The organism is Kitasatospora sp. NPDC004669 (assembly GCF_040609455.1).
Taxonomy (GTDB): Bacteria; Actinomycetota; Actinomycetes; order Streptomycetales; family Streptomycetaceae; genus Kitasatospora.
In genome coordinates this window covers 1-40,733 of the sequence record NZ_JBEXKB010000072.1, presented here as the reverse complement: position 1 = coordinate 40,733, position 40,733 = coordinate 1, and the positions used below count along the sequence as shown (strand labels likewise).

Sequence of the window (40,733 nt, the reverse complement as noted above, 5' to 3'; positions counted from 1 at the left end):
CAACTCGCCAACAGCGGACTGGCGCCCCTCGCCGGTATCGCCACTGCCCTGCTCGAAGACCAACATGCGGTCACCCAGGGAATCACCACCCTTTACAGCTCCGGAGTCAACGAGGGCCGGATCACCGACGTGAAGCTCCAAAAACGCATTATGGGAGGCCGTGCCGGAGTGCCACTTCTCCGCCACCGAGTCGTACTGATCGCCCACCTACGCCGCCGATACGCGGAGCGACCCACCGCCATCCCGGGATGATCTCCGGCTACGAAAATCTTGCCAGAGCCGTCAGCATGCACCACCTCGTACGGGTGACTGTGCGCCAAAGTTGATGCGATGACCGGTAGTTTCCCGTGAGCCCACTGCCGTCGGTTCGGGCGGCAGAAGGGTGGTCGACGGTGGTCTTGGACCCGCATCGCTGGCTGGAGTTGAGGCGGTATCGCGCGCTGTACGACTCCGGCGCGACAGCTACCGCCTCAAGAATCGCCTCGCCGCCATCGAACGAGAACGAGACGAAGCAGCCTGCCCCCCCCGGTTGACGAGAGGCCACAGCTACCTGGGGAGTCGTTTTCTACGGGCAGCGGCCCAGCGGGCATTGCGAGCCGCCGACGTGCCCCTGAGAGCCGCGAACTCGTTCGGCCCCTGCACGAGTCGGCATGCGCCGGTGTCCTGGTCAACAAGGATGGGCCAGTTTCCGCCAACTCGGATCGGACGCCCATCTTTGTTCGTCGCATTGGGATACCAGGTGAAGCCGAACATGCCCGTGACAGCCGGGGGCGCCCACAGGCCGAGCTCAAAGGCCCATTCATCCCACCGCTCGGTCAAGCCACGCCCGAACTCCTCCGCGAGCAGCCTTGCCTCGCTCTCCTCCAACAGGACCCCTTCCTAAGGCGATCAAATCACCAGGCAGACCCGACGGGAACAGGCTCGAACGTGGCGCACCTATCTCCGTACTTGATGGAGCAGCCAGAGGAGTACGTCGACACCGGGACAAGGGGGCGCGGGGCGATTCTCACCGGCCTCCGGACGGCCGTCCGGGCTGTGGGCGGCGCTGCTGCGGCAGTACCCGGCGCGGGCCTTCGGCACGCCGTCTTCACGCGGTCAGCTGGCCGGTCCCGGTGGTCGTCGGTGCCGGGGCGGTGCGCAGCCGGGCGGGCGGCGGTGTCGGTGCCGGCGGCCGGACGGGGAGGTACTGCGGAATGACGGCGGCCAGGCCCTCGACGGCCTCCGGGAGGAGCGGTCGGCGTGGGGTGGCTCCATGAGGGCCTGGGCGTGGTGAAGCGCGCTCTCCAGGACGGCGGCCGGGATGCGGACGTGTCGCAGCGCGGCGATGGCGTCAGCGGCCTGTTCGGCGGGCCGCTGTGCGGGCTGCGGGGCGTCTGGCGGACCAGTGGGGTCCGGGATGGGAGCCGAACGCCTGGCGTCGAAGCGGCCCTCGGCCAGCGCCGATTCCGAGACAAGTGCACTGGGCTGGTCGCCTCTGCCCGATGAGCGGGGCGACCAGCCTGAGCGTCTATCGAGTCACAGAGGGTGACGAGGAAGAACCGCCAGAGGAGCGATCGTAAAGCTCCACGTGGCACGTCCCCTGCGAGCCTACCGAGAATACGTAATTGTAGCTCTGCCAGGACCCGCCTGCCCGGAATGCGCCATTGTCACCGAACCGCTGACCATTGTCGCAGACGAGATTGAAATCCATCCAGTCACCCAGGCTGTTGGGACCGGTCTGGTACGACGCCTGGTAACCGGAAGGGTCATAGTCTGCACATATAGACCCACCACCGTTGTTGAGGCCTGTCCCGCTGCAGTACGAAGCCGCCGAGGCAGTCCCCGCAGATGCGAGGCCGATAGCAGAAACGGCAAGGGCGAGGCCGCCCGATATCGAAATCATCTTGAACTTTTTCTTCACAGATCTCTCCGTTCAAACCACAGACGCGGGCCGGACGCTCCGGCTCCGCAATCTTGTGGTGCAGGGAACGACCTGCTCAACCGATATCAGCCCTGCGCACGTCTCAACTTCGTCTCACGCTCCTGAACAGAGCTTTGGGACGTCTTGAAGCACACTCTGGGACTACTGACACTTCATCAACAGGCTGGTGTTCCTTGCACTGCGCGGTCTCACCGAGGTTCGAGCCCGGGCGGCCGCGGAGCTTCGGCGAGGAGCTCAAGGCCCCGTGGCGAGGAACCGGCGGGCGCCGCGAAGTCTGGTCTGGAGCCGACCTTGGGTGGTACGGCTGTCGAGGCGGACGTCGAGCGCCCCGGGAAGTGTGCTGTCGGCCCGCAGGCCTGCGGGGAGCCGGGAGGCGTCGAGTCCGTCACGGCGGGCGATGAGGGTGCCGAGTTCGTGACGGCTCACGGCATCACTTCCTGCCAGGTGGTGAACGCCGGACAGATCACAGGACGCGAGTTCCAGAAGGGCGGCGGCCAAGTCGGCGACATGTACAGGGCAGCGGATGTCGTCCGTGAACAGGACACCGTTGCGGATGCCGGCCGCGAGGTCGTGCACCGCGCGGACGTGCTCCGATCGGCGGTCGCCGATGATCAGCGAGGTGCGGGCGACGACGGCGTCCGGGCGCACGAGGAGGACACCTGTCTCCGCTGCGGCCTTCGCTGCGCCATAGGGGGTGAGCGGGTCGGGGAGGCAGGATTCGTCGTAGTGGACGCGGGCGCCGGAGAACACCGCATCACTGGAGACATGGACCAGGCGGCTGCCGTACTTCGCCGCAGCCATCGCCAGACGGACAGGGCCCTCGGCCGTGACCGCCCAGTCGGACTTGCCGCTCGTTGCGTTGACGACCACGCGCGGTTCCACCTCGGCCATGACTGCTTCGATGCGTCCGGAGTCCCGCAGGTCGAGGCCGTGCCATGAGACCCCCGGAGTGCTGTCGGGCCTGGTGGCGAAGGTTGCCGCGGTCGCGTGGCCCGCCGCTGCTGCCTGACGGACCAACTCCGTGCCCAGGAACCCGCTGCCGCCGACGATCAGGACTGCCATGACACGACACAGTAGAGGAGGAGCCGCTCAGGCTTTGGTGAGACTGCTCGAACTCCGCTGAGAAAGGACACCGGTGGCCGTCTCAGTGAAGTTTGACCGTTCTCAGCGAGGTTTGACCGCGTCGTCGCTCCTAGCTAGTGCTGCCCCGCAGAAGTTCGTGGAGGGGTGTTCGGTCGGGCCGCGTATTCGTCGGTGAGGATGGTGCAGGTGCAATAGTCGCCTGTGCATGGGGCGCCGGTCTCGGCGCCGTAAGGCCCGAGACCGGCCATGAGGTGGAGTACCTCCGCACGCTCCGGCGCGCCGAGAACGGGGAGCGTCGCAGAGGGCGGCAACTGCTGCCAGACGGCCGGATCATCGTCCACGTCACCGATGACCTGTGCGTCAATGAACAAGGTGTAGAGGGGATGCTCGGGAAAGTCGTTGAGTCGCAGGACCCACCAGCGTCCTTCGGCCCGGGCCGCGTAGCAGAAGACACCTGTGCCGGTGTCGCGCCACGTGGCCTCCGGGGGCAGCGCGGGGAGAGGAATCATGCCCGCGTCGTCCGGGCTGCTGTGTCGGACAGGGACCGGCCGGTGGGGTCGCCCAGGTACAAAGCGCAGGCGCAGTCGAGGGCCTCTTCGGGGGAACCAACGGGCAGTCCGCTGGGCAGGATGTTGTCCTTGTAGCTGTCGCTGCTGGCGAGGTGGAGGGCGAAGCCCCAGGTGTGCAGTACGCCGGTGAAGCGCAGGCGGCACAGGAGCTGAGGCTCCTGGGCGGGCAATTCGGCTGCTACGTAGGCGAATCCGGCTCGGAAGCGGACCGTGATGGCGTTCACGTGCGGCCAGCGTTCACGGGCGTGGCGGTTCAGGCGCTGGTGCAGGTGGTGCTGCATCGATTCCGGTGGGTTCTTCGGCACAGGCCCATCCTGCCGGGTGTGGCGTCGGACCGCCGTGATCGTCGGCTGTGTGTGATGGCCAACGGGCGGGCTCGCCAACGGCGCGATCGCCCGGGACCTGGAAGTCAGTGTGAACACGGTGCGCAAGTGGCGAGGGCGGTTCGCTGTCCTGGGGCTGGACGGTTTGCGGGACGCCGGGCAATCGGGACGGCCGAAGACCTACGGGGCCGAAGTGCGCATGGCGATCGTGGCCACCGCGACGAGCGCGCCGCCGCATCCGGAGGCGACCTGGTCGCACCGGGCCACCGCCCGGAAGGTGGCCGGCACGTGTTTCGCGCCGGTCTCCGCGTCCCAGGTCGGCCGGATCCTGGCCGACCTGGACCTCAAGCCGCACAAGGTCCGCGGCTGGCTCGCCCGGCGGGACACCCCCGACCTCTGGCAGCGGGCCTGCCACGCGGTGTGGGCTGACGAATACTGGGCCAAGCTGTCCGGCGAGGACCGGGTCACCGCCCGCAGCCGGCTCATGCACATCGACGACCCGATCGTCGGGGCTGCATGACGGCGGTGAGGCCTTGATCGTCGGGATGTGATCGAGGCACGTCGGGTGGGGGCGACGTCCCGTTACCGGAATCGGAGGCGGAGGTTGCCGTCCGCGTCGACGGTGACGGGGAAGTCGTTGTTCGGCATCAGCCGCAGGATCTTCTTCAGCTCCTGCCAGTCGACCGGCTGTCGGGGAGCGGGTGGCGGCAGATCGGGGCCGCCCCGGACTGAGTCGGACAGAACGGCGGCGGCAATCGTCTTCGCCGTGTGAGGACCTTCCCGGTGATCGCCAGGTCACCTCAGAGCTCGCAACACGATCTTGTGGGTGTGGCCTGGTCGGCCACCGCACCAGACACTGCTGAGGGTCGATGTGGTCAGGCCTCCACCGTGACGTGGACAGGCGTCATGTCGGCGCGGAACTGGACGGCCGGCCAGTAGCCGTCCATGAAGTAGCGGCTCTCGGGCTCACCGAAGTGGACTTCGAAGTCTCCCGAGCGGTAGACGACCAGCGTGTTCGGCGTCATGACCTCGGGGAAGCGGGCCTTCTCCTCCTCGGTCTCGTCACCCTCCGCGAACGTGGTCCAGATGAACTCCGTGCCGTCCCGGCGGATGCGTTCGAACTCGGCCACCAATCGGCGGGCATGGGGCAGCAGTTCGGTGATCTTCTCCGGGCCGGCGCAGTCGAACCACATCTCCAGCTGCTTCCCGGCGGCCGTCACCGAGCTCTCGGCGATCCGGCCCTCCGCCCGGAGCTCGCCCAGCACCGGGTCGGTGTCCACATGGAGGATGCGAGACGGCAGCAGACCGTCCGGGAGCAGGTTCGTCGCCAGAAAGGCTTCCTCGACGTGCTCCTCGTACCAAGGGTTGTACTCCTCGGCGATCACCTTGTAGCAGGCGATGAACTGCCGTGGTGTGCCGGTCACGGACCGGCCGTCGACGCTGGTCAGGGTGAAGCGTTCGCTGTCGTGATCGATGCGGCGTACCTGGAACGACCTGGGCAACTGGACGAACATGGTGCTGCCGGGAAGGGCGACTGTTCCTGTCTGCGCTCCGTCGGCGGCGGTCCGGACCACGAACACGCTCGACAAGCCGGGAGCGACGCACACGAGACCGCCCGGTCCGACGATGCGTCTCAGCTCCTCCGCGTCGCCGTTCAGTGCCGATGCGACGATCCGGCTGTTGGGCATGACCCACCTTCCGCGTTGATTCAGAATCCTTGATGGCCCGTCCTGTTTCCGGGGCGGGCCAGCTGTCAAGGTCTCCGCGGCCTCCAGGGCGGCGAGGACGCGCAGCACTTCATCCGTTGTCAGCACGGTCAGTCCTCCTCCTCGATGCCGAGGGCCGGGGCGGCTCGGTGCAGTCCGCAGGCTTTGGCGGCCGCCGTCACGCACTCGCGGACGGTCGGTACGGCGCCGGGCGGGGCTGCGGCCAAGTGCTGGCGCAGGATGCCTTCGGCGAGGTCCCGCGCCGTGCGGAAGGCCTCGCGGTCGGCGGCCAGCAGGTCCTCGCGCTGCTCGGCACCGAGACCGGGCAGGGCCGGGCAGGGCCGGGCAGGGCCGGGCAGACACGCACCGACAACCGTGCCGCGACCTCCAGCATGTCCAGTGCCCCGCCGGTGCCGTCCATCGGCAGGTCGGCGATCTGGGCGCCGACCTGGCCACCGCCTTCCGCGCACGCCGCGAGCACCGCCGCCAGCAGCACGACCACCCTCTTGTGCTGTTCGGCGTCCGGCGGCGTCTGTCCTCGCGTCAGCTCGTCGGCAGCGGACAGACAGTGCTCCCACGTCGTCCGCGGCGTTACCGCGCCTGGGCTCTCACTCATCCCGGCACGCTATCGCCTCCCTCGCTGTTCGCTGAAGGAGCCACATCGCCGGCATCGTCGGGCAGCTCGGGCAACGGCCAGACCGGGCGCCCAGGACGGCCACGGCCCGGCGAACGGGCCCGCCCGGTCCTGGAGGAGACCGAGGACGCGTTCGCGGGCCCGCTCGACCAGGAACTGGTGGTCGGTGCAGACGGCGCCTGGTCACGCGTCCACCCGGCACCGTCCTGGGCGATCTCTCCGACCACCTGCCGGTGCTGTGCAGTGCTCGCCCCCGCCCGACTGCCGCGCCGGACGAGGCCGACCCCGCCGACCGACCCGCGCGAACGCCCGAAGGAGTCCCGGCCCCCTGAGCCGTTCCAGTACCGGCCCGGCGACAGCTACCCCGAGCGTCCGAAGCGGTCCCAGCTGGCTTTGTTCACTTCTGGGGGCGGCGTTCGTCCGTGACTCTGCACAGCAGTTGTCGATCTCCCGGCTCCGAGATGTTCACGGGTTTTACGGCGCTGACGCCGCCGACCCGCTTGCACAGGCCCGGAGCGCCGGATCCCGAGGCCCTGGTCGTGGGGTTATCCCCAGGGAAAGTGTCGGGCTGGCCCCAGGGCGCCCAGGCTGCCGCAGGCGTGACGATCTTCTCAGCAGCGCTTGGCATCAGATGGGTTGAGGAGTGATCACACATGATTGGCAACGGGAAGCGGCTGGCGGCTGCGGCTCTCGCCCTGGCCGCGACGCTGGCCCCCGCGACGGCCGCGTCCGCGTTACCGGAGGCGTCCGCATCCGCCACCGTGCCGGACCCCGTTGGCGTGCTGGACCGGATCGCCCATCCGCTGCTGTCGGCGGAGCCGGGTACCGGCACGGCTGACCTGCGCGCCCTCGGGGTGATGGTCGGCGACGCGAAGGTGGTGGGTCTGGGCGAGGCCACGCACGGCTCGCATGAGTTCTTCGCGCTGAAGGACCGGGTCTTCCGCTACCTCGTCGAGCAGAAGGGATTCACCACCTTCGCCCTGGAGATGAGCTGGTCGGCGGGGCTGCGGATCGACGACTACCTCCAGCACGGCAACGGTGACGCACGGCGGGTCGTCCACGAGGCGATGGCAGGCTCTCCCTGGGACCGCGAGGAGTTCGCGGCCCTCGTCCGGTGGATGCGCGACCACAATCGCCAACACCCCGACCGCCCCGTCCACTTCCTGGGTGACGACATCGGCGCGCCCAGCCTCGACGAGCCCGTCTTCGACGCGGTCACCGACTACGTCCGGCGGACCCATCCGGAGTGCCTGCCGCGCGTGAACGACCTCCTCGCCGGCCTGCGCCCGCTCGACGACGCCATCGGCTACCTGAAGCAACCGCTCGCGGAACGGGATCAGAACGCAGCCAGGGCGCAGCAGCTGCTCAAGCTGATGGAAAGCCAGGGAAAACCGGGCGCCGACGACTTCGAGTTCGCCCTGCAGAACGCCCGCGACATCGCCCAGACCTACGCCTTCCTCACCGTCAACCCCGACGACCAGGCCTCGTTGACCGCCATGGAGCGCTACCGCGACCAGGTGATGGCCGAGACCACGATGTGGTGGCAGCGGCGCACCGGCGGCAGGATCCTGCTGTCGGCCGCCGACGACCATGTCGGCTACACCGCCACCGACCCCACGACGTATCCGAAGACCCAGGGCTCGTTCCTCCGCGACACCCTGGGCACGGACTACCTCGCCATCGGCACCACCTTCGACCGGGGGTCCTTCCTCTCCAAGGGTCAGGCGCTCGGCGGCGACTGGAAGACGTTCACCGTCCCCCCTGCCGGTCCCGGCACGAACGAATACACGCTCGACCAGGTCCGGTACCGCAACTACTACGCCGACCTGCGCAAGGCCCCGGCCGCGGCCCGCAACTGGCTGGACGTCCTGCGCCCCACGTACGACGTCGGCACGCAGTTCCCCGACGACACGACGCCCGAGCTCGCCATCGGCCGGGCCTACGACGTCCTGGTCCACCTCCACACCGTCCGCGAGGCGAGCAAGCTGTAGTACCCGGAGGCCGGGCGTACGGCTCGACCGTCGACAAGCTCAGGCCGCCCAGGTCAGGTCAGCCGGCGAACCCTGGCACCACCAGCCCGGACTCGTAGGCGATCACCACGGCGTGGGTCCGGTTCTGCGCGCCGAGCTTGGTCAGCACGTTCCCGACGTGTGTCTTCACCGTCTCCAGGCTCACCGTGAGCGACTCCGCGATCTGCCGGACCGGAAGCCGCTTGAGCACGAATCCGCTGGCCCCCGCGCTGAGCGCGGCGGTGACGTAGCCGTCGTTCTCGAAGGTGGTGATCACCACGACCTTCGGTGGTTCGGCGGACTCGGCCAGCAGCTGCCGGGTGGCCTCGATCCCGTTGCTCCGCGGCATCCGCACGTCCATCAGGACCACGTCCGGCCGCAGCCGCCGCGCCTGCGCGACCGCCTCGACACCGTCGGCGGCCTCCCCGACCACCGTGATCCCCGGCTGGGCCGCGAGCAGCGTGCGCAGACCGCTGCGGGTCACCTCGTCGTCGTCCGCGATCAGGAGTGCGACGGAGGCCCTGCTGGGGCTGGTGATCCCGATTTCGCTCACGTCGGAGCGGGTCACGCCGACACCCGTACCGGCAGCCGGACCGCCAGTCGCCAGTGCTGGGGCCCGTCCGGGCCGGCCTCGAACTCGCCGTGCGGCAGCCGCACGCGCTCGGCCAGCCCGGGCAGGCCGAGCCCGGACGTCGGGAAGGCACCCGAGCCCGGCCCGGTACCGGTGCGGTTGACCACCCGGACCTCCAGTACGTCCGATCCCGCCACCACCCGGACTTCGATCGGACCGCCCGCCCCGTGCCGCAACGCGTTCGTCAACCCCTCCTGCAGGATCCGGTACGCCGCCCGCGAGAGCGTCCCCTGCACCTGCGCCAACTCGCCCGACGGCTCCGGCTCCACCACCGCGCCCGCGTGCCGCAGCCGGTCCAACAGTTCAGGCAGGTCGGCCAGGGTCCGGGGCGGTGCCGTCCCCGCCTCCTCCTCGCGCAGCACGCCCAGCACGTAGTCCAGGTCCTCCAGCGCGGCCCGGGTCGACTCCTCGATGCTGCGCATGGCGGCCCGCGCCGCTACCGGATCGGCGGCGAGCACCTCGCCCGCCACCGCGGCCGGATCGTGGCAGCCGTCAGCGTGTGCCCGATCGAGTCGTGCGACTCGTGGGCCAGCCGGTTGCGTTCGGCCAGCCGCAGCTCGCGCTCGGCCGCCAGCGCGAGCCGCTCGGCCGACGACGGCCCCAGCAGCCTGGGCGCCGACCATCGCAGAACGGCCGACGCCCGCCGAGGCCCGGCAAGTACCGGTCAGGCCCCTTGGCCTGCCGGTATGTCCGTGACCGGGGTCACCCCCGGGTGGGCATTGCGGGTTCCGTCCAGGGCGACACTGAGGACGTGACGGAAGAAGAGCTGATTCCGGCAGAGGAACAGTCAAGACCTGTGGATCGGCGTGTCATGCGACGTGTTGGTTCGGTCCTAGACTCGGGCCATGAGCAGGACCGACCGCGCCAGCCGGGTTATCGCGGCACCACCGGCGACTGTCTACGGCGCTCTCCTCGACCGGGAGTCCCTCGAAGCCTGGCTGCCGCCGGACGGCATGCGCGGGCGGGTCGAGCGGTGGGATCCCCGGCCTGGTGGCGGGTTCCGGATGGTCCTCACCTACCTCGACCCCGTCGACAGCCCCGGCAAGACTTCAGATGCGACGGATGTCGTCGACGTCAGGTTTGCAGAGCTGGTGCCACCGGAGCGCGTGGTGCAGAGGGCGGTGTTCGAGGCCGACGACCCCTCGTACGCGGGCACCATGACGATGACCTGGCACCTCGCCTCCGCCGGTGACCGAACCATGGTGACCGTCACCGCGACGGATGTGCCACCTGGCATCGACCAAGCGATTCACGAGGCTGGGATCGCCTCCTCGCTGGCCAATCTGGCGTCGTACGTCGAAGCGGCCGACCGACCGAGCGACAACGGCCATCGCGGCCGGAGGACGACGAGCGCCTGAACGCCTACGCCGAACTCCGGGCCGCCGCCGACGGCCTGCGGTCATAGCCAGGTCCCGCCGGTCACAAGTTCTGCAGACAGGCGAGCTGGACTGTGCGGGCGGCCTGCTCCGGGATGTCGTGCAAGGCCGCCTCCCGGGTGGTCGGGTCGCCGATGAAGTACCCCTCGTACACCGGCACCCACTTCCCGTCTCCAAGGCCGGGCAGGCCGTGCTCGACCCGGCCGACCTGGTGGCCCTCGCGGATCCGGTGGTCGTCGACCACGGACGCGGATCCGCCGCATCGTCGCTCCCCCTGCTCAGACCAGGCCCGGCCCTGGGTGACGGCCCGATTCCACCGTCATGACCTGGGCACTCGTCCGCCGCCCACCCCTGGTTGCCGGGCTGACCGAATGGGCCGACCCCCGCCGGTAGCGAAATCAACGTACGGGGCGGGGGCGGCTCGCTGGGGGTTCGGTGAAGTTCGTCAGGAGGTGTGCACGCGGCGTGACGTGGCGCTCCCGGCGGCGCCGCGACCCGGTGCCCGGCGGGAGAGCAGCAGTGCGGGCAGCAGGGCGAGCGCGAGCAGGGCGACGGCCCAGCCGTAGGTGTCCCGGAAGGCGTCCGCGAGGCCGGGGGCGAGCGCGGCCCGCGCGGCGCCGTCCAGGGCCTGCACGGCGGCCAGTGCGCCGCCGGCCTCCCCGCCGGCGACCGTGGTCGGCAGCCGGTCGGCCATCGCCCCGGTGAGCAGGACGGACATCAGGGCGGTGCCGACCGAGCCGGAGACCTGCTGGACGATGGTGACCAGGGTGGTGGCGGCCGGGACCTCGGCCGGGGCGACGCTGCGGGTGGCGGCCGCCATGGCCGGCATCAGCGTCATGCCGATGCCCGTCCCCATCACCACCAGGGCGGCGATCAGGTGAGGGTACGGGGTGTCGGCGGCGACCTGGACGGTGAAGCCGAGGAAGCCGGTGGCGGCCACGGCGGTGCCGGTGACCACGATCCGGCCGGGTGCGAAACGGTCTGCCAGCCGGCCGGAGAACTGCATGGTGATGCCGGTGGCAAGCGCCTGCGGGATGCCGAGCAGGCCGACGTCGGTGGCGCTTTGGCCGCGCACCAGCTGGTAGTAGAGCGGGAGCAGCAGCATCGAGCCGAAGTAGCCGCAGCCGAACAGGGCGAGGGTGGCGGCGGGCCCGGCGAAGGCGCGTCGGGCCAGCAGCCGCAGGTCGATCAGCGGCTCCGCCGCGGTCAGCGCCCGGACGACGAACCCGGCGACCAGGACCGCGCCGGCCAGGGTGGGCAGCAGGCTGCCGGCCGCAGCGGGGTGTCCGTGCTCGGCGCCCAGCCCGTAGATCAGTGCGGCCAGGCCCGGGGAGAGCATCAGCAGGCCGGGCAGGTCCAGCCTGCGGCGGGCGCCGCCGCCGTCGCGGGGCAGCAGCCGGGCGGCGAGAGCGAGGGCGAGCACGCCGAGCGGCAGGTTGACCAGGAAGACCCAGCGCCATGAGGCCTCGTCGACCAGCCAGCCGCCGAGCACCGGCCCGGCCAGCGGGCCGATCAGGACGGGGATGCCGAGCACGCTCATGGTGCGGCCGGTACGGGCCGGGTCGGAGGCGCGGACCAGGACGGTCATCCCGACCGGCATCACCATGCCGCCGCCCAGGCCTTGAAGGACGCGGAAGGCGATCAGCGAGGGGGCGTCCCAGGCGGCGCCGGCCAGCGCCGAGCCGAGCACGAACAGGGTGAGCGCGGTCAGGTAGAGGCGACGGGTGCCGAGCCGTCCGATCGCCCAGGCGGTGACCGGCGTGACGGTGGCGAGCGCCAGGGTGTAGCCGGTGGTGACCCACTGGACGGTGGCCAGCGGGGCACCGAAATCCCCGGCGAGGCGGTTCAGGGCGACGTTGACGATCGTGGTGTCGAGGACGGTCATCAGCGAGCCGAGGACCACGACGGCGGCTACGGCCGCGGTGCGCGGGCCGGGTGCGGCCGCGGTGGCTGTGTGGGTGGCTGTCCCGGCCGTGACCGGCCCGGTGGCGGTGCTCATCTTCTTCGTTCCCCCCCCGGCCGCGGTTCAGACGCCGTACGGGCGGACGGTACGGGCGTCCCGAAGCGCGTGCGCCCACCAGGTGAGCTGGTCGAGCATGCCCTTGGCGGCGCCGTTCTGGACGGTCGGGTCGACCGGCTCGCCGTCCTCGCCGAAGAGGCCCCAGACGTTGTGGAAGCTGACGGTGTCGCGGACGGTGACGGCGTGCAGCTCGGCGAAGACCAGCCGGAGCTGCTCGACCGCGCGCAGCCCGCCGCCGAGACCGCCGTAGGAGACGAAGCCGACCGGCTTGGCCCGCCACTCGGCGCCGTGCAGGTCGATGGCGTTCTTGAGGGCGGCCGGGAAGCTGTGGTTGTACTCCGGGGTGATCACCACGAAGGCGTCTGCGGCGGCCAGCCGGGGCGAGAGGGCCGCGTGCCGCTCGGCCTGCTCGGCGGTGGGCTCCTCGCCCACGTGGGCCAGCGGGTGCTCGGCCAGGTCGACGACGTCGATGTCGAGGTCCGCGCGCCGCCCGGCGGTGCGGACGAACCAGTCGGCGACGGTGGGCGCGAAGCGGCCCTGCCGGGTGCTGGCGATGATGACGGCGAGGCGGAACGGGGTCACGGACATGGCTGTCTCCAGGGGTGTGTTGCTGCTCTGTCACCGCCCGTTCGGACGGCACGTCAGGTAAAGTACAACGTGTATGGCAATAGGTACAACGGTGACTGCAACTTTTTTCGAGGCAGCGGCGATGAAGGAGACTCCATGACCAGCCGGCAGGAAACGCCGGACCGGCCCCGCCGGGGGCTGGCCGAGAAGCGCCAGGCCATCACCCGGGCCGCCCGCACGGTCTTCGGCCGGGACGGCTACACCCGCGCCAGCATCGACGCCATCGCGGCGGAGGCCGGGGTGTCCACCCGCACCATCTACAACCACTTCGCGGGCAAGGAACTGCTCTTCCAGACCGTCGTCCGGGAGAGCGCGGCGCAGGTCGCCGAGGCCCAGCTGGACATCATCGAGCGCCGGCTCGGGAAGGTCACCGACCTGGAGGCGGACCTCACCGCGTTCGCCATGGCCTGGGTGACCCCGCTGACCGAGTTCGCCGACCACTTCGGGCTGGTGCGCCAGATCAATGCCGAGGCCCGGCACCTGCCGAAGGCCGCCCTCGACGCCTGGCAAGAGGCCGGGCCGCGCCGGGTGTCCGCCGCCCTCGGGCACCGGTTCGGGGAACTGGCCGAAGACGGGTGGCTGGAGGCACCGGACCCAGGGCGGGCGGCCGCGCACTTCGTGCTGCTGACCGCGACGGAGGTCACCCAGCGTTCGTACTGGGGCGCGTACCCGCTGGACCGGGCGGAGACCGAGGAGATCGTCGTCGCCGGCGTCCGGGCCTTCCTGCGCGCCTACGCGGCACCCCGCCGGTGACACTGCCGCACGCCTCGAACGCGGTCGGCCCCGGCCAGGCCGGGGCCGACCGGCGGTCCCGGACCTCAGCCACCACTCCCCTACCCAGCCGCGTGGTTGACCAGGAGCTTCATCTCCGCACCCATACGGCCCGCGGGTTGAACGCCCACAGCTTCACCGTCTGCAGGATCCGCGCCGCGTGGTGCCGGGCGTTGATCCGCAGCCACTCGACCGGCGACTCCGCCGCAGCCGGCTGCTGCTCGCCCTCCCCGAATTCGGCCCCGCCCTCGGAGGCCTTGGCCATGGTGGTGTGTGCGGTGCCCTGGGCGCGCCTGCTAGGCCAACCAGCGCGCAACTCCCGTCTTTCAACGGTACTTTGACGGCATGGGACCGTTACTGTTCTTCGTCGTGGGTCTGGCGGTCACGGCCGGCCTCGCCGCACTGTCGGTGCGGGTGATCCTCTTCGCCAAGGGACTTGCCGCCCTGCGGCAGCGTGGGGTGCGGACCACCGGCCGGGTCGACTCGCTCCGTCAGCTCGAGAACAGCGAAGGCAACCCCTATGAGCGCACCATCATCACGTTCGAGCTGCCCGGCGAGCGGACCGGGTGGACGGAGACCTGGCCTCGTCGGCCGGACGGCGCTCCGTACGGTCCCGGCGACGAGGTGAAAGTGCTCTACGACCCGGAGCAGCCCTTCCGGGCCCGTGTCGTGCACTCGGACCGCGAACAACTGCCGATGTGGATCGAGGTCGTGTGGCCGGCCCTCCTCGCTGCCCTGCTGGCGGGTGCCGCCGTCGCGGCGGGATGGTTTCTGTTCTTCTTCGCCAGGACCGAGCTCGGCCACTGAACCGGCCCGACACGTCGTCAGTGCTCGTTGTGCTGCTGGGCGTCGCCCAAATCACCGCGCCGGAGGTGGCGCTTCTTGCCGTTCTTCCTCAGCACCGGCGGATCGGCCGGACCTCGAAGAACCCGGTGAGGCTGCGGCGGGCGATCGTGGTGCTGATGTCCGCCCAGGGGCAGCCGGTGCGGAACATCACGTCGCTGCTGCGGGTCGGTGAGGACTACGTGCGTCATGTCATCCACGCCTTCAACGAGCGGGGGTTCGACGCACTGGACCCAAAATGGAGCGGGGGACGCCCGAAGCCGATCAGTGACCAGGTGCGCGAGCGCATCTGCCTGATCGCTCGGACGTCCCCCGCCGACCGGGGCACAGCCGCGTTCTCCACCCGGAGCCTGGCCAAGCTCGCCGAGCACCTGGTCAGGCACAAGGTCGTCGCCGCGGTCAGCCGGGAGACCCTGCGCCGGATTCTGCGCGAGGGCAGGGTCTCCTGGCAGACAACGACCACGTGGAAGGCCTCGACGGACCCGGCCTTCCTCGCCAAGATGCACCGGATCCTCGACCTCTACGACGCGCCGCCCGCCGACGGCCGGGTGGTCTGCGTGGACGAGTTCGGCCCGCTCGACCTCCAGCCCCGCAAGGGCAAGGCCTGGCGTCCGGTGCGCTCGCCGCGCCGGCTGCGGGCCACGTACAACCGCTACGGCGGCATGATGCACATGCTCGCGGCCCTCGACCCGGCCACCGGCAGGATCCACTACCGCATCCGCAAGCGGAAGCGATGGCGCGAGTTCCTCGGCCTGCTCAAAGCCCTGCACGCCCGCTGGCCCGGGGAGAAGCCGTACGTCGTGCTGGACAACTTCTCCCCGCACAAGCACCCCGATGTGCGGGCCTGGACGGCGGCGAACGAGGTCGAGCTGGTCTTCCTGCCCACCTACGGCTCGTGGCTGAACTGGATCGAGCCCGAGTTCGCCTCGCCCGCGTCGTGGTCCGCCCCGTACACCCGGCCCCGCAGCAGCGCCTCGTCGTCCGTGCCCGCCGGCATCCCAGCCGGCACCGACACCGCGCGGGCGGATCCCCGGTTGGCTCTGTACACGGGAAGGGGCAACAGACGTTCACCACTTCGGGAGGCAGTTCCGAGGGCCGCCGTGTTCGAATTGTTCACGAGCACCGGCAGCACCGGTTGCCGACGCTCAGTGACGGTAGGCGGCTGTCGCGATCTCGATGAAGGATCGGATCAACGGGTTGGTGTCACCTTCGTTCCACACCGCCACCACTCGGCTCGGCACCATGTCGGTCAGCGGTACCACGGCCAACTCCGCGGGCAGGTCGTGCCCGAGCGGGGCCAGGCCGACCGTGCCGTTCCACAGCACGGCGTGCAGGCATTCCTGGACGGAGCGCACCACCGGGCCCTCGCGCGGCGTGCCGCCGTTCCAGTACGACTGCCAGGTGGGGTCGGTGCCCTGCGGGAACTGGAACCAGCGGCGGTCGCTCAGCTCGGCCAGCCGCAGCCGGTCGTGGCGGGCCAGCGGATCGTCGGCGCGCAGGACCACGCCGACCGGATCGGTTCGCAGCGCACGCACCGTCAGGGCGGCCTCGTCGAACGGCGCCCGGGTCAGGGCGACGTCGACCAGTCCGGCGCGCAGCCCGCACGTCGGGTCGGTCAGATCGGTGTCGCGGATGCGGATGTCGATGCCGGGGTGGGTTCGGCGGTAGGCGGCGGCCAGCCTGGCCACTCCCGGGTCGGTGCCGTCGCCCAGGATGCCGACGGTGATGGTCGCGGCGCCGGCTGCCGCGCTCACGCGTGCACGGACGCGGTCGGCGTGGTCGAGCAGGGCCCGCGCCTCGTCGAGCAGCACCGCGCCCACCGGAGTGAGCGTGACGCCGGTGGGTGAGCGGGCGAACAGCAGGGCCCCGACATCGGCCTCCAACTGCTTGATCGCCCGGCTCAGCGGCGGCTGACTCATGTGCAGTCGGGTGGCTGCCCGGCCGAAGTGGAGTTCCTCGGCGACGGCCACGAAATAGCGCAAGGTCCGTAGCTCCACGCTGCAACGATACCCACGGGGTATCGGCGCTGCGGGACGGGTCTTGGACACTGGCAGGCCCCCGGCGGTGCACTTGTGAGCATGACCGAAGAAGCAGAGACCAACGCACCGAAGGCCGACCCCGCCGTATCGGTGGTGGGTCCCGGAGACGGCGAGACGATCGTTCTGGGCACCACGCACATGCGCGTCCTGGAGGACGGCAGCCACACCGGACACCGCCTCGCGATCGCCGAGTCCGTCCTCGCCCCGCACACCCAGGGACCGCCGCAGCACCGCCACGCCCAGCACGACGAGGCCTTCTACATCCTCTCCGGCACCGTGCGGTTCACCGTCGGGGACGAGGACCACGACGCCACCACGGGCACGCTCGTGATGGTTCCGCCCGGTACCCCGCACACCTTCGCCAACCTGACCGACCAACCCGCCGTCATGCTCAGCACATTCACCCCCGACCTGTACGTGCAGTACTTCCGAGACCTCCAGGAGGTGCTCGCCGGCGGCCGGCCGTTGACACCACAGGCCAATATCGACGCGATGAGCCGCTACGCGACCGAGCCTGCCACCGACTTCGCCTGAAGCAGTCGACGGTTCCCCGTGAACCGGTGACCCATGAACGGGAACTATGAACATCGCCTACTGGATCGTCGCGGGACTGCTCGCCCTCTTCTACCTCTACGCGGGCACGCTGAAGGTGATCCGCAGCCGCGATCAGCTCCGACCGATGATGGCCTGGGTCGACCGCATGCCCTTGCCCGCCCTCAGGGTGCTGGGGACGGTCGAGATACTCGGAGCGACCGGCCTGATCCTGCCGCCGCTGACGGGCATCGCGCCCCCGCTGGCGCTGGCCGCGGCCAGCGGCTTCGCGCTCCTCCAGGCCGGTGCGATCGCCGTCCACCTGACCGGCGAAGACCGCCGGGTCGCACTCAACGTCGGGCTCGCCACCACCGCGGCTGTGACCATCTGGCTGGCCACCAGGCTGTGATGGAGCACAGCCCTCGACTGGTGGATGCAACTGCAGGGACAGCCGCCACACGACTGCTGTCATTTCACGTGAACATCGAACACGCCGCCATCCACGCGCTGCTCGGTGAGGCGTACATCTGCTGTCGCAAATCGGGCTCTGGTCCACTTCGTGTGTCGAGCAAGACCTTCACCGTCGTGGAGCCGAAGCGCCGGCTCGGTTGCACCACGCTCGCCGACTTCATCCTCGGGATGACCCCGTACGAGTTCCTGACCGCGATCGAGCTGACGCCGACCGATGACGGCGTGCACGTGGCGATGACGGTCGACGCCATGCACGACCAGGAGTGGACCGACCGACTGGTCGCCGGGAGGCGCAACGAGCTGGCGAACCTGGCGGCCCTGGTCGGGTAGGAGGACCTGACCGTCGAGGTCGCTCCGCACCCCGGAACAGCAACGGGTCCGCCCGGGCCACGCGCGGGGCGACCCACCGAAGCGTCGGCCCGGCTCCGGGAGAGCGGGCGGACGGCGGGGCCCCGGTGGCGGGACCCCGCTCGGCCGTCACTGCTGGAAGGGGCTGGGCTCCCAGGCCTTCCCGCCGATCGGGTAGCTGTAGAGCGGCCGGCCCTTGACCGCGCTGGTGCGGAAGGGCGTGCCCGCGCCGGGGCCGATGGTCAGCGTGCCCTTGCGGTTGCCGCTGGTCCACTCCAGTTCCAGGTACCAGCTGACGTCGTGGGAGGTGGTCTCGGCGGTCACCTCGATGACCTCCGGGTCCCGCTCGCTCACCTTGACCGGAAGGCCGGTGCTGCCGTCGGTCACGACCGGACGGGGGCGGGCCGCGTCCAGGTCGAGGTCGAAGGAGTGGACGGCCATTCCGCCGCCGCAGCCCTCGGCCATCGAGTAGGCGTTCCAGGGCAGCGGGGCCGCGATCCGGGCGATGCGGACGTTGAGGGCGGTCAGCACCACGGTCTCGCTGCCGCTGCCCTGCACGGTGAGCTCGATCGACTGGTAGTGGCCGGGGACCGCACCGACCCGGGAGACCCAGGCCGGGACGTCCACCAGCGCGGGCGGGCGGGGGACTTCCGACGGCGGACGGTCGACCACGTACTTGTCGCACTCGGTGTCCCAGCCCGAGGGGTGGACCGCGACGGCGATCGGGGCGCTCGCGCCCTGGTCCGCGGCGCCGGCCGGCCCCGACGGGGTCGCGCCCGCGCTGGTGGAAGTGGGGGCGCCGACGGGCTCGGCGACAGGGGCCGGCGTCGGGGATTCGGCGGACGGACCGGCGTCAACGGCCCGGGCGGGCACGGAGGCGGGCGAACCGTCCGAGTGGGTCTCAAGGCCGGTGGCGACGACCCCGATGGTGGCGAGCACCGCTGCGGCCGTCACGGCGGCGAGTGCGCCCCGGCGCACTCGCCGCTGCGGCGGTACGGCGGGGGCACGCTCCGGGGCGGCCGCGCCGGCCCCGGTGGCGCCTCCCGTGGCCGGTTCCTCCGCCGGTCCCGGCGCGTCAGGGGTGCCCGGCACCGTCCGCGCCACCGGGGCCGCTGACGAAGCCTCCGCCGCAGGTGCGGGCTCGGGTTCAGCCGCGGGCTCGGGTGCGCGTGAGGGTGCGGGCGAGGGCGCGGAAGCCTGCCGGTTCGCCCGCGCCGCGTGGGCGATGCCCCACAGCCGGTAGAGCTCGGTGCGCTCCTCCGAAGTCGCCCGGCACAGCCGCGCGAGGCGCTCCAGCGGGGCGAACTCCACCGGCATCACATCACCATTGCAGTAACGGTGCAGGGCCGACGTGCTCACGTGCAGCCGCTTCGCCAGCGCGCCGTAACTGAGCCCCGACCGGCTCTTCAGCTCCTGGAGCAGCCGCGCAACCTCGTCCGCCTCCCGCACTCCCCCGGTCCCCTCTGGCACTGTTCCTCCACCCCGTTCGTGAACCCCCTCGGCGGCGCCCCCGGCTCCGGCCGCCGGACCACCGGGACGCCGGACCACCCGGACGCGGGCCGACACGAGCTCCGGCAGACAAGCACGCCGCAGACCGTCCCACGGTTCCCCCGAGGGCACCTCCGGAACCGGCCGCGCCCTCCCTGAGCCCCGCGAACGCGTCCCAGGAAGATTACGTCTTCCCAGCTCAAACCGGGTAACGGCGTCCCCGCGTCCCTGATCGCCAGCCCACCGTTGCGGCCGAGACGAACCGGCGCACAAGCTGACGGCGAAACACCGAGAGGGAGCAACTGTGAGCACTGTTCGGGCGGCCCGGGCCGCGATACGCACCAGCGACCGTCTCCACCGCGGCGCGGTGGCACTGGCGATGGGCGGGGTCCTGCTGATGACCGCGGCCTGCGGCGACGGCCAGGGCGAGGGCGGCGGTGACGCCGCGCCGGCCGGCACCGCCGCCTCCGGAGCCGCCTCCGGCGGGGCGCCCGCCGTGGCGACGCCGAGGACGTCGACCGCGGTGCTGGACGTGGAGCCGAAGGACGGGACCCAAGGGGTCGCGCCGACCGCGCTCCGGGTGTCCGTCTCCCACGGCACGCTCACCGCCGTCGACGTGACGGACAAGGACGGCAAGCCCGTCCAGGGCTCGATCGCCCCCGACGGCACCGGCTGGAAGCCCGCCGCCGCACTCGCCCCCGGCACGGCGTACACGGTGAACGCCCAGGCGAAGGACGCCGACGGTCTGGTCTCCGCGGCCACCAGCGCCTTCACCACCGCCTTGCCCGGCAAGCAGGTGTCGACCAACGACAACATCGCCGACGGCCAGACCTACGGCGTGGGCATGATCGTCAAGGTGGACTTCAGCACCAAGGTCGTGAACAAGGACGCCGTCGCCAAGGCCATCACCTTCGAGACGGACAACGGCACCGAGGTGAAGGGCCACTGGTTCGGCGACAACCGGATCGACTTCCGCCCGGCCGAGTACTGGAAGCCGAACACCAAGGTCACCATCCACTACCGGCTGAAGAACGTCGAAGTCGCCCCAGGCGTGTGGGGCGACGTCGACAAGGACGAACCGTTCACCATCGGCCGCTCCCAGGTATCGACCGCGGACGCCGCCACGCACCAGATGACGATCGTGCGGGACGGCAAGTCCACCACCGTGCCCGCCACCCTCGGCGACGACGAGCACCCCTCCTGGGGCGGCACCATGGTCATCATGTCCAAGGAGAGGGTCGCCCACATGAACTCCCAGACCGTCGGCATGGGCAACGAGTACGACATCCCCGCCGCCCCGCACGCGATGCGGCTGACCAGGTCCGGCACCTACCTCCACGGCAACTACTGGTACAAGGGCGACCCGTTCGGCAAGGCCAACACCAGCCACGGCTGCGTCTCGCTCAAGGACGTGGAGGGCGGCAGCGACACCTCCGTCGCCGGGTCGTTCTTCAACAGCTCGCTGATCGGCGACGTCGTAACGGTCGTGAACACCAAGGAGAAGACCGTCGCCCCTGACAACGGCCTCAGCGGCTGGAACCTCCCCTGGGCCACCTGGTAGCCCGCTGAACGGCCTACCTCGCCGGCACGAAGTCGCTGCCGCCCGCACCAAGGCGCTCGTGACGCTCCAGCACTCGCCCCGCAGGCGGGCCGTGAGGTTGCGGGCGTCGTCGGGATGGATCTGGTGAGACAGGGGGCGCATGGGACGTTTCGCGCAACCATTGATCACACCGACTCCTGTCGTACGGAAGCCGATCCAGCCCGCCGCCCAATCCAGCGGGCCCGGCTCGACCACTGTGCCGTCGGCCTTCAGCGGTGATCAACCGTCCCCCGTCCCACCGGCGTCCCACACGTCCCATGCCCGCCGACCTGCGACTTTTCCTCTACAGAACGGCACGGAAAAGGGACGTGCTGTGGCCAACAGCCGGACGGCTCGACTCCCCTAGTGCGTGGGCGTGACGGAGAGGCAGTACTCGTTGTGCCAGTCAGCCATATGCCTAAGGTAGTTAGCCCACAGACTGGTGCCGGTGTCTTTACCGACGATGCCATCGGCGTCCAGGTGATTGGCGCTCTGGTAGTCCATCACGGCCTGATAGGTCTGCTGACCGTAACGACCGTCAGCGTCGATGACGCCGTCGCCGCCCCACGCGCTCAGCGCGACCTGGATGCACTGGACGGCATCCGTGTTGGACGAGTTCGGACCCACACTGCCGACGTCGGCAGCGCTCGCGCTACCGACGGACGCACCCAGGGCAAGAGCCGCGATGGCCGCCATCGTGCCGATCCGGGACACGACCTTCTTGTTGATCACACTGACTCCTCGTGGAAACCGGATCCAGTCCGCCGCACAGTCAAGCGGGTCCGGCTCAACCATTGTGTCGCCAGCCTCCACTGCGGGATGCGTCCATTTGACGCGTACGGTCCGCTTTTTGTCGTGTGATGCCCCCTGACGGCACCGCATATCGCAATAATGTTTCCACTGCACGGTGGCCGGGAGACGTATGCCCGGCCGCCCACCCGAAGACCACCGAACCGACTGCGGCCGTCGTCACATATCGCAGCCGCCCGACGACTTCGTGAAGACACCATAGATCTGACGAAGTCGGCACCGGCCCGGAAGCCTGTCCGTGCCGCGCACAGCATGGACATCCCGACGAAAACCGCCCCTGCTGTCTGAATCCGCCCATTCAACACCCGATCAAAGGAACCCATACACGATGGCCAACCGTAAGCGCATAGCCAAAAGCGCATAGCCAAGATCGCCGCCGTCGCCGCAGCGCCGCTGCTTGCCGCCATCCTCGGCACTGGCACCGCCAACGCCAGCCCGAGCGCCGGACACATCGGCGCCGGCTACACCAACAACCCCCACGGCGTCCGGTGCGCCCAGCACAACATCTCCTACTGGTTCCGCACCTCTGGCTCCGACCACCACGAGCCCGCCGAGGACAGCAGCTTCGGTCCCGAGACCAAGCAGGCCATCAAGGACTTCCAGGAGGAGATGGGTCTCCCGCAGGACGGCGTCCTCGGCCCCCAGACCGGCAACGCCTTCATGGCCCACGGCGACCCCGCCTACACCGGCTCGGACATGCCCTACCGCGCGGGCGGCGGCACCAGCACCTCCTACTGCTACACGTACCTGCCCACCACCTGGTAACCACCCGGCACGACGCTGACACCGCCGCCCCCGCCCTCCACACGCAGGGGCGGCGGACCGCCGACCCGATCCTCATCGGCCTGCCCGAGAACTCGACCCGCGCGCACGCAGCTACACGGCCTGCTCACGGCGGGCCGGGACATCGCGCACGCCGTCCAGCTGACCGCCCAGGCGGCCGGTCCCGTGCGGCACTGGACCGACCACAAGGAGTCCCTGGAGAAGGACGCGCTCGCCTGGCCGCCCAGCCAGATCGAGGCCGGCTGGCACTACTGGGTACGGCGCGCGACGCGGTCCTGAGCAGCGGCCCCTCGTCCAAAGGCGAACGAGGGGCCACATATGCCCGACTACGCCGCGGGCTCGGACGTCGCCGTCGCCGCACGCCAGGTGGCGATGACGTCGGCTGCCTTGGTCTCGAAGTCCGGGTCGCGCCAGGCGCCCGGCATGCCGATCACCGCCGGCAGCTTGAAGTCGCCGTGCTCCCGGTGGGTGGCCCGCACGACGTCCCCGGAATCGGGGCGGTTGCGGTTCTTCCCGACCTCGACGTTGGTGATGTCCGCCCAGGCGAACCGCTTGCGGGAGCCCAGCGCCCCGGTCCACCAGATCTCGCGCTCGTCGAAGCTCACGCTACTGAAGGCGCCCCTCACCTGGAGGAGTCCACCGATGATCAGGAGAACGCCGAAAGCCATGACCGCGGCAGTCCGGACGTTCATCGGGAAGAGCGAACCGCGGTACAGAAGGTAGGCACCACCGGCCAGGTAGAGCGTCGAGAAGATCCACTGGCGGCGTATCTGTGCCGGATGGAGACGGTAAGTCACGTGTTTCACCAGCGGATCTTGGCAGGTCGGGCGCATCTGAGGAAGCGTCACCGTCGACCCCTGCCCGTCTCACTCCCCCGAGCGGGGGCGCAGCCGGGACGTCGGCCGTTGTCGGGGCCGGCCTTCTCCTGGTGGTGGGGCTCAGCGGCCTGGTGGTCGGTGGGCGGCCCATCCCGGGAACGCGAGCGAGTGCGTCAGAACTGGCTGCGGCGCACCCTCGGACGGGTGGGTGGGGCCTGCTCGGGGCCGCGCAGGGCGAGGGCCGTGTCCGCTGCGGGTCGGCCGCTGGCGCAGCTCAATCATGCGCATTCGCAGAGAGACTGATGGGTGGTCAGTGCTGTCCCAAGTGGTGGCGAGGCTGTCTCACGCCGAAAACCTGGACAATGAGACGCGGGGCGGCCTGTGTACATGAGACGTCCCACCGTTGAAGTTGAGACAGGCAGGCCTACGAAGCCCTGGTCGGCTTCGGACAGGACGGTCATCGCTTCTACGGGAGAAGGCCGATCCACCGGGTCACCCTCACACAGGGCGCCGTCGTGCCAAGGGCGAGCCGTCGGCGGGGATGCCAGTAGTCGCTCGCCGATGGCTGCGCCTTCAGCTGTCGTCGGGTGATAACGATCGGCGTCGGCTCTTCACCGCCCTTCGGTGTGACGCTTCACCACCACCTCAGCACCGTCCTTCACAGATGGGGACGGGGACGGACACTGTAGGTTCCGATTAATTGGCTCTGTCCGCGAGAAAGGACAGCAGTTGTCAATGAGTTGGGGAGGCAGTTGGAGCCCGCAGTGAATCGAAATGTTCACGAGTTCGGACAACACTGGAATGGAAGTCGGCAGGTCTCCTCGAACGGCCGTCATCCCTGGTTCCAGCTCTGCTGTCACCAGGTCCGCCGACCGGGCCCTACGTGCTCGTGGCCGCACGCTGCCGTCCGTAGCGGCGGGCGACCCGGGCCCGGTTGCCGCAGGAAGGTTTGCACCATTCCTGCCGTCCATGGGTCTTCAGGAAGTACCGGACGCATCGAGGCGCCTTACACGCCCGCAGCAGCACCCGATCCGGGCCGGTCAGGAAGTCGACACCTCGCACGTCTACGTCGGCGCCCACTGCCCGTACCCCATCGCCGCCACCCCGTCGCCACCCCGACCGCTGCTCATCGGCCACCGCATCGCGGCCGGGGCCGCGCCCTCCAGCCACCACGTCTTGTGCCGCGCGGCGCACCCCACCGGCCGACCAACGAACAGGGCCGGGGCCCGCGCAATCGTGCGCCGGCCCCGGCCCTGGTGGTAGCGGGGACAGGATTTGAACCTGCGACCTCTGGGTTATGAGCCCAGCGAGCTACCGAGCTGCTCCACCCCGCGTCGGTGAGACCACCCTAAGCGACGACCGTGCCAACACGAAATCGGTTTCCCGCCGGGCCGCCGGGCCGGCCCACACTGGGCGCCCACGGTCGGTGGGCAGCGGCAGCATCAACGGCTCGCCGCACGCGCCGGCGCGCTCCGCATCGCAGTCCGGGCACTCGGCGGCCCCGGCCGTTGTCTCCTCACGCAACTCCGGCTCGGAGCCCGGACCGCCGCCGAGCGGTCCCTCGCACGTCCAGCACGCTGGACGGTGAGTTCCTCGCCGGACAGGTCGGCACCCGGAAGCGCGAGGCCTTCGGCGGCCTCCCAGTCGACGTCGACCGCGGAGCCCTGCTTGTCATCACGCCTGCTTTTCAGTTCCTCGATGCTGTCGTCGCCGGCGTCGTCGCCAGTGTTGCGCGGGGCGTCGTAGTAGGTTGCCAAGGCGTACCTTCTCGTCAAGGGACGGTTCCGGAAGGCGAGTCGTACCACTTGCCCGGCCGGCGAAGTACCGGCACACCGCGAGTTCGAACGGGCTGGCCGCAAGGCCACTACCCCGCCCCGGGCCCGAGCGCGCGGTACGCGGCGCCTCCCACGGCCCGGGCTCTCACGCCGAGCGCATCGACCCCGGCCCTGCCGGCGATCAACGCGATAGGGCGGGACCTGCTCGCCTCGTTCGCCTCCTCGGCGGACCGGGCGCGCCGGTACGCCGGCCGTCGGCACCCAGACCAACCACCTGTAGATTCCGAGGAGAACGGGACGCAGACAGGCAGATACCTGGCATAGAGCCAGGATTCGCCCTGGGGAGGGGGTTGGTGATGTGATTGCTGGGGAGGATCGGGCTGTGGATGATGATCACCGGTTATCGGTGGCGGCGTTGGCCGGACCGACCGGACAACAGGCACGTGAGGCGCTGGCCGGGGAACTGGCCTGGTGGGGTGCGCCCGTCCTGGACGACCCCGGTACGGGCGAGCTCGCCCGTATGGCGCGCTCCTGCGCATGCGAGCGCTCCCGCGCGGTGGACCCCCGTATGCAGGAGGCGGGCGCTCTTCTCCACCGGGCCGCGGACGCCCTGGACACGGCCGACCGACTGCGCGGCAGCTTCCAACCGGCGATCAGCCACCACCTGCGCCACGCCCACCACCTCGCCGCCCGGGCACGCGCCCGACTGACCGACCAACCACCCCCGCCCACAACAGGTGCAGCGGCCGTACCGATGAGTCGGACGGCAGGAAACTGCCGGGCCGCCGCAGGCCGGAGCGACGCTTCTTCGCTGCACCGTTGATTTGCCCGTCCTGGGTGGAAGTTCGCTTCATCGGCGTGTGCCTGGCGGGCGCGGTGGCGTGCTGGCCGGGTCTGCCGGGAAGCCGGGTTGCAGGGCTCTGGCAGGATCGGGCGGGCGGTGCGCGCTGCATCCCATCGCCCGTGGCGCGCACCGCCCGGTCGGCCTGTGTTCGGGGTCGGTCGCTTTGGTCGCTGCCGTCCCGTGGGGCCTGGTCAGCGGTCGGGGTACTCCTGTGCGTGGTGCATGCGGATGTGCCAGTAGGGGTCGTCGAGCTTACCGGCGGCGGCGCGGCGGCGCTCGCGGTTGGTGGGCAGGGGCAGGATGATCGCCGGGCGGCCGGTGGAGTGGCGTTTGTAGTCGCAGTCCGGGCATTCCAGGCGGTAGGGGTCGGCCGGTTTGCGTAGTTCGGCGATCGAGTCCGGCTTGCCGCCGATGGAGCCCTGGCAGGTGTAGCAGGGGTGCATGGCCGCGTTCGCCGGCGCCGCCGAGGACGAGGGCGATCGGCGGCAGCGTTTTCGCCGAGGCGGTGGGGTACTTGCGCCGCCACACCGGCAGCTGCCTGGCCTGGGACGGGTGCCCTTGGGGGTTGGGGTCCTTGTAGGTGAGGGCGAAGTACTCGGCGTACCCGTCGAACTTCCTGGCGATCTTGGCGTTGTCGCCGTTGTGGAGGTCGACCTCCACCAGGAGCACCGGCACACGGTCGTCGGAGGCGGTCAGGACGGCGTCGGCGATCTGCTGGCGGTCCGGGCAGGGAGTGGGAGTCCTCGGTCGTCCAGTCGGCGATCGTGCCGGCGCCAGTGATGGCGTCGTTGACCGCCATCGCGTGCGGGGCCCCGGTGCCGCGGCCGAGCGAGCGGGCCCTGCTGCCCATCTTCCGCTCTCTGGGCAGCGTGGTGGCAGCGGCGTCCAGGCCGAGCTCGGTAAGCCCCCCCAGATCACCGCCCCAGCCCCCGGCGGGCGGACCGGCTTTCGCTTCGTCTTCGGCTTCGCGGGCGCGGCCTGGACGTTGTTGCCGTCGTCGCCCTCGGGGTCCGGCTCCTTCTTCAGGCCGGAGGTGGTACCGCGCTGCTCGGCCACCTTGTTCAGCGCGAGGTCCCGCAGCCCGCCGGCGACAGTGTTCGGGTACTCGTGGTCGGGCTGCGCAAGCTGCCAGACCTGCTTGACGGTCGCGGCCTTCAGCACGCCCAACACCTGGAGGATGCTCCCGCGCAGCGGGTTGGTGCTCCCGTTCGGGTAGGCCTTCGACGTCGGGGTTGACGGTCCAGCCGGCCATCGACTTGGCCCCGCACAGCTCGCACTTCGGCCGCTCGGCCAGGAACGCCGGTTTCGCCTCGGGCGACATCTTCCGGTACTCCACGGCAGCTCCCTGTGATCGCGATATGACGATTCGTCACCACGATGGCAGTCGGCACCGACAACGGCGTCGGCCGGTCGCGACCGCGAGCTTTTCGCCTCATTCCCGCCCGAGGTGCCCCGGCGGCGCCGTAGCGTGTCGGCGAGCGTGCCTTCCGTGCCGGCCACATCCGGCCGCTCCTGACCGATCGGAGAACCCGCCAGCCGAGCTCCCCGCCACGGTGGTCGCCTTCCCCGGAATGCCGTCGGCGGGCCGACAACCCCGAACCTCCCTGCCCCAACCCCCAGCCTCAGTCACTTCAGTCACTGACACCAGCGCTCACCAGCACAAACGCCAAGTGACCGAAGTCCGGCGCAGAGACCGACACGGGACGATCGAGTGGAAACGAGTGACCAGGATCCCGCGCCGACAGTGTGACGAGCAGGCTTGCTTGCCGCCAGAGGATCTTGCTGTCCGTAAGCGACAATCCGTACCGGACTCGTGACCACCGTGTCGGCGTCGAGCACGTCGTCCGACATCGCTACGCAGCTGATGCTGATCGACGAGAACGGAAGGACCGTGCTGTCCCCGAGCCCTCACGGACGAACGCGGATGATCGTCTTACCCTGGCGTCGCTCGGTTGGGTTGAGGGCGGCGACGGCATCGTCGAGGGTCGCGACGTTGCCGATGTTCGTGCGCAGTCGTCCGTCCCGCACCCGCTGGACGATCTCACCCAGTTGGGCACGATCGGATTCGACAACGAAGTCGATCGCCAGGCCGTGGGCGGGCAGCGCCTCAGGCGGCCCAACGACGGTTACCAGTGTTCCTCCGGCCCGGATCAGGCCTGCGGATCGCTTCTGGATGTCTCCGCCGATGACGTCGAAGACCAGGTCCACTTCGCCGACGTCTTCCAGGGCGTCGTTGTCGAGGTCGACGAACTCCATTGCGCCGGAGTCGAGTGCCTTCTGACGGTCAGCGGCACGTCCGGTGCCGATGACGTAAGCGCCGGCCTCTCGTGCGAGCTGCGTCACCATCGTCCCGACTGCGCCGGCCGCGCCGTGCGCGAGGACGCTCTGCCCCGCCTGGAGGCGGCCGTGCTGGAACAGTCCCTGCCACGCGGTGAGGCCTGAGATCGGAAGGCTAGCGCCCACGGTGAAGTCGACGTCGCCCGGCAACGGCGCGAGGTTGCGTGCCTCGACAGCCGCGTACTCGGCGAGGGTGCCGTCGCGATGCCAGTCGGTGAGGCCGAACACGCGCTGTCCCACCGAGAGACCCGCCGTGCCGTAGCCGAGGGCGGTGACCACTCCGGCCAGCTCATGTCCGGGGATCGACGGTGTTCGGTCGCGGTCGAGGCGATCGGTCCAGGTCGAGGGCCACGCCATCTCGGTCGGGACGAATCCCGACGCATGAATCTGAACGACGACATCGTTGATCGCCGGCTCCGGATCGGGCCGCTCCGTCAGTGTCATCCCGGCCGTTCCTGCGGCCTGGTCCGTCACCACGATCGCTTTCATTTGGACACCTCTCTGTATCAGTCCTCGCCCGCACGGCGCCTACGGTTCATGAGTGTTAGTGGTGTCGGACCTCGGCGTCTTACCCCACTGATCGGCACAGGTGTAGAGCGAGGAAATCGTTGTCAAGCGCCGCTTCGAACCGGCTCACCGCCTCCCCGGCACAGGCGCACCACCGCCGCATCTGCTCCGCCCACCGCGGAAGGGCTGGTGATCGCGTTGTTCCTGTCGGTTGGAGGTGGCAACTGTCATCCGGTTCTGGTCGATGCTGGTCAAGTCGCGTGTGCACACTGGCATGGTCACTGCTCCTCGGCTTGATCGCATGGCGACAGGCCGGTTGCTCCTGCCGCTTCGGAAGCCGCCGGTCCGGCCGACGGTCCCGACTTTCGGTGATCCCGCCATGACCGCACCGCGCAACGAAGCCGCGCTCACCGCTTGCCGTCTCACTGTCGGCATCCGTGCGGACCTCGACCAAGAAGTCCGGAGCCGGTCCGCGCTGTCGAGCAGGATCTCAGCCGGACGGCGTGACCGGGGACCGCAGGCCGAGCCACTGCTCGGCATCCCAGGCCCGGTACCGCTCTACCTCGGTGAACCCCAGCTTTGCCGCGAGGCGCATCGAGCCGACGTTGGCGGTCTGGGTGGCGAGCACCACCGGCTCACCGGGAAGGACGCCGTCGAACCAGTCAAGTGCCGCCGCGCACGACTCGGCGGCATACCCGAATCCCCACGCCCCGGGCAGGAACAGGTAGCCGAGATCGGCCTTGCCCGCAGCAGCCTGGCGATGGTGCTCCGATGCTCTCCTGAGCATGATCTGACCGATCATCACCCCGCCGAGATCAACGACGAAGCTCCCCGGCCACCGCTCGGGCACCTCGGGCATCTCGCGCTCAAGCTCGTCACGCGGCCGGGGGCCGCCGAGGTAGGTGTGCACCTCTGGGGACGCCAGCAGCTCGACGAACGCCGCACGGTCCCGGGCCTCGGGCTCACGGAGCACGAGCCGCTCGGTCCGTATCGGCGCAGAAGGCCAGGCGACGTTTCCAAGATCAGTCATGGCGGGCTACCTCTTCTCAGGCACCGTAGCGACGCTGTCAGGCTGCGCCGGCGAGCTGGGCCGCGTGGCGCGGATCGGCAGCGGGGTGGACCTGACTGTTCGCCGCCGGTGTTGTTCTGCCCACGGACGACCAGGTGGAACATCCCGTCGGTAGCCAGGGCCGCGCCCTGTCGACGGCTCCCGGCCCCCGCACAAGGCCGCCGCTGTGCCCAGCCGCCCGCCTACCGCCCCTGAGTACCCGTGCTCAGGTCTGGCGGGCCGCCCGCCCCGTAGCCTCGTGATCAAGGTCGGCGGGAAGACCGGCACCGACACGGGGGCGATGCAGATGGAGACCGGCAACCACACCAAGGGCCTGTGGAAGCCGGCCGTCTTCACCGTGCTCCTGCTGCTCCTGTTCGGCGCGGTCGCGACCGGATCCTGGCTCTTCGACAACGGCCACGGCCCGATCGCCCGGCACGACAAGCCGGGGACGGACGCCGGGCAGGCCCGGGACAGCATCCAGCGCGCCCTCGAAGGCTCCGTCGGTGCCGTCACCCCACAGGTCGCGCACTCCGACGGCTGGTACTGGGTGGTCCGCGCCGAGAACCACTGGGACGGCGAACCGCGGCCGACCTCCACCGTCTACCGCATGTGGTCGCTTGAGGCTCGGTCCGCGATTGAGGTCAGGACGTGCCGACCTGGCGGGTCGGCTGGTGGGTGATCAGCGGACCGAGTCGTAAGACCGTGTCAGCGGGGTCGACTACCGTGTCGGCCATGGCTGACGCCCTGTGGGATGACGATCCATCGGCTGACCCCGACGCGGTGCCCGGCGGCTTGACCGACCCCGGCTGGCTCGTCCGCGGGGACCCGAACTCGGTGCTCGCCCCGCTGTCGAGCGCGTCGGAGCCGGAGGAGCAGCGGGTCGCAACGGTGTACCGGGCCTCGCTCGACGTGCACCGGCAGCTGACCGCCGCCGAACGGCGGTTCGTCCTCGCACTGGACGCGGCCAGGCTGGGAGAGGAGGATCTCGCCGCGCAGTTCGCGGCGGTGGCCGTTCCCGGGGCAGAGCCGCTCGGCTGGGAGCCGGCCTGGGTCAGAGGCTCGCAGGCGGATTCCCGCCTGGTGTGGACGCTGACCGGCCACCAGGGCCAGGTGACCGCTGTCGCCACCGCAGTGGTCACCGGTCGCGTGCTGGCCGTGACCGGCAGCCGGGACGGCACCGTCCGGATCTGGGACCTCGCCACCGGCCGGGAGGCATGCCCGCCGATGCAGTGCCCGACGGATGCCCGGTCGGCGCTGACCGCCGAGGTCGACCGGATCGCCACGGCCGCCCTGGACGGCCGCGAGGTTGCGCTGCTGCTCTCGGAGCTCGCCGGGGAGCAGCAGCTCCTCCTCCTCGACCTGGCGACCGGGTCCTTGATCGGTGAGGGCGTCCGCGTCGTGGCCGTGGCGGAGTTGGCCGGCCGGAGCGTGGTGCTGACGCTGGAGGACGACCGAACGCTACGGCTGTGGAACGTCGCCACCGGCGAGGAGCTCGGCTCGTCCGTCCTAGCGCAGCTGCTGGCCGGTCAGGACGGCTATCCGGCCACGGTGCGCGTCGAACTCGGCGGCGCGGTACGGACTTGGGACCTTGCCGGCAACGAGCGCGACTCGATACCCGCGGACGAGGCCGAACAGGCGTTCGACCCGCAGGCGGCCGCGGTGGTGGTCGACGGACGGCTGGTCGCCTGCGCGTTCGACCACCCCCACGGCGGCGACACCGTGGTGGCTCTCGTCGGTGACATGGCGGCCGCTTGCGGGCAGCGCTCCGGAGTGCCGGTTCGCGTCTCCCGGTCCGTGGTGGTGGCCGGGCGGCCGGCCACCCTGTTGCGGGAGTGCGGTGGGTCGCTGCGGGTGTGGGACCGGGTAGCCGGTTCCCGGCCCGGCGTGCACGGGTGGGTGGTGACCACCGACGAGCTGCGTGGACAAGCGCTGCAGCTGCCGGCCGAGGACCCGGGCGAGGACGGCTGGTTCTGGCAACTCGCGGACCCTGCACCGGCCGTGGCAGTGGACGCCGAACGATCCGCCGCGCGGGTCCTGGGTACCTGCGTAGTCGCCGGACGCGCGCTCCGGCTGACCGCCGACGCCGACCACGCGGTGCGGGTGTGGGACACCGCCGCCGGGGCGGAAGTCGGTGAGCGGCCGTTCCGCTGCCACGAGGACCGGATCCGGGCTGGCGCCCTGGCCGAAGTGAACGGGCAGCTGAGGGCGGTGACGGCCGGCCTGGACCGGAGCGTGCGGCTCTGGGACGTGGCCGACGGGCGGCAGGTCAACAGCCCGCTCAAGGAGCACACCGGGCAGGTGTGGGACGTCGCGACGGCGATCGTGGACGGGCATCCGGTGGCCGTCACCGCCGGCGCGGACCACACGGTGCGGGTCTGGGAGCTCGGGGAGCGCCGGGCCCTACGCCGCACCGAGACCAGCGGTCACCAGGACGTGGTGCTGGCGGCTGCCATGACCACCATGCAGGGCCGGCCGGCCGTCGTCACCGCCGGTGCGGACAGGACGATGCGCACCTGGGACCTGGCCACCGGCATGCCGTACGGCGGGGGCATCGCCACCGAGGCCAGCCTGCTGGCGACGGCAGAGCTGGACGGGCGCACCGTCGCGGTGACCGCAGGCCCGGACGCCACGCTCCGCAGGTGGGACCTGGATACCGGCACGGAGCTCGGCCAGGCCGTTGCCGGACCGGCCGGCCGAGTCCTGGCCCTGGCCACCGCCCGGGTCGACGGGCGAGCCGTCGCGGTGACCGGCAGTTCGGACGGCACCGCGCAGCTGTGGGACCTGGCCACCGGTCAGCACCTCGGCCAGCCCCTCACCGGCCACACCGGCCGGCTCACCGCGCTCGCCACCGCCACCGTGGACGGCCGCACGCTGGCCGTGACCGGCAGCTGGGACAAGACGGTGCGCCTGTGGGACCTGACCACTGGCCGGCAGCTCGGCGAACCCCTGACCGGCCACATCGACTGGGTCACCGCAGTGGCCACCACCACACTGAACGGGCACCCCATCGCGGTCACCGCCAGCCGGGACGGCACGATCCGCACCTGGAGCCTGCTCGACGGCCAACCGTACGCCGAGCCGCTGCCCAGCCCCGCCGGGCCCGTACGCGGGCTGGCGACCGTCGTACTCGATACCGGCACCCACCTGATCACCACCAGCGGCACCGAGACGGTATCGGTGCGCGACCTGGCCACGGGCGCCGAAGTCGTCCCACCCCTGCACTGCCCCGCGCCCGTCCAGTCGGCCCTCGCCGCACCGGACGGCGCACTGGTGCTCTGCTTCGGCCCGGAGATCGCCATGCTGTCCGCCGTTGACGGTCAGGCGTCGGGTCGGGGGGCGTGGGCTACGACTCGGCCCGCGATGCCGCTCGACCAGACCGTGACGTGACGGTGGCCGCACGGGTTCTTCGAGTGTGACCAAGAAGTGGGCCGGTGCGGCCTTGGCCCATCCTGCATTTTGTGGCGTCTCGCGTACACATCTCGGCGATTTGATCGAAGAGTTGGCTGACCCGTGGCTCGCCCGGTGCGAGTCCGTGCTCAGTGAGCGGCGTGGTGCCGAGCGGCAGAGAGAGGCTGGCGCTGGGCCGAAGCACGACCTGGTCTTCACCGACCGCCTGCTCGTCACCCTGGTCCACCTGCGCACCGGGCTTCCGCACGCCGCGCTTGCCGCCCTGTACGGCACCGCCCGCTCCACGATCTCCCGCGCCATCGGCGAGATCCGCCCGCTGCTTGCGGTACGCGGCTTCGCCGTCCCCGACCGCCCCGGTACCCGACTGCGCACCCTGGCGGACGTGTTCGCCTACGCCGAGGCTGAGGGGATCCGGCTGCGGATCGACGGCGCCGAAACCCAGGTCCGCCGCCCCAAGGCCAACCGGCCCGGACGGCGGGCCTTCGTCTCCGGCAAGAAGAAGCAGAACACCATCAAGACCACCACCATCAGCGACGGCCAGGGCCGCCTGCTGTGGTCGGGTGCGGACCGCCCGGGCCGCATGCACGACCAGACCGCGATGCGCACCGAGGGCATCGCAGAGCAACTCCGACTCCACCCGACGGCGACAGCCGAGGTCGACGACGGCTACCGGGGCCTGGCCAACGAGTTCCCCGACCAGGTCAGCGCCCCGCCGAAGAAGCCGAAGGACGACGCGCCGCTCGGCGAGCAGTACGCCCGGCGGGAGATCCGCCGACGGCAGTCCTCGGACCGGATCTGTGTCGAGCACGCCAACGCCGAGCTGCGGCCGTGGCGCCCACTGCAGCGCTACACAGGCCGGCGTGAGGACTACGCCGAGACCGATCGTGCGATCGCTTCACTGATCTCGGACCGCTCTGCCCGTCGGGCGACCCGCCGCAAGCCGAGCACCGAACTGGTTCTCGCCCGGCAGACGGCCTGCTGATCAACCACCAGCCGAGTCGCCAGGCCAGCACGCTGTGGGGCTCGGAAAATCATAGCTGCTGGTCAAGCTGCGTATCGGTACTCGTTGATGATGACGCCGAGGACGCGGGTGCGCAGGAGTTTGCGGCCTTCGAGGTCGTGTGCGGTGGGCTGCTCGTGGGCGCCGGGCGGTAGCTGGTTTCGTGCCCGGTGGGGGCGGTGTGCGTTGTCGTGCTGCCGGTAGGCGGTCAGGACCTGCCGGGCGCGGGCCTCGTTCATGATGAGGACATGGTCGAGGGCCTCACGCCGGATGCTCCCGATCACCCGCTCACAGTGGGCGTTCATCCGGGGAGTTCGCGGCGCACTCTTGAGGATCTCCATCTCCTCGGCCCCGAAGACGGCGTCGAAGGACTGGCCGTACTCGCCGTCCCGGTCGCGTAACAGGAAGCGGAGGGACTCCGCGTGGGAGCCGAGGTCGGCTCGCCAAGACCGGACGGGCGCAGCGGACGGGCCGCGGCCTGTACGACACGGTGGCCGGCTGACGACCGTCACCCTGGGCGGACCCGGCCGATTCGGGTGGTTCCGATGGATGCCTCGGCACCACCCCGGCCCATTGAGGGGATTCGCGCGGGTCGGCGAACCACGGCCTGTCCATGGACGGCGTGAGGCTCGGAGCAGGTCCAGCCCGACGGCAGGGACGCAGCCGGGCCACCGGGTCGCGGGGCGGCGGGCGTGGCGCCGGAAGTTGCCTACCGCGCCGTCGCGAGCCGCGCGGTGCGCCGCTCGGCTTCCTGACGTCCACGCGCTGTCGTCTCGACGGTCCCCCGGTCGTGGGTGATGACCATCAGGCCCAGGGATTCGTACTCTGACAGCACGAGGTCGGCTCGCTCGGCGAGTTCCGCCTTCGCCTGATCGATGGTGGTGCCCGGTGGGTACAGGTCGCCGGGGTCGATGTCGTCGGCGACCGCCGCCCATAGTGCCGCGTGGAGGTCGTGGACGGGCAGGGCCGATACCTCCTGTGTCGCCAGCGAGGCCCACAGGGTCTGAAGGACTACGGCACCCAGCTGCTGCGCACGCGGTCACCGACAGCCGCAGCCGACATAGCCGGCTGACCGGCCAGCAGCACGACCAGATCGAGGCGACCTGGCGCGAACGCGCGCTGAACGCCGAGGCCGAGCTCACCCGAGCCCAGAAGGAGATCCTGACCCAGCGCCAGTGTGACTGGACATGCTTGTTGGCCACGGGACTCGCTACTTGGCCACACCAACGTTCTGGCTACAGTCAGTAGTTGTAACCCAGCACGCTAACTGTCGGGTCAGCACGGGATCTGTCGTCCACCTACAGCCCCGGCTGAAGCGCGACGTGTCCCTCGGCCTCTAGGCTGCCCAGGTGCGCTACCTAGTCGAGTCCTTCGCTGTCGGCGCCCTGACCCGCGGTCGATCGGTCGAACAGTTCCTCGGCCCCGCCGGTGATGCCCACGCTCTCGGGGTCCGCTGGGTCGAGGTTGTTCCGACCGGCTCTCAGTTCAAGGTCGTTCTCCACACGTCGGCGGACGTTGGGAGCGAGAGCTTCTGCGACCTCGTCGAGTTCCCGGCGCTGGACCCCGAGAAGGAGGACGACGAGTTCGGCCTGGAGATCGCCACGGCGACGGGAGCACATGACGCCCTCGCCCTTGCGGAGCACCGGACTGGAGCCGTTCGTGGCCGCTGGGTCAATCAGGGAATGGCTCAGGACGAGTACCGCGATTTCGTGCTCGCCGGCCGGCCGCGACACGTGTCACCGAGTTGACGACCGCTTGCGCGCTGATCGATCACCAGCCGTCAGATTCCTTGCCGGTTCGCCGACAGTTGTCGTGCTGACCGGATCGGGAAACCGCACGTCGAGTGGCACTGCTGACGACTACTACTACCGTGCTGAGTCACACTGGACGCTGATGTCCGCCGAGGCAGGATCCTCTCGGCCTGGAGTCGGCTGGCCGGCCGATGGACATGCAGGTCATTCGGCCAATCGCCATGGATTGTCACCACTGGTGATGACAGATGCGCTCCGTTACCAGCGAATGTGCGCCAGAGCCGAAGACCCCGTACAGACCCGGGCCGGACCGTCCGGTAGCACGAGTCGGGGACCGGACGCGGTTCGCGTCCGGTCCCCGACTCGCGGTCAAACGGTGGTGGGTCAGAGGTGGAGTGCGGCGGAGACCGTCGACGCCGGGCCGCTGGTTCCCGGGACGGTGTTGTCGTGCCAGCCGTCCTGACCGGGGTAGACCTCGTGGAGGGTGCCGCTCTCGACCACCTCGATCACCCGGTTCCCGGAGGGGTGGAGCATCGCGGATACGGCGGTGATGTTGCCACCGACGTTGGGCACGGCGTTGTCGTGCCAACCGTCCGCAGCCGAGTAGACCTCGTGCAGGGTGCCGCTCTCGACCACCTCGATCACCCGGTTCCCGGAGGCATCGAATGCCATGGACACGGCGCTGATGTTGCCACCGACGTTGGGCACGGCGTTGTCGTGCCAACCGTCCGCAGCCGAGTACACGTCGTGCAGGGTGCCGCTCTCGACCACCTCGATCACCCGGTTCCCGGAAGCGTCGAATGCCATGGACACGGCGCTGATGTTGCCACCGACGTTGGGCACGGCGTTGTCGTGCCAACCGTCCGCAGCCGAGTAGACCTCGTGCAGGGTGCCGCTCTCGACCACCTCGATCACCCGGTTCCCGGAGGCGCCGTAGGCCATGGACACGGCGCTGATGTTGCCACCGACGTTGGGCACGGCGTTGTCGTGCCAACCGTCCGCAGCCGAGTACACGTCGTGCAGGGTACCGCTCTCCACGACGGCGATCGAGCGGTTGCCGGTGGCGTCGTATGCCAGGGAGGCGGCGGTGATGTTGCCACCGACGTTGGGCACGGCGTTGTCGTGCCAGCCGTCCGCGGCCGGGTACACGTCGTGCAGGGTGCCGCTCTCCACGGCCGCCAGGGCACGGTTGGTCTTGTTGACGGAGGCGAGCCATTCGCCCGGGACGCCCATCAGTGCCTGGTTGTAGTAACCGTCGGCGGTCCATTCGGCCGCGGAGATGTGCTGTGCCGCGCCGTTGAGCATGACGAAGCGGTTGGGGTCGGTGCCCGACTGGTCCATGACGACCGTGCCGTCCGGCAGGGGCCGCTTGACGGCGTCGCGCAGCCAGCCGCCGGGCACGCCCATCAGCGGGCGGGTGCTGTAGCCGTACGCGGTCCACTCGGCGGCGGAGATGTGCAGGGCCGAGCCGTTGACGACGACGTAGCGGTTCGCGTCCTGGCCGGACTGGTCGTAGACGACGGTGCCCGAGGGGAGGTTGTCGCCGGCCACGCTCTGGAGCCACGCGGTGGGGACGCCCATCAGCGGGCGGGTGCTGTAGCCGCTGGTGACCCAGTCGGCGGCGGCGATGTGCAGCGCCACGCCGTCGACCATGACGTAGCGGTTGGGGTCGGTGCCCGACTGGTCCATGATGACCGAGCCGTCGGGCAGGTTGGCCGGCATCGCGTTGAACGGGCCGTCATCGACGGTGACGACCTTGCCGAGGTCGTAGTGGTCGGGGCCGACGTCGGATCCCGCGAGCGGCAGGCCGGCGCCGTTGATGACGACCTTGACCTGCGCGCCGGCGGCGGACTTCACCAGGGTGCCGGTGGGCAGCGACGAAGGGACCGGGTTGGCCGCGGGCGTGCCGGTGAGGACCGGGGAGATGTAGCCGCTGATGCGCTGGCCCCAGGGAGCGGAGCCCACGGACCAGTTGGTCGTGGAGCTGGTGTTCACGATGCCCTGGGTGTACCCGCTGGAGTGGCCCTGGTTGCCGCCGGTGATCGTGACGCTGTTCCCGTTCACCCCGGTGACCAGCGCGACGTGCTGGGCCCAGTCCGTCGACGCGCTGTACTCGTAGACGACCGCGTCGCCGACACGGGGATCGTTGTGCAGCGTGTTGTAGCGGCGGCCGTAGTCGTAGAGGGAGGAGGCCAAGTCGGTCAGATCGTTGACGTGCGCCACGCCGTTGCGCGCCCAGACCCAGCCGACGAAGTCGGCGCACCAGGCGTGGGCCTGCCCGCCGCCGCCATTGCACGAGCTGGTCTGCCCGCCGGCGGCGTAACCGCCGTGGGCGCAGGGGCCGTTGCCGTTCTCGGCCGTGGCGGTCTGCGCGATCGAGGCGGTGTCGGCGTAGGCGGGGAGTGCGGAGACGCCACTCGTCCAAGTCGCCACGACGAACGCTCCGACGGTGGCGGCGCGCAGCTTGCTGGACATAGTCATGCCAATTTCCTTGGTGAGTACGGTGACCGACTGAGAGGTGCCGCGTCGATTCGCGGCGCGATGAAGGTTCACGACCGCCCTGCAGGAACGGTGGTGGACCGGAGTAAGGAGGTTCAGGCGTCCGTGGCCGGCTGCGTGGTGCCGGGCGCAGGACGAGCGTGTTCGGGCGATGCCGTGCGGGCGTCAGGCCAGGCTGAAGGAAAGGGCCGTGGCGCTGTCGGCCTGGCCGGGGACCGCGTTGTCGTGCCAGTTGCCGGAGCTGTCGCTGTAGATCTCGTGCAGCCAGCCGCCCTCGACGGCCTCGATCACCCGGGTGTTGTCCGGCTTGACCTGGACGGAGACGGCGCTGATGCCGGTACCGACGCCGGGAACGGTGTCGTCGTGCCAGTTGCCGGCGCTGTCGCTGTAGATCTCGTGCAGGGCGCCACCCTCGACGGCCTCGATCACCCGGTTGCTCTTCGCCGGGGGCGTCGGGGCCGGGTACGGGTTGCTGTGGTCCGTAGCCAGACCGGTGCCGGGCGAGCAGGTCCAGGCACGGGCGCCCTGGTCGGCGAGGATCTTCTCGGCAATCAGGATCTGCTGCTGCTCGCTCGCCAGATCCGGCCGCGACGCGTAGGCGCTGCCACCGTAGTATCGCCAGTTGTAGAGCGATATCTGCAGACCGCCGTAGTAGTTGTTGCCAGTGTTGATGCTCCAGTTGTTTCCGCTCTCGCACTGCGCGACCTTCTCCCAGGTCGACACCGAGGCGGCCGAGGCCGAGCCGGAGCCAAGAACGGGTATCGCGGCGGCCACAACTGAAGCGGCGGCAAGCGCCAGCACAGGCCGAATCCGGTGGTTTTCGCGCATGGTGATTCCCTGCTTGTCGTCGGTGTGTGTCCTCGCCCGGGTGGCGGAGGAGCTACCTGTCCGCAGTCGGGCTCGACATGGGTGAGTAAGAGAACCTCGGCATCGCGCCGAGAACGTGCCGATCGGCCCGATACGCTCCCCCGCGGCGCGCCGCCCACTGGTCTCCGGTGCGGCCGGTGCCGGTCCGACCTGCCGTCTGATGCGGCCGGGGGTGCGCCGGCGGCCGGTCGGACCGGAGGGTGGCGGCGCTCTGCGGACGTCGCGTGTGCGGTGCGCGGCGGGCCTGTCAGGAGGGCCGTGCGGCTGCCCTGCAGGAGCAGCCGGTCGGCGGATGACCGTGGGCCCGACGGGGAGTCAGCCCCAGATCATGTTGTCGGCCTGGGCAGTGATGGCCGGCTGGGCGGGGGCGGCCTGGGCGGCGACGGCGGGAACCAGGGCGGCGAGGGCGAGGGCGGCGACCGCGGCGGCCTTGGCAGTGACGGTGCGGAGCATGGCAGTGTCCTCTTCGGATGCGACGGGATGGTGTGGGATTCCGGTGCTCGCGTCCCGCGGTGACGCTTCGTCCGGTTGCCGTCCGGGCTGTGTTCCCTTCCGGCGACCACTAGCTTCGCCGCTGGTCAGGGCGGGTGGAAGGGTTCTCAGATGGACGGAAGCGTCCCTGGACCGTTCCGGCCAGGACCGGCAGCGGCGGACAGCAAGCGGTCGTAGAACGGCACGACGAGCGGCACGGCGAGCTTCGTCGCCTTCCATCCGGCGAACTGGGGTACGGCCGCCAGTGCGCGGCGGCAGAACGCGGCGGTCCGGCCCTCCGCCTCGGCGAGGGAGTCGACGAGCAGGTAGACGCCGAGAACCGGGTCTGGGACCGCGCCCGGGTGGACGACGAGGTGCTCGATCCGGTCCTCGGGCCGGACGGCGGCCAGCAGGAGCTCGCGGGCATCGAAGGGCAGCGAGCGGCCGGGCGAAACAGGCTGCAAGGCGGCGTGAACGAGGTACATGGAACGAGCGTGCCGAAGCGGGCAATAGGCGTGAAGGGGATGACCATGAACGGTTCCGGCCCTGACCGAAACCGTCCGCCGGCCCGCGTGCCCCGGTCCGCACCGCCCGTGAAATGATCGCGTGCGTATCGAACACGGGTTCGTCACGGGGGTCGGGGTGCTCACAGCACTGGGTCTGGACAGCGTCTCAGAGGCGGTCTATCGGGCGATGCTCGCCCATCCGCAGGAGGGCGTCTCCGCTCTCGGCGAGCGGCTCGACCTGCCCGACCCCCAGGTCAGGCAAGCCCTGGACACCCTCAGCGAACTGGCCCTGCTACGGCCGTCCGCGGACCGCGAGGGGGAACTGCGGGCGGTATCC

At 70.3% G+C, this 40,733-nt stretch carries 41 protein-coding genes, 1 tRNA gene and 3 pseudogenes; 17 read left to right on the top strand and 28 right to left on the bottom strand.

What is annotated here, in order from left to right; all coding sequences use genetic code 11:
- The 4 genes from ABZW30_RS38345 to ABZW30_RS38330 form a co-directional block, all read right to left on the bottom strand.
- The coding region (locus ABZW30_RS38345) for a hypothetical protein (RefSeq protein WP_355675908.1) at positions 1-207 on the bottom strand (207 nt) is incomplete at its 3' end.
- A gap of 1,948 nt (positions 208-2,155) precedes the next feature.
- Positions 2,156-2,983 (bottom strand): sugar nucleotide-binding protein, encoded by an 828-nt coding sequence (locus ABZW30_RS38340; protein WP_355675907.1) that lies wholly within the window; start codon positions 2,981-2,983, stop codon positions 2,156-2,158.
- 134 nt (positions 2,984-3,117) lie between these two features.
- The gene (locus ABZW30_RS38335) at positions 3,118-3,513 is read right to left on the bottom strand and encodes a hypothetical protein (protein ID WP_355675906.1); all 396 of its coding nucleotides are present in this window, start codon (positions 3,511-3,513) and stop codon (positions 3,118-3,120) included.
- A complete protein-coding gene (locus tag ABZW30_RS38330; protein ID WP_355675905.1) occupies positions 3,510-3,878 on the bottom strand; it encodes a hypothetical protein in 369 nt (122 codons plus the stop codon). The genes ABZW30_RS38335 and ABZW30_RS38330 overlap by 4 nt, the downstream gene beginning before the upstream one ends.
- An 85-nt stretch (positions 3,879-3,963) precedes the next feature.
- On the opposite strand from ABZW30_RS38330, the gene ABZW30_RS38325 reads away from it, so the two are divergent.
- On the top strand, positions 3,964-4,416 hold the full coding sequence (locus tag ABZW30_RS38325; protein WP_355675913.1) for a helix-turn-helix domain-containing protein: 453 nt from the start codon (positions 3,964-3,966) through the stop codon (positions 4,414-4,416).
- Between the two features lie 355 nt (positions 4,417-4,771).
- On the opposite strand, the gene ABZW30_RS38320 is transcribed toward ABZW30_RS38325, so the two are convergent.
- The gene (locus ABZW30_RS38320) at positions 4,772-5,584 is read right to left on the bottom strand and encodes a hypothetical protein (protein ID WP_355675904.1); all 813 of its coding nucleotides are present in this window, start codon (positions 5,582-5,584) and stop codon (positions 4,772-4,774) included.
- Between the two features lie 196 nt (positions 5,585-5,780).
- Entirely contained in the window at positions 5,781-6,218 is a 438-nt protein-coding gene (locus ABZW30_RS38315) for a hypothetical protein (protein WP_355675903.1), read from the bottom strand.
- 671 nt (positions 6,219-6,889) lie between these two features.
- On the opposite strand from ABZW30_RS38315, the gene ABZW30_RS38310 reads away from it, so the two are divergent.
- Complete coding sequence (locus ABZW30_RS38310; RefSeq protein ID WP_355675902.1) at positions 6,890-8,227, top strand: erythromycin esterase family protein; 1,338 nt, start codon at positions 6,890-6,892, stop codon at positions 8,225-8,227.
- A 58-nt stretch (positions 8,228-8,285) separates the two neighbouring features.
- Here the strand turns inward: ABZW30_RS38310 and ABZW30_RS38305 are convergent, their stop codons facing one another.
- Genes ABZW30_RS38305 through ABZW30_RS38295 form a run of 3 tightly spaced genes read right to left on the bottom strand, consistent with a single transcriptional unit; the run spans position 8,286 to position 9,408 of the window.
- Complete coding sequence (locus ABZW30_RS38305) at positions 8,286-8,798, bottom strand: response regulator (protein WP_355675901.1); 513 nt, start codon at positions 8,796-8,798, stop codon at positions 8,286-8,288.
- A gap of 11 nt (positions 8,799-8,809) precedes the next feature.
- Positions 8,810-9,346 (bottom strand): hypothetical protein, encoded by a 537-nt coding sequence (locus ABZW30_RS38300; RefSeq protein WP_355675900.1) that lies wholly within the window; start codon positions 9,344-9,346, stop codon positions 8,810-8,812.
- On the bottom strand, positions 9,313-9,408 hold the full coding sequence (locus ABZW30_RS38295) for a hypothetical protein (RefSeq protein WP_355675912.1): 96 nt from the start codon (positions 9,406-9,408) through the stop codon (positions 9,313-9,315). The genes ABZW30_RS38300 and ABZW30_RS38295 overlap by 34 nt, the downstream gene beginning before the upstream one ends.
- 313 nt (positions 9,409-9,721) lie before the next feature.
- Here ABZW30_RS38295 and ABZW30_RS38290 point away from each other — a divergent pair, with 313 nt between their 5' ends.
- Positions 9,722-10,234, top strand: a complete 513-nt coding sequence (locus ABZW30_RS38290) for an SRPBCC family protein (protein ID WP_355675899.1) — start codon at positions 9,722-9,724, stop codon at positions 10,232-10,234.
- A gap of 61 nt (positions 10,235-10,295) precedes the next feature.
- Here ABZW30_RS38290 and ABZW30_RS38285 read toward each other — a convergent pair whose 3' ends face one another.
- From ABZW30_RS38285 to ABZW30_RS38275, 3 genes are all read right to left on the bottom strand, one after another.
- Positions 10,296-10,496, bottom strand: coding sequence for a hypothetical protein (locus tag ABZW30_RS38285; RefSeq protein WP_355675898.1), 201 nt, complete (start codon positions 10,494-10,496; stop codon positions 10,296-10,298).
- A gap of 201 nt (positions 10,497-10,697) precedes the next feature.
- Positions 10,698-12,251, bottom strand: a complete 1,554-nt coding sequence (locus tag ABZW30_RS38280; RefSeq protein WP_355675897.1) for a DHA2 family efflux MFS transporter permease subunit — start codon at positions 12,249-12,251, stop codon at positions 10,698-10,700.
- Positions 12,252-12,278: 27 nt separating this feature from the next.
- Positions 12,279-12,860 (bottom strand): NAD(P)H-dependent oxidoreductase, encoded by a 582-nt coding sequence (locus ABZW30_RS38275; RefSeq protein WP_355675896.1) that lies wholly within the window; start codon positions 12,858-12,860, stop codon positions 12,279-12,281.
- Positions 12,861-12,995: 135 nt separating this feature from the next.
- On the opposite strand from ABZW30_RS38275, the gene ABZW30_RS38270 reads away from it, so the two are divergent.
- On the top strand, positions 12,996-13,652 hold the full coding sequence (locus ABZW30_RS38270; protein WP_355675895.1) for a TetR/AcrR family transcriptional regulator: 657 nt from the start codon (positions 12,996-12,998) through the stop codon (positions 13,650-13,652).
- A gap of 109 nt (positions 13,653-13,761) precedes the next feature.
- Here the strand turns inward: ABZW30_RS38270 and ABZW30_RS38265 are convergent, their stop codons facing one another.
- Positions 13,762-13,935 carry a hypothetical protein gene (locus ABZW30_RS38265; protein WP_355675894.1) on the bottom strand — a complete coding sequence of 58 codons (174 nt, stop codon included), beginning with the start codon at positions 13,933-13,935 and terminating at the stop codon, positions 13,762-13,764.
- 80 nt (positions 13,936-14,015) lie between these two features.
- Here ABZW30_RS38265 and ABZW30_RS38260 point away from each other — a divergent pair, with 80 nt between their 5' ends.
- Together ABZW30_RS38260 and ABZW30_RS38255 are read left to right on the top strand one after the other, a co-directional pair.
- Positions 14,016-14,477 (top strand): DUF3592 domain-containing protein, encoded by a 462-nt coding sequence (locus tag ABZW30_RS38260; RefSeq protein ID WP_355675893.1) that lies wholly within the window; start codon positions 14,016-14,018, stop codon positions 14,475-14,477.
- 155 nt (positions 14,478-14,632) lie between these two features.
- Positions 14,633-15,382, top strand: a pseudogene (locus ABZW30_RS38255) (IS630 family transposase); the annotation flags it as partial.
- 276 nt (positions 15,383-15,658) lie between these two features.
- On the opposite strand, the gene ABZW30_RS38250 reads toward ABZW30_RS38255, so the two are convergent.
- Positions 15,659-16,510, bottom strand: coding sequence for a LysR substrate-binding domain-containing protein (locus tag ABZW30_RS38250; RefSeq protein WP_355675892.1), 852 nt, complete (start codon positions 16,508-16,510; stop codon positions 15,659-15,661).
- Between the two features lie 81 nt (positions 16,511-16,591).
- Here ABZW30_RS38250 and ABZW30_RS38245 point away from each other — a divergent pair, with 81 nt between their 5' ends.
- The 3 genes from ABZW30_RS38245 to ABZW30_RS38235 all read left to right on the top strand — a co-directional run bounded on the left by ABZW30_RS38245 (position 16,592) and on the right by ABZW30_RS38235 (position 17,884).
- Complete coding sequence (locus tag ABZW30_RS38245; protein WP_355675891.1) at positions 16,592-17,086, top strand: cupin domain-containing protein; 495 nt, start codon at positions 16,592-16,594, stop codon at positions 17,084-17,086.
- 46 nt (positions 17,087-17,132) lie between these two features.
- A complete protein-coding gene (locus ABZW30_RS38240) occupies positions 17,133-17,492 on the top strand; it encodes a DoxX family protein (protein WP_355675890.1) in 360 nt (119 codons plus the stop codon).
- Positions 17,493-17,560: 68 nt separating this feature from the next.
- Entirely contained in the window at positions 17,561-17,884 is a 324-nt protein-coding gene (locus ABZW30_RS38235) for a hypothetical protein (RefSeq protein WP_355675889.1), read from the top strand.
- Positions 17,885-18,031: 147 nt separating this feature from the next.
- On the opposite strand, the gene ABZW30_RS38230 is transcribed toward ABZW30_RS38235, so the two are convergent.
- A complete protein-coding gene (locus ABZW30_RS38230) occupies positions 18,032-19,372 on the bottom strand; it encodes a helix-turn-helix domain-containing protein (protein WP_355675888.1) in 1,341 nt (446 codons plus the stop codon).
- A gap of 322 nt (positions 19,373-19,694) precedes the next feature.
- Between ABZW30_RS38230 and ABZW30_RS38225 the strand changes: the two genes are divergently transcribed.
- Complete coding sequence (locus ABZW30_RS38225; RefSeq protein WP_355675887.1) at positions 19,695-20,951, top strand: Ig-like domain-containing protein; 1,257 nt, start codon at positions 19,695-19,697, stop codon at positions 20,949-20,951.
- A gap of 381 nt (positions 20,952-21,332) precedes the next feature.
- Here the strand turns inward: ABZW30_RS38225 and ABZW30_RS38220 are convergent, their stop codons facing one another.
- Positions 21,333-21,701, bottom strand: coding sequence for a peptidoglycan-binding domain-containing protein (locus tag ABZW30_RS38220; RefSeq protein ID WP_355675886.1), 369 nt, complete (start codon positions 21,699-21,701; stop codon positions 21,333-21,335).
- Between the two features lie 438 nt (positions 21,702-22,139).
- Between ABZW30_RS38220 and ABZW30_RS38215 the strand changes: the two genes are divergently transcribed.
- The gene (locus tag ABZW30_RS38215; RefSeq protein WP_355675911.1) at positions 22,140-22,544 is read left to right on the top strand and encodes a peptidoglycan-binding domain-containing protein; all 405 of its coding nucleotides are present in this window, start codon (positions 22,140-22,142) and stop codon (positions 22,542-22,544) included.
- Positions 22,545-22,888: 344 nt separating this feature from the next.
- Here the strand turns inward: ABZW30_RS38215 and ABZW30_RS38210 are convergent, their stop codons facing one another.
- From ABZW30_RS38210 to ABZW30_RS38195, 4 genes and pseudogenes are all read right to left on the bottom strand, one after another.
- Complete coding sequence (locus ABZW30_RS38210) at positions 22,889-23,395, bottom strand: DUF308 domain-containing protein (protein WP_355675885.1); 507 nt, start codon at positions 23,393-23,395, stop codon at positions 22,889-22,891.
- An 864-nt stretch (positions 23,396-24,259) separates the two neighbouring features.
- Complete coding sequence (locus ABZW30_RS38205) at positions 24,260-24,406, bottom strand: CGNR zinc finger domain-containing protein (RefSeq protein ID WP_355675910.1); 147 nt, start codon at positions 24,404-24,406, stop codon at positions 24,260-24,262.
- 231 nt (positions 24,407-24,637) lie between these two features.
- Positions 24,638-24,714: transfer RNA gene (locus tag ABZW30_RS38200), tRNA-Met, on the bottom strand.
- A gap of 243 nt (positions 24,715-24,957) precedes the next feature.
- A pseudogene (locus tag ABZW30_RS38195) lies at positions 24,958-25,137 on the bottom strand (DUF4193 family protein); the annotation flags it as partial.
- A gap of 433 nt (positions 25,138-25,570) precedes the next feature.
- Between ABZW30_RS38195 and ABZW30_RS38190 the strand changes: the two are divergent.
- Positions 25,571-25,978, top strand: coding sequence for a hypothetical protein (locus tag ABZW30_RS38190; RefSeq protein ID WP_355675884.1), 408 nt, complete (start codon positions 25,571-25,573; stop codon positions 25,976-25,978).
- Between the two features lie 212 nt (positions 25,979-26,190).
- On the opposite strand, the gene ABZW30_RS38185 is transcribed toward ABZW30_RS38190, so the two are convergent.
- The 3 genes from ABZW30_RS38185 to ABZW30_RS38175 form a co-directional block, all read right to left on the bottom strand.
- Positions 26,191-26,442, bottom strand: a complete 252-nt coding sequence (locus ABZW30_RS38185) for a hypothetical protein (protein ID WP_355675883.1) — start codon at positions 26,440-26,442, stop codon at positions 26,191-26,193.
- 1,465 nt (positions 26,443-27,907) lie between these two features.
- On the bottom strand, positions 27,908-28,825 hold the full coding sequence (locus ABZW30_RS38180) for an NADP-dependent oxidoreductase (protein WP_355675882.1): 918 nt from the start codon (positions 28,823-28,825) through the stop codon (positions 27,908-27,910).
- A 508-nt stretch (positions 28,826-29,333) separates the two neighbouring features.
- Entirely contained in the window at positions 29,334-29,873 is a 540-nt protein-coding gene (locus ABZW30_RS38175; protein WP_355675881.1) for a GNAT family N-acetyltransferase, read from the bottom strand.
- Between the two features lie 277 nt (positions 29,874-30,150).
- On the opposite strand from ABZW30_RS38175, the gene ABZW30_RS38170 reads away from it, so the two are divergent.
- The 3 genes from ABZW30_RS38170 (at position 30,151) to ABZW30_RS38160 (ending at position 34,284) form a co-directional block, all read left to right on the top strand.
- Complete coding sequence (locus ABZW30_RS38170; RefSeq protein ID WP_355675880.1) at positions 30,151-30,573, top strand: hypothetical protein; 423 nt, start codon at positions 30,151-30,153, stop codon at positions 30,571-30,573.
- Between the two features lie 53 nt (positions 30,574-30,626).
- Positions 30,627-33,281, top strand: coding sequence for a WD40 repeat domain-containing protein (locus ABZW30_RS38165; protein ID WP_355675879.1), 2,655 nt, complete (start codon positions 30,627-30,629; stop codon positions 33,279-33,281).
- Positions 33,282-33,384: 103 nt separating this feature from the next.
- Entirely contained in the window at positions 33,385-34,284 is a 900-nt protein-coding gene (locus tag ABZW30_RS38160; protein WP_355675909.1) for a transposase family protein, read from the top strand.
- A gap of 62 nt (positions 34,285-34,346) precedes the next feature.
- On the opposite strand, the gene ABZW30_RS38155 is transcribed toward ABZW30_RS38160, so the two are convergent.
- Positions 34,347-34,643 carry an integrase core domain-containing protein gene (locus ABZW30_RS38155; protein ID WP_355675878.1) on the bottom strand — a complete coding sequence of 99 codons (297 nt, stop codon included), beginning with the start codon at positions 34,641-34,643 and terminating at the stop codon, positions 34,347-34,349.
- Positions 34,644-35,651: 1,008 nt separating this feature from the next.
- On the opposite strand from ABZW30_RS38155, the gene ABZW30_RS38150 reads away from it, so the two are divergent.
- A complete protein-coding gene (locus ABZW30_RS38150) occupies positions 35,652-36,050 on the top strand; it encodes a hypothetical protein (RefSeq protein ID WP_355675877.1) in 399 nt (132 codons plus the stop codon).
- A gap of 387 nt (positions 36,051-36,437) precedes the next feature.
- Here the strand turns inward: ABZW30_RS38150 and ABZW30_RS38145 are convergent, their stop codons facing one another.
- The 4 genes from ABZW30_RS38145 to ABZW30_RS38130 form a co-directional block, all read right to left on the bottom strand.
- A complete protein-coding gene (locus ABZW30_RS38145) occupies positions 36,438-38,534 on the bottom strand; it encodes a CHAP domain-containing protein (RefSeq protein ID WP_355675876.1) in 2,097 nt (698 codons plus the stop codon).
- Between the two features lie 183 nt (positions 38,535-38,717).
- Positions 38,718-39,380 (bottom strand): transglycosylase family protein, encoded by a 663-nt coding sequence (locus ABZW30_RS38140; RefSeq protein ID WP_355675875.1) that lies wholly within the window; start codon positions 39,378-39,380, stop codon positions 38,718-38,720.
- A 354-nt stretch (positions 39,381-39,734) separates the two neighbouring features.
- Entirely contained in the window at positions 39,735-39,872 is a 138-nt protein-coding gene (locus ABZW30_RS38135; RefSeq protein ID WP_355675874.1) for a hypothetical protein, read from the bottom strand.
- Between the two features lie 146 nt (positions 39,873-40,018).
- Positions 40,019-40,375 carry a hypothetical protein gene (locus ABZW30_RS38130; RefSeq protein ID WP_355675873.1) on the bottom strand — a complete coding sequence of 119 codons (357 nt, stop codon included), beginning with the start codon at positions 40,373-40,375 and terminating at the stop codon, positions 40,019-40,021.
- A 121-nt stretch (positions 40,376-40,496) separates the two neighbouring features.
- On the opposite strand from ABZW30_RS38130, the pseudogene ABZW30_RS38125 reads away from it, so the two are divergent.
- Positions 40,497-40,733, top strand: a pseudogene (locus ABZW30_RS38125) (hypothetical protein); the annotation flags it as partial.

What these genes read in the sequence shown, in the direction of transcription:
- ABZW30_RS38340 (WP_355675907.1), bottom strand. Translation starts at nt 2,983, where the DNA reads ATGGCAGTCCTGATCGTCGGCGGCAGCGGGTTCCTGGGCACGGAGTTG.
- ABZW30_RS38335 (WP_355675906.1), bottom strand. Translation starts at nt 3,513, where the DNA reads ATGATTCCTCTCCCCGCGCTGCCCCCGGAGGCCACGTGGCGCGACACC.
- ABZW30_RS38320 (WP_355675904.1), bottom strand. Translation starts at nt 5,584, where the DNA reads ATGCCCAACAGCCGGATCGTCGCATCGGCACTGAACGGCGACGCGGAG.
- ABZW30_RS38315 (WP_355675903.1), bottom strand. Translation starts at nt 6,218, where the DNA reads ATGAGTGAGAGCCCAGGCGCGGTAACGCCGCGGACGACGTGGGAGCAC.
- ABZW30_RS38310 (WP_355675902.1), top strand. Translation starts at nt 6,890, where the DNA reads ATGATTGGCAACGGGAAGCGGCTGGCGGCTGCGGCTCTCGCCCTGGCC.
- ABZW30_RS38290 (WP_355675899.1), top strand. Translation starts at nt 9,722, where the DNA reads ATGAGCAGGACCGACCGCGCCAGCCGGGTTATCGCGGCACCACCGGCG.
- ABZW30_RS38280 (WP_355675897.1), bottom strand. Translation starts at nt 12,251, where the DNA reads ATGAGCACCGCCACCGGGCCGGTCACGGCCGGGACAGCCACCCACACA.
- ABZW30_RS38275 (WP_355675896.1), bottom strand. Translation starts at nt 12,860, where the DNA reads ATGTCCGTGACCCCGTTCCGCCTCGCCGTCATCATCGCCAGCACCCGG.
- ABZW30_RS38270 (WP_355675895.1), top strand. Translation starts at nt 12,996, where the DNA reads ATGACCAGCCGGCAGGAAACGCCGGACCGGCCCCGCCGGGGGCTGGCC.
- ABZW30_RS38265 (WP_355675894.1), bottom strand. Translation starts at nt 13,935, where the DNA reads ATGGCCAAGGCCTCCGAGGGCGGGGCCGAATTCGGGGAGGGCGAGCAG.
- ABZW30_RS38260 (WP_355675893.1), top strand. Translation starts at nt 14,016, where the DNA reads ATGGGACCGTTACTGTTCTTCGTCGTGGGTCTGGCGGTCACGGCCGGC.
- ABZW30_RS38245 (WP_355675891.1), top strand. Translation starts at nt 16,592, where the DNA reads ATGACCGAAGAAGCAGAGACCAACGCACCGAAGGCCGACCCCGCCGTA.
- ABZW30_RS38240 (WP_355675890.1), top strand. Translation starts at nt 17,133, where the DNA reads ATGAACATCGCCTACTGGATCGTCGCGGGACTGCTCGCCCTCTTCTAC.
- ABZW30_RS38210 (WP_355675885.1), bottom strand. Translation starts at nt 23,395, where the DNA reads ATGCGCCCGACCTGCCAAGATCCGCTGGTGAAACACGTGACTTACCGT.
- ABZW30_RS38185 (WP_355675883.1), bottom strand. Translation starts at nt 26,442, where the DNA reads ATGCACCCCTGCTACACCTGCCAGGGCTCCATCGGCGGCAAGCCGGAC.
- ABZW30_RS38180 (WP_355675882.1), bottom strand. Translation starts at nt 28,825, where the DNA reads ATGAAAGCGATCGTGGTGACGGACCAGGCCGCAGGAACGGCCGGGATG.
- ABZW30_RS38175 (WP_355675881.1), bottom strand. Translation starts at nt 29,873, where the DNA reads ATGACTGATCTTGGAAACGTCGCCTGGCCTTCTGCGCCGATACGGACC.
- ABZW30_RS38165 (WP_355675879.1), top strand. Translation starts at nt 30,627, where the DNA reads ATGGCTGACGCCCTGTGGGATGACGATCCATCGGCTGACCCCGACGCG.
- ABZW30_RS38155 (WP_355675878.1), bottom strand. Translation starts at nt 34,643, where the DNA reads ATGGAGATCCTCAAGAGTGCGCCGCGAACTCCCCGGATGAACGCCCAC.
- ABZW30_RS38145 (WP_355675876.1), bottom strand. Translation starts at nt 38,534, where the DNA reads ATGACTATGTCCAGCAAGCTGCGCGCCGCCACCGTCGGAGCGTTCGTC.
- ABZW30_RS38140 (WP_355675875.1), bottom strand. Translation starts at nt 39,380, where the DNA reads ATGCGCGAAAACCACCGGATTCGGCCTGTGCTGGCGCTTGCCGCCGCT.
- ABZW30_RS38135 (WP_355675874.1), bottom strand. Translation starts at nt 39,872, where the DNA reads ATGCTCCGCACCGTCACTGCCAAGGCCGCCGCGGTCGCCGCCCTCGCC.
- ABZW30_RS38130 (WP_355675873.1), bottom strand. Translation starts at nt 40,375, where the DNA reads ATGTACCTCGTTCACGCCGCCTTGCAGCCTGTTTCGCCCGGCCGCTCG.